Annotated in this window: 59 protein-coding genes and 4 tRNA genes (2 of these 63 only partly in view); 19 read left to right on the top strand and 44 right to left on the bottom strand. The window is 66.7% G+C overall.

Annotated features, from left to right (window positions below):
• From AC06E9_RS12265 to AC06E9_RS12230, 8 genes are all read left to right on the top strand, one after another.
• Positions 1-1,369, top strand: the 3' portion of a protein-coding gene (locus AC06E9_RS12265; RefSeq protein ID WP_478056142.1) for a PhoH family protein. 29 nt of this gene lie to the left of the window's left edge; only the last 1,369 of its 1,398 coding nucleotides appear in the window; its start codon lies off the left edge, out of view; the stop codon is at positions 1,367-1,369.
• The gene (locus tag AC06E9_RS12260) at positions 1,366-1,872 is read left to right on the top strand and encodes a hypothetical protein (RefSeq protein ID WP_478056141.1); all 507 of its coding nucleotides are present in this window, start codon (positions 1,366-1,368) and stop codon (positions 1,870-1,872) included. Before AC06E9_RS12265 ends, AC06E9_RS12260 begins: the two co-directional genes overlap by 4 nt.
• A 30-nt stretch (positions 1,873-1,902) precedes the next feature.
• Positions 1,903-2,574 (top strand): YoaK family protein, encoded by a 672-nt coding sequence (locus AC06E9_RS12255; RefSeq protein ID WP_282262730.1) that lies wholly within the window; start codon positions 1,903-1,905, stop codon positions 2,572-2,574.
• A gap of 43 nt (positions 2,575-2,617) precedes the next feature.
• Positions 2,618-3,427, top strand: coding sequence for a bifunctional hydroxymethylpyrimidine kinase/phosphomethylpyrimidine kinase (thiD, locus tag AC06E9_RS12250; protein ID WP_478049791.1), 810 nt, complete (start codon positions 2,618-2,620; stop codon positions 3,425-3,427).
• Positions 3,424-4,263, top strand: a complete 840-nt coding sequence (locus AC06E9_RS12245; protein WP_478056140.1) for an alpha/beta hydrolase family protein — start codon at positions 3,424-3,426, stop codon at positions 4,261-4,263. The genes thiD and AC06E9_RS12245 overlap by 4 nt, the downstream gene beginning before the upstream one ends.
• A 62-nt stretch (positions 4,264-4,325) precedes the next feature.
• Positions 4,326-4,402, top strand: a tRNA-Arg gene (locus AC06E9_RS12240).
• Between the two features lie 54 nt (positions 4,403-4,456).
• Positions 4,457-4,533: transfer RNA gene (locus tag AC06E9_RS12235), tRNA-Arg, on the top strand.
• Positions 4,534-4,615: 82 nt separating this feature from the next.
• Positions 4,616-4,692: transfer RNA gene (locus tag AC06E9_RS12230), tRNA-Arg, on the top strand.
• A 144-nt stretch (positions 4,693-4,836) separates the two neighbouring features.
• On the opposite strand, the gene AC06E9_RS12225 is transcribed toward AC06E9_RS12230, so the two are convergent.
• Together AC06E9_RS12225 and AC06E9_RS12220 are read right to left on the bottom strand one after the other, a co-directional pair.
• Positions 4,837-5,982: an alpha/beta hydrolase family protein gene (locus AC06E9_RS12225; RefSeq protein ID WP_478056139.1), complete on the bottom strand. Its 1,146-nt coding sequence runs from the start codon at positions 5,980-5,982 to the stop codon at positions 4,837-4,839.
• A gap of 123 nt (positions 5,983-6,105) precedes the next feature.
• On the bottom strand, positions 6,106-7,032 hold the full coding sequence (locus AC06E9_RS12220; protein ID WP_478056138.1) for a LysR family transcriptional regulator: 927 nt from the start codon (positions 7,030-7,032) through the stop codon (positions 6,106-6,108).
• Positions 7,033-7,172: 140 nt separating this feature from the next.
• On the opposite strand from AC06E9_RS12220, the gene AC06E9_RS12215 reads away from it, so the two are divergent.
• Positions 7,173-7,874, top strand: coding sequence for a pirin family protein (locus tag AC06E9_RS12215; RefSeq protein ID WP_478056137.1), 702 nt, complete (start codon positions 7,173-7,175; stop codon positions 7,872-7,874).
• Between the two features lie 55 nt (positions 7,875-7,929).
• Here the strand turns inward: AC06E9_RS12215 and AC06E9_RS12210 are convergent, their stop codons facing one another.
• The 3 genes from AC06E9_RS12210 to AC06E9_RS12200 all read right to left on the bottom strand — a co-directional run bounded on the left by AC06E9_RS12210 (position 7,930) and on the right by AC06E9_RS12200 (position 12,310).
• On the bottom strand, positions 7,930-10,068 hold the full coding sequence (locus AC06E9_RS12210; protein WP_478056199.1) for a TonB-dependent siderophore receptor: 2,139 nt from the start codon (positions 10,066-10,068) through the stop codon (positions 7,930-7,932).
• Positions 10,069-10,363: 295 nt separating this feature from the next.
• Positions 10,364-11,512: an aldo/keto reductase gene (locus AC06E9_RS12205; RefSeq protein WP_183073777.1), complete on the bottom strand. Its 1,149-nt coding sequence runs from the start codon at positions 11,510-11,512 to the stop codon at positions 10,364-10,366.
• Positions 11,513-11,629: 117 nt separating this feature from the next.
• Positions 11,630-12,310 carry an ankyrin repeat domain-containing protein gene (locus AC06E9_RS12200; RefSeq protein WP_121041805.1) on the bottom strand — a complete coding sequence of 227 codons (681 nt, stop codon included), beginning with the start codon at positions 12,308-12,310 and terminating at the stop codon, positions 11,630-11,632.
• Positions 12,311-12,497: 187 nt separating this feature from the next.
• Between AC06E9_RS12200 and AC06E9_RS12195 the strand changes: the two genes are divergently transcribed.
• The gene (locus tag AC06E9_RS12195) at positions 12,498-12,875 is read left to right on the top strand and encodes a VOC family protein (protein WP_121041803.1); all 378 of its coding nucleotides are present in this window, start codon (positions 12,498-12,500) and stop codon (positions 12,873-12,875) included.
• 58 nt (positions 12,876-12,933) lie between these two features.
• Here AC06E9_RS12195 and AC06E9_RS12190 read toward each other — a convergent pair.
• The 16 genes from AC06E9_RS12190 to rlmE all read right to left on the bottom strand — a co-directional run bounded on the left by AC06E9_RS12190 (position 12,934) and on the right by rlmE (position 28,467).
• Positions 12,934-13,026: transfer RNA gene (locus AC06E9_RS12190), tRNA-Ser, on the bottom strand.
• An 81-nt stretch (positions 13,027-13,107) separates the two neighbouring features.
• A complete protein-coding gene (csrA, locus tag AC06E9_RS12185; protein WP_019183311.1) occupies positions 13,108-13,311 on the bottom strand; it encodes a carbon storage regulator CsrA in 204 nt (67 codons plus the stop codon).
• A gap of 145 nt (positions 13,312-13,456) precedes the next feature.
• On the bottom strand, positions 13,457-16,105 hold the full coding sequence (alaS, locus tag AC06E9_RS12180; RefSeq protein ID WP_282260824.1) for an alanine--tRNA ligase: 2,649 nt from the start codon (positions 16,103-16,105) through the stop codon (positions 13,457-13,459).
• A gap of 107 nt (positions 16,106-16,212) precedes the next feature.
• Complete coding sequence (gene recX, locus AC06E9_RS12175; RefSeq protein ID WP_123728918.1) at positions 16,213-16,704, bottom strand: recombination regulator RecX; 492 nt, start codon at positions 16,702-16,704, stop codon at positions 16,213-16,215.
• A 110-nt stretch (positions 16,705-16,814) separates the two neighbouring features.
• Positions 16,815-17,855: a recombinase RecA gene (gene recA / locus AC06E9_RS12170; protein WP_123728917.1), complete on the bottom strand. Its 1,041-nt coding sequence runs from the start codon at positions 17,853-17,855 to the stop codon at positions 16,815-16,817.
• A 204-nt stretch (positions 17,856-18,059) separates the two neighbouring features.
• Complete coding sequence (gene lexA, locus AC06E9_RS12165) at positions 18,060-18,710, bottom strand: transcriptional repressor LexA (RefSeq protein WP_121041795.1); 651 nt, start codon at positions 18,708-18,710, stop codon at positions 18,060-18,062.
• A gap of 236 nt (positions 18,711-18,946) precedes the next feature.
• The gene (gene ubiB, locus AC06E9_RS12160; RefSeq protein ID WP_478056136.1) at positions 18,947-20,626 is read right to left on the bottom strand and encodes a 2-polyprenylphenol 6-hydroxylase; all 1,680 of its coding nucleotides are present in this window, start codon (positions 20,624-20,626) and stop codon (positions 18,947-18,949) included.
• Positions 20,627-20,662: 36 nt separating this feature from the next.
• Positions 20,663-21,157, bottom strand: a complete 495-nt coding sequence (locus AC06E9_RS12155; RefSeq protein WP_019183317.1) for a CinA family protein — start codon at positions 21,155-21,157, stop codon at positions 20,663-20,665.
• A gap of 135 nt (positions 21,158-21,292) precedes the next feature.
• On the bottom strand, positions 21,293-22,603 hold the full coding sequence (gene hflX, locus AC06E9_RS12150; RefSeq protein ID WP_478056135.1) for a ribosome rescue GTPase HflX: 1,311 nt from the start codon (positions 22,601-22,603) through the stop codon (positions 21,293-21,295).
• 26 nt (positions 22,604-22,629) lie between these two features.
• Positions 22,630-22,920, bottom strand: coding sequence for an RNA chaperone Hfq (gene hfq, locus AC06E9_RS12145; protein WP_478056134.1), 291 nt, complete (start codon positions 22,918-22,920; stop codon positions 22,630-22,632).
• Positions 22,921-23,027: 107 nt separating this feature from the next.
• The gene (gene miaA / locus AC06E9_RS12140; protein WP_478056133.1) at positions 23,028-23,981 is read right to left on the bottom strand and encodes a tRNA (adenosine(37)-N6)-dimethylallyltransferase MiaA; all 954 of its coding nucleotides are present in this window, start codon (positions 23,979-23,981) and stop codon (positions 23,028-23,030) included.
• Complete coding sequence (folP, locus tag AC06E9_RS12135; protein WP_282260815.1) at positions 23,981-24,880, bottom strand: dihydropteroate synthase; 900 nt, start codon at positions 24,878-24,880, stop codon at positions 23,981-23,983. Before folP ends, miaA begins: the two co-directional genes overlap by 1 nt.
• 57 nt (positions 24,881-24,937) lie before the next feature.
• Positions 24,938-25,441, bottom strand: a complete 504-nt coding sequence (locus tag AC06E9_RS12130) for a hypothetical protein (RefSeq protein WP_152151512.1) — start codon at positions 25,439-25,441, stop codon at positions 24,938-24,940.
• A 107-nt stretch (positions 25,442-25,548) separates the two neighbouring features.
• Positions 25,549-25,734 carry a hypothetical protein gene (locus tag AC06E9_RS12125; RefSeq protein WP_121041784.1) on the bottom strand — a complete coding sequence of 62 codons (186 nt, stop codon included), beginning with the start codon at positions 25,732-25,734 and terminating at the stop codon, positions 25,549-25,551.
• A gap of 100 nt (positions 25,735-25,834) precedes the next feature.
• Entirely contained in the window at positions 25,835-27,781 is a 1,947-nt protein-coding gene (ftsH, locus tag AC06E9_RS12120) for an ATP-dependent zinc metalloprotease FtsH (RefSeq protein WP_183073776.1), read from the bottom strand.
• Between the two features lie 53 nt (positions 27,782-27,834).
• A complete protein-coding gene (rlmE, locus tag AC06E9_RS12115; protein WP_121041780.1) occupies positions 27,835-28,467 on the bottom strand; it encodes a 23S rRNA (uridine(2552)-2'-O)-methyltransferase RlmE in 633 nt (210 codons plus the stop codon).
• 65 nt (positions 28,468-28,532) lie between these two features.
• Here rlmE and yhbY point away from each other — a divergent pair, with 65 nt between their 5' ends.
• On the top strand, positions 28,533-28,838 hold the full coding sequence (yhbY, locus tag AC06E9_RS12110; protein WP_019183325.1) for a ribosome assembly RNA-binding protein YhbY: 306 nt from the start codon (positions 28,533-28,535) through the stop codon (positions 28,836-28,838).
• 13 nt (positions 28,839-28,851) lie between these two features.
• Complete coding sequence (locus AC06E9_RS12105) at positions 28,852-29,226, top strand: Mth938-like domain-containing protein (RefSeq protein ID WP_121041778.1); 375 nt, start codon at positions 28,852-28,854, stop codon at positions 29,224-29,226.
• Positions 29,227-29,278: 52 nt separating this feature from the next.
• On the opposite strand, the gene AC06E9_RS12100 is transcribed toward AC06E9_RS12105, so the two are convergent.
• From AC06E9_RS12100 to surE, 4 genes are read right to left on the bottom strand one after another with little or no spacing between them, the layout of a single operon-like run.
• Positions 29,279-30,058 (bottom strand): peptidoglycan DD-metalloendopeptidase family protein, encoded by a 780-nt coding sequence (locus tag AC06E9_RS12100; RefSeq protein WP_121041776.1) that lies wholly within the window; start codon positions 30,056-30,058, stop codon positions 29,279-29,281.
• A complete protein-coding gene (locus tag AC06E9_RS12095) occupies positions 30,055-30,669 on the bottom strand; it encodes a YqaA family protein (RefSeq protein WP_121041774.1) in 615 nt (204 codons plus the stop codon). The genes AC06E9_RS12100 and AC06E9_RS12095 overlap by 4 nt, the downstream gene beginning before the upstream one ends.
• Positions 30,670-30,688: 19 nt before the next feature.
• On the bottom strand, positions 30,689-31,366 hold the full coding sequence (locus AC06E9_RS12090) for a protein-L-isoaspartate(D-aspartate) O-methyltransferase (protein ID WP_478056132.1): 678 nt from the start codon (positions 31,364-31,366) through the stop codon (positions 30,689-30,691).
• On the bottom strand, positions 31,363-32,142 hold the full coding sequence (gene surE, locus AC06E9_RS12085) for a 5'/3'-nucleotidase SurE (protein WP_121041770.1): 780 nt from the start codon (positions 32,140-32,142) through the stop codon (positions 31,363-31,365). Before surE ends, AC06E9_RS12090 begins: the two co-directional genes overlap by 4 nt.
• A 186-nt stretch (positions 32,143-32,328) precedes the next feature.
• Between surE and AC06E9_RS12080 the strand changes: the two genes are divergently transcribed.
• Positions 32,329-32,868, top strand: a complete 540-nt coding sequence (locus tag AC06E9_RS12080; protein WP_478056131.1) for a Smr/MutS family protein — start codon at positions 32,329-32,331, stop codon at positions 32,866-32,868.
• Between the two features lie 27 nt (positions 32,869-32,895).
• Here AC06E9_RS12080 and truD read toward each other — a convergent pair whose 3' ends face one another.
• The 10 genes from truD to AC06E9_RS12030 form a co-directional block, all read right to left on the bottom strand.
• Positions 32,896-33,939, bottom strand: coding sequence for a tRNA pseudouridine(13) synthase TruD (gene truD / locus AC06E9_RS12075; protein ID WP_121041766.1), 1,044 nt, complete (start codon positions 33,937-33,939; stop codon positions 32,896-32,898).
• Positions 33,936-34,433, bottom strand: coding sequence for a 2-C-methyl-D-erythritol 2,4-cyclodiphosphate synthase (ispF, locus tag AC06E9_RS12070; RefSeq protein WP_121041764.1), 498 nt, complete (start codon positions 34,431-34,433; stop codon positions 33,936-33,938). The genes truD and ispF overlap by 4 nt, the downstream gene beginning before the upstream one ends.
• 37 nt (positions 34,434-34,470) lie before the next feature.
• Positions 34,471-35,169: a 2-C-methyl-D-erythritol 4-phosphate cytidylyltransferase gene (gene ispD / locus AC06E9_RS12065; RefSeq protein ID WP_121041761.1), complete on the bottom strand. Its 699-nt coding sequence runs from the start codon at positions 35,167-35,169 to the stop codon at positions 34,471-34,473.
• The gene (gene ftsB / locus AC06E9_RS12060) at positions 35,166-35,516 is read right to left on the bottom strand and encodes a cell division protein FtsB (protein ID WP_121041759.1); all 351 of its coding nucleotides are present in this window, start codon (positions 35,514-35,516) and stop codon (positions 35,166-35,168) included. Before ftsB ends, ispD begins: the two co-directional genes overlap by 4 nt.
• A gap of 4 nt (positions 35,517-35,520) precedes the next feature.
• A complete protein-coding gene (gene eno / locus AC06E9_RS12055) occupies positions 35,521-36,807 on the bottom strand; it encodes a phosphopyruvate hydratase (RefSeq protein ID WP_121041757.1) in 1,287 nt (428 codons plus the stop codon).
• 70 nt (positions 36,808-36,877) lie between these two features.
• Complete coding sequence (locus AC06E9_RS12050; protein WP_282260786.1) at positions 36,878-37,294, bottom strand: hypothetical protein; 417 nt, start codon at positions 37,292-37,294, stop codon at positions 36,878-36,880.
• Positions 37,291-38,121 (bottom strand): 3-deoxy-8-phosphooctulonate synthase, encoded by an 831-nt coding sequence (gene kdsA, locus AC06E9_RS12045; RefSeq protein WP_088433181.1) that lies wholly within the window; start codon positions 38,119-38,121, stop codon positions 37,291-37,293. The genes AC06E9_RS12050 and kdsA overlap by 4 nt, the downstream gene beginning before the upstream one ends.
• Before the next feature lie 105 nt (positions 38,122-38,226).
• On the bottom strand, positions 38,227-39,891 hold the full coding sequence (locus AC06E9_RS12040; RefSeq protein WP_478049800.1) for a CTP synthase: 1,665 nt from the start codon (positions 39,889-39,891) through the stop codon (positions 38,227-38,229).
• Complete coding sequence (locus AC06E9_RS12035; protein WP_121041751.1) at positions 39,888-40,148, bottom strand: hypothetical protein; 261 nt, start codon at positions 40,146-40,148, stop codon at positions 39,888-39,890. Before AC06E9_RS12035 ends, AC06E9_RS12040 begins: the two co-directional genes overlap by 4 nt.
• A gap of 261 nt (positions 40,149-40,409) precedes the next feature.
• Positions 40,410-40,649 carry a hypothetical protein gene (locus tag AC06E9_RS12030; RefSeq protein WP_088433184.1) on the bottom strand — a complete coding sequence of 80 codons (240 nt, stop codon included), beginning with the start codon at positions 40,647-40,649 and terminating at the stop codon, positions 40,410-40,412.
• Between the two features lie 163 nt (positions 40,650-40,812).
• Here AC06E9_RS12030 and parE point away from each other — a divergent pair, with 163 nt between their 5' ends.
• Entirely contained in the window at positions 40,813-42,702 is a 1,890-nt protein-coding gene (gene parE, locus AC06E9_RS12025; protein WP_121041749.1) for a DNA topoisomerase IV subunit B, read from the top strand.
• A 127-nt stretch (positions 42,703-42,829) separates the two neighbouring features.
• Positions 42,830-43,402: a GNAT family N-acetyltransferase gene (locus AC06E9_RS12020; RefSeq protein WP_478056130.1), complete on the top strand. Its 573-nt coding sequence runs from the start codon at positions 42,830-42,832 to the stop codon at positions 43,400-43,402.
• Between the two features lie 105 nt (positions 43,403-43,507).
• On the opposite strand, the gene AC06E9_RS12015 is transcribed toward AC06E9_RS12020, so the two are convergent.
• Together AC06E9_RS12015 and AC06E9_RS12010 are read right to left on the bottom strand one after the other, a co-directional pair.
• Positions 43,508-44,629: an inorganic phosphate transporter gene (locus tag AC06E9_RS12015; RefSeq protein WP_121041745.1), complete on the bottom strand. Its 1,122-nt coding sequence runs from the start codon at positions 44,627-44,629 to the stop codon at positions 43,508-43,510.
• 13 nt (positions 44,630-44,642) lie between these two features.
• Positions 44,643-45,269: a DUF47 domain-containing protein gene (locus AC06E9_RS12010; RefSeq protein WP_121041743.1), complete on the bottom strand. Its 627-nt coding sequence runs from the start codon at positions 45,267-45,269 to the stop codon at positions 44,643-44,645.
• A gap of 282 nt (positions 45,270-45,551) precedes the next feature.
• Here AC06E9_RS12010 and AC06E9_RS12005 point away from each other — a divergent pair, with 282 nt between their 5' ends.
• On the top strand, positions 45,552-46,862 hold the full coding sequence (locus tag AC06E9_RS12005; protein WP_121041741.1) for a hemolysin family protein: 1,311 nt from the start codon (positions 45,552-45,554) through the stop codon (positions 46,860-46,862).
• Complete coding sequence (locus tag AC06E9_RS12000) at positions 46,846-47,505, top strand: exopolysaccharide biosynthesis protein (protein WP_121041739.1); 660 nt, start codon at positions 46,846-46,848, stop codon at positions 47,503-47,505. Before AC06E9_RS12005 ends, AC06E9_RS12000 begins: the two co-directional genes overlap by 17 nt.
• Before the next feature lie 101 nt (positions 47,506-47,606).
• Here AC06E9_RS12000 and AC06E9_RS11995 read toward each other — a convergent pair whose 3' ends face one another.
• From AC06E9_RS11995 to AC06E9_RS11980, 4 genes are all read right to left on the bottom strand, one after another.
• Complete coding sequence (locus AC06E9_RS11995) at positions 47,607-48,116, bottom strand: pyridoxamine 5'-phosphate oxidase family protein (protein ID WP_121041737.1); 510 nt, start codon at positions 48,114-48,116, stop codon at positions 47,607-47,609.
• A 97-nt stretch (positions 48,117-48,213) separates the two neighbouring features.
• A complete protein-coding gene (locus AC06E9_RS11990) occupies positions 48,214-49,206 on the bottom strand; it encodes an LLM class flavin-dependent oxidoreductase (protein ID WP_121041735.1) in 993 nt (330 codons plus the stop codon).
• 138 nt (positions 49,207-49,344) lie between these two features.
• Entirely contained in the window at positions 49,345-50,097 is a 753-nt protein-coding gene (locus AC06E9_RS11985; RefSeq protein WP_282260775.1) for a sulfurtransferase, read from the bottom strand.
• Positions 50,098-50,146: 49 nt separating this feature from the next.
• Complete coding sequence (locus AC06E9_RS11980; protein WP_121041731.1) at positions 50,147-50,512, bottom strand: DUF6164 family protein; 366 nt, start codon at positions 50,510-50,512, stop codon at positions 50,147-50,149.
• A 67-nt stretch (positions 50,513-50,579) separates the two neighbouring features.
• On the opposite strand from AC06E9_RS11980, the gene AC06E9_RS11975 reads away from it, so the two are divergent.
• Together AC06E9_RS11975 and AC06E9_RS11970 are read left to right on the top strand one after the other, a co-directional pair.
• On the top strand, positions 50,580-51,020 hold the full coding sequence (locus tag AC06E9_RS11975) for an FKBP-type peptidyl-prolyl cis-trans isomerase (protein WP_152151496.1): 441 nt from the start codon (positions 50,580-50,582) through the stop codon (positions 51,018-51,020).
• 10 nt (positions 51,021-51,030) lie between these two features.
• The gene (locus AC06E9_RS11970; protein WP_478056129.1) at positions 51,031-52,278 is read left to right on the top strand and encodes a TIGR03862 family flavoprotein; all 1,248 of its coding nucleotides are present in this window, start codon (positions 51,031-51,033) and stop codon (positions 52,276-52,278) included.
• 107 nt (positions 52,279-52,385) lie between these two features.
• Here AC06E9_RS11970 and AC06E9_RS11965 read toward each other — a convergent pair whose 3' ends face one another.
• The 3 genes in view from AC06E9_RS11965 to AC06E9_RS11955 are tightly spaced (at most 31 nt apart) and all read right to left on the bottom strand, a layout consistent with a single transcriptional unit that may run on beyond the window.
• Positions 52,386-52,847, bottom strand: a complete 462-nt coding sequence (locus tag AC06E9_RS11965) for a GNAT family N-acetyltransferase (RefSeq protein WP_478056198.1) — start codon at positions 52,845-52,847, stop codon at positions 52,386-52,388.
• 14 nt (positions 52,848-52,861) lie between these two features.
• Positions 52,862-54,484, bottom strand: coding sequence for an FMN-binding glutamate synthase family protein (locus tag AC06E9_RS11960; protein ID WP_121041723.1), 1,623 nt, complete (start codon positions 54,482-54,484; stop codon positions 52,862-52,864).
• A 31-nt stretch (positions 54,485-54,515) separates the two neighbouring features.
• On the bottom strand, positions 54,516-54,876 hold the end of the coding sequence (locus tag AC06E9_RS11955; protein ID WP_478056128.1) for a nucleotide sugar dehydrogenase. Its footprint extends 926 nt past the window's final position; the window shows 361 of its 1,287 coding nt (coding positions 927-1,287); its start codon lies off the right edge, out of view; it ends in the stop codon at positions 54,516-54,518.

Here is a 54,876-nt window from a genome sequence, read left to right as displayed (position 1 = left end):
GGATACCAACGTGCTGATGCACGATCCGACCGCGCTGTTCAAGTTCGAGGAGCATGATGTCTACCTGCCGATGCAGGTGATCGAAGAGCTGGACAACGGCAAGAAGGGCACCACCGAGGCGAGCCGCAATGCGCGCCAGGTCAGCCGCTTCCTCAATGAGCTGGTGCAGGCCTCGGGCCTGGACAACCTGGCCGATGGCATCCCGCTGCAGCGTCCCAACGGGCTGCAGCTGCGCGGCAAGCAGAGCGTGGGCCTGCTGCGCTTCCAGACCAGTCATTTCGATGCGGGCAAGAGCTTCGGCGCGGTGATTCCGGACAACGCCATCCTCGGCGCGATCCTGGCGCTGAAGGAACAGGTGCCGGAGATTCCGGTGGTGTTCGTGTCCAAGGACATCAACCTGCGGATCAAGGCAGCGATTGCCGGCATCGTCTCCGAGGATTACGAGAACGACCGCGCGCTGGACGATTTCAGCCTGCTCTACACCGGCGCCACCGAGCTGCCGGAAGACTTCTGGAAGAAGCACACCGACAGCCTGCGCAGCTGGAGCGACAAGGGCCGCACCAGTTACGAAATCATCGCCAGCGAAGACGAGAACTGGCACCCCAACCAGTACGCCTACCTGCCGGGCGACGACGAAGTCGAACTGCGCGTGGCCAAGGTGGACGGCGACAGGATCACCCTGTCGCTGGTCAACGATTTCCGCCACGGCAGCCACGCGGTGTGGGGCATCAGCGCGCGCAACCGCGAGCAGAACTTCGCGCTCAATGCGTTGATGGACCCGGAGATCGATTTCGTCACCCTGCTCGGCACCGCCGGCACCGGCAAGACGCTGCTCGCGCTGGCCGCCGGCCTGGCCCAGACCATGGACCAGCAGCGCTACCGCGAGATCATCATGACCCGTGCGACGGTCAGCGTTGGCGAGGACATCGGCTTCCTGCCCGGTACCGAAGAAGAAAAGATGACGCCGTGGATGGGCGCGCTGACCGACAACCTGGAAGTGCTCACGCATACGCAGGAAGGCGGCGCGTGGGGGCGTGCAGCCACCAACGACCTGATCGCCAGCCGGATCAAGATCCGCTCGCTGAACTTCATGCGTGGCCGCACCTTCCTGTCGCGCTATCTGATCCTGGATGAAGCGCAGAACCTCACCCCCAAGCAGATGAAGACCCTGATCACCCGTGCCGGCCCCGGGACCAAGATCGTCTGCCTGGGCAACGTCGAACAGATCGATACCCCCTACCTGACCGAGACCACCTCGGGCCTGACCTACGCGGTGGACCGTTTCAAGAACTGGCCGCACAGCGCGCACGTCACGCTGCGCCGTGGCGAGCGTTCGCGCCTGGCCGATTACGCCTCGGAGGTGTTGTGAGCCGTTCCCTGTCCCGTGCCCTCCTGCCGCTGGCGCTTGCTGCGCTGGCGGCAGCCTGCACGCCCGCCAACACGCGGCCGGGCGCCAGCGTCCCGACCGCGATCAAGACCGGCCAGTCCTGGGTGGTGACCCGTCCCGTCGTCGCCGCCCAGGTATTGGATACCTGCTCGCGCTCCAGCCCCGGCCGCGAGCCGGGGCGCATCACCGGCTACTGGGCCCCCAGCCGCCAGCAGGTGGAGCAGCTGGAAGCCCGGTTGCCGTCGCTGGAGACGCAGGTGCCCAAGGCCGCCGATTTCGACCGCCAATATGTCGGCATCGAAATGGACGGCCGCCAGCTGATCTATCTCAACGCCTTCCATCTGCCCGACGACGCCGATATCGATCCGGCGCGCGATGCGATCCGGGTCTGCGATGGCGGCGCACAGTTCTGGGGCGCGCTGTTCGATCCGGCCAGCGGCAGCTTCTCGGATGTGCAGTTCAACGGCCCGCCCGCGGGCCGTTGATCGTGCCGTGACCACCCGCACGCACGCCGGATGAGCATCCGGCTGCCCACCTGGGTCTGGATCGGGGCGATCGCCCTGTCCTGCGTAGCCGGGATGGTCAACGTGGTCGGCTTCCTGGGGTTCGAACACCAGGCCGTCAGCCACATGACCGGCACCACCAGCCAGCTCGGCATGGCGCTGGCCCAACGCGACTGGCGCGTGGTCGGGCATCTGTGGGGGCTGTTGATCGCGTTCTGCGTGGGCGCGACGCTCAGCGGGGTGATCATCCAGGACAGCGGCCTGCAGCTGGGCCGCCGCTATGGCGTCGTGCTGGCGCTGGAATCGCTGTTGCTGCTGGTCGCGATCCCGCTGTTCAAACAGCAGCAGATCTGGGGGGCGCTGGCGGCGGCGATGGCCTGCGGACTGCAGAACGCGATGGCCACCACCTTCAGTGGCGCGGTGGTGCGCACCACCCATCTCAGCGGCATGTTCACCGATCTCGGGATCGGGCTGGGCCACCTGATGCGCGGTCTGCCACTGCCGATCCGGCGGCTGACCCTGAGCGGGTTGATCGTCAGCGGCTTCCTGGCCGGCGGCGTGATGGGCGCCCTGTTGTTCCTGCGCTTCGGCTACGACGCCCTGCTCGCCCCCGCACTGCTCACCGGCGGCACCGGGCTGGGCTACGTGCTGTACCGGCAGTGGGCACTGCTTCGGGCACGCTGAGGGCGCGGCAGCACTGCCGCGACAAACATTGCACAATTGGGGCATGACGCCTTCCAGCCCCGTTTCCGCCCTGACCATCGCCGGCTCCGATTCCGGCGGTGGCGCCGGCATCCAGGCCGATCTGAAGGCCTTCGCCGCCCATCGCGTGCATGGCCTGTCCGCGATCGCCGCACTGACCGCACAGAACACCCGCGGCGTTACCGCCGTACACGTGCCGCCGCTGGACTTCCTGCAGGCGCAGATCGATGCCTGCTTCGCCGATTTCGATATCCATGCGGTGAAGCTGGGCATGCTGGCCAACGCCGAAGTGATCGCACTGGTGGCCGACGCACTGGAAAAGCACCGCCCGCCCCATGTGGTGCTCGATCCGGTGATGGTCGCCACCAGCGGCGCCAAGCTGCTTGAAGACAGCGCACTGGCGGCGATGCGCACGCGCCTGATCCCGCTGGCCACGCTGCTGACGCCCAACACCCCCGAAGCGGAGCTGCTGCTCGGCCGGCGCATCGTCACCGCCGAGGATGCCGAAGATGCCGCCGATGCACTGCTGGATCTGGGCGCCGGCGCGGTGCTGCTCAAGGGCGGCCATCTGGACGAAGGCAGCCGCGTGATCGATCGCTACTTCGACGGTGTGACCCGCGAAGAATTCATCCATACCCGCCTGCCGGTGGATGCGCACGGCACCGGCTGCACCCTGGCCTCGGCTATCGCCGCGCAGCTGTGCCAGGGGCTCTCGTTGCCCAACGCCTGCGAAGCGGCCATCGACTACGTCGCGCGTGGCCTGCAGAGCGGTTATTACCCGGGCCGCAGCGAGGTACTGGTGATCGACCACTTCGGCGCGGCACGTCCGGCATGATCGACGCCTCGCCCCTGCCCGTGCAGACCGGCGATGGCCATCGCGTCGAGTTGCTGGCGCGTGTCCCGGCACAGCCGCGCGCACGTCTGCTGTGGCTGCCGGCGCTGGGCGTGGCCGCGCGCCATTACCTGCCGTTCGCCGAGGCGCTCGCTGCGCGTGGCATCGCGGTGTACCTGCACGAGTGGCGTGGCAACGGCAGCAGCAGCCTGCGCCCGTCGCGCACGCAGGACTGGGGCTACCGCGACATCCTTGAGCAGGACCTGCCGGCGAGCCTGGCAAACGTGCCCGCAGACGCTGAAACACCCTTGATCATCGGCGGCCACAGCCTCGGCGGCCAGCTGGCCTGCTGTTTCGCCGGGCTGCATCCGCCGCGCTTCGCCCGCGTGTGGCTGGTCGCCAGTGGCACGCCGTACTGGCGCACCTTCCCGGCCCCGCGTGGCTGGACCCTGCCGCTGGTGTATCGCTTCCTGCCCTGGTTGGCCCAGCGCCAAGGGGTCCTGCACGGCAGGAAGCTTGGCTTCGGTGGCACCGAGGCGCGCGGGTTGATCCGCGACTGGTCGCGCGTGGGCCTCAACAACCACTACGCGGCCGCTGGCATGGCGACCGATCTGGAGGCCGGGATGCGCGAACTACGCGGCCAGGCGACCGCCGTGGTGATGGACCATGACTGGTTGGCACCGTCGGGCTCGATGCAGGGCCTGCTGGCCAAGATGCCGGGCATGCGTGCGCAGCTCAGCGTAGTCAGTGCGCAGATGCTGGGTGCGCGTGCCGATCACTTCGCCTGGATGAAAACGCCCGAAGCCGTGGTGGAGCAGCTTCTTCGTTCATTTGAATGAAGACCTTCACAAAAACCGTTGACGAATGCGACGCCGATCCGCATAATTCCGCTCCTGTTGACGCGCCCGTAGCTCAGTTGGATAGAGTACCTGGCTACGAACCAGGCGGTCGGGAGTTCGAATCTCTCCGGGCGCACCATCAACAGGGTATCGATTTCGCCGTCGGTATCAGCAATGAAAATTCGATGTAAATGCGCCCGTAGCTCAGTTGGATAGAGTACCTGGCTACGAACCAGGCGGTCGGGAGTTCGAATCTCTCCGGGCGCACCATTACATCGAAGGGCAAGCGTGCTTGCCTTCCCGTCGAACGTGGCAACACGCGCGACAGGACACACAACCAGACAATGCAAATGCGCCCGTAGCTCAGTTGGATAGAGTACCTGGCTACGAACCAGGCGGTCGGGAGTTCGAATCTCTCCGGGCGCACCATTGCATCGACGAAAACAGCAACCATCGGTTGCTGTTTTTTTTGCGTTGGCGCCAGCTGTCACCAGGTAGTGCCGGCCGCTGGCCGGCTCTCATGGATGCTGGACGATCGCGTGGAGCCGGCCAGCGGCCGGCACTACCGGGAGGTCATCCCTGCGGTGCGTGGGCCTGGGCTGCCTGCATCGCCATCAGATCCGCTTCGCCCGGCAGTTCCGGCGCCGGGCAGCCACCACCGGCATGGGCGTCGTGCGCCAGCCAGTCATCCACCACGCCGCCCAGCAGATCCACGCGCAGCGGCAGGGTGATGTGGTCTTCGCCACGCATTTCGATGTAATGCACACGTGGGCTGGCGGCAGCCAGACGACGGCCCTGCCCGACCGGCACATGCTGATCATCCTGGCCATGCAGCAGCAGTACGCAGGTACGGCTGTCGGCCAGCGCGCGGGTGACGTCGACGCGATCCAGGTCCAGATCCAGACGCTGGCTGGCGGCGGCGATCACCTGGTCGATATCCTGCCCGCCGTAGCGCCAGCGCCCATAGGCGGCCATGGCCTGCGCCTTCCACGCCGTCGGCTGCAGCGACATCAGGTGCGGGATCATGCTGCGGATCGCATCGCCGGCATTGGCGAAGGATTCCATCGCCACCACGCCGGTGACCTGGTCGCCGAGCTTGTCGGCGGTGAACAGCGCGGTGGCGGCGCCGTAGGAAACGCCGAAAAGATACAGCGGCCCGACCACCTCCCCGCGTGCCTTCAGCGCAGCGATGACATCGACCACATCATCCGATTCGAATGTCCCGTAACCGGACGGGCCGGCGCCGGAATGACCGTGATTGCGCAGGTCGATGGTGACCACGCGGTAGCCCGACTGCGCCAATTGCAGCGACCACGGCAGCATCGCGTCACCGTTCATCATCCAGCCGTGCAGCAGCACCACCGTGCCGCGCGGCGCCTGCGGCTGGAACGGATGCGGCAGGTCCAGCGCCATGCCGGTGCGCAGCGGCTCGCCGTTGTCGTGCGGCTGGGGCAGGTAGTGGTAGCGCACCCCGTACTGGCCCGGGTCGAAGGCCCGCCAGAAGATCGGCACGCCCGCGCGGCCGGTCACCCGCCCATGCCGGTTGGGGACGCTGTCCACCGCGTCGGCGATGCGCGGCATGTCCAGCAGGGTGGACACACCACCGGGCGCGATCAGCCGATCGCTCAACGAGGTCGAGGCAGCCGTGGAGGTCAAGGAGGAGCAGGCCGCCAGCCACAGGCCAGCCCCGGCCAGCAGCAACAGCAGCAAGCGCTTCATGGGCAGAGTCGGAAAAACCAATCGAGTCGGGCAGGTTACCGATCCGCTCCGCGCCGCTCTATCGCATCTGTATGACCATCCGATGACAGCGAGGCCAGGATTCAGGTTGGCCCCGGCGGCTGGTTAGCCCAGCCAGCCTTCCATCGTCGGCCACCACCCCGCCAACACCGCCGGCCGCTGCATCCGCTCACGCCACCACTTCAGCGCGGCTCCCTCCTCGCCGGTGCGCCAGGCCAGCCAGAACGTCTCGTCCGGCTTGGGCTCCTCGACCTGCTTGATCACCAGCCGGCCATCGCGCACCGCCTGCTGCACGTAGGGCTCGGGCAGGAAACCGAAACCAAGCCCGGCACATTGCAGGCGGAACTTGCTGACCATGTCCGGCACGGTGACGGTCTCCTGCCCCATCAGCAGGCCGACCGTGCGCGGCAGCAGCCGCCGCGCCGAATCGGCCACGGCGATCGCACAGTGGGCGGCCAACGACTCACGGCCCAGCGGCTCGGACGCGCCCGCCAGCGGATGCGAGGGCGCCACCGCGAACACGAAACGCACCACGCCCATCGGCTCGACCACATAGCCCCCGCCACTGGGCCCCTCGCCCGCCGCGCCGACCAGCAGGTCCGCGCGCCGGTCCAGCAGTGCCTCCCAGGTGCCTGACAGCGATTCACTGATCAGCCGCATACGGGTCTGTTCGGCCACCGCAGTGAACGCGCGCACGTCCTCGGCCAGCAGCGCCGGCACGAACATCGAGTCGACCGCCACGGTCAGTTCGGCCTCCCAGCCGGAGGCTACCCGCCGCACCCGCATCTCCAGCTCCCGCGCCGCCCGCAGCAGATGGCGGCCCTCCTCCAGCAACGCCTCCCCGGCCGGGGTCAGGTGCGCGCGCGGGCCCACCCGATCGAACAGCTGCACGCCCAGGTCCTCTTCCAGTTTGGAGACGGTGTAGGAAATGGTCGATGGCACCTTGTGCAGAGCCTTGCCGGCTGCGGCGAAAGAACCACGGCGGTCGATGGCATCCAGGATCTGCAGGGCGTCGAGGCTGAGCTTGAGCATTCGAATTTTTCGATGATGGCTTGCGAAACTATCCGTTTTTCAACGCGCCGCAGCAAGCGGATACTGGCCGCAACAGGAAAGGGAACGGCAGCTGCCGCCCCTGACCGCCATCGAAACCATCGAACACCGAGGAGATTCCCATGCTGCAGATCCGCAAGAGCAACACCCGTGGCAAGGCCGACCATGGCTGGCTGAACTCCATGCACACCTTCTCCTTCGCCAATTACTACGACCCGCGCTACACCAGCTTCGGACCGCTGCGCGTGATCAACGAAGACCGCGTGCAGGGCGGCCAGGGTTTCGGCACGCACAGCCACAGCAACATGGAGATCATCTCCTACGTGCTCGGCGGCGCGCTGGAGCACAAGGACTCGATGGGCACCGGCTCGGTGCTGCGCTACGGCGATGTGCAGCGCATGAGCGCCGGCAGCGGCGTCAGCCACAGCGAGTTCAACCACTCGGCCGACGAGGCGGTGCACTTCCTGCAGATCTGGCTGTTCCCCGATCAGGAGAACATCACCCCGAGCTACCAGGAAACGCATTTCGCGCCGGACACCAAGCGTGGCCAGCTGCGCCTGATCGCCTCGCGCGATGGCCGTGACGGCTCGCTGCTGATCCACCAGGACGCCAACATCTACGCCACGATCCTGGACGGTGACGACCGCCTCCATCTGCCGCTGGCCCCGCGTCGCGGCGCCTATGTACAGGTGGCCCGCGGGCAGCTGCAGGTCAACGGCATCACGCTGGAGACCGGCGATGCGCTGCAGGTCAGTGACGAGGCGCAGCTGACGCTGGAAAACGCCAACGACGCGGAAGTCATCGTGTTCGAGCTGGCGCTGTAAACACCCGGCCGCAAACGCAGACACCCCGGTTGCCCGGGGTGTCGTTCGTTTTGGATCAGAACCTGTAGTTGAGGGTCAGGCGCACGTTGCGCGGCTCGCCCCAGGTGTAGGTGCTGTACCAGCTGAAGATCGTGTAGTAGTGCTTGTCCAGCAGGTTGTTGACGTTGAGCGTTGCCGAGAGCTGGTCGTTGAACTGGTAACGCGCCATGGCATCGAGCAGCCAGTAGGGCTCGGTGCGGTGGATCTGGCTACCGCCGGTGGCCGGGTTGGTGATGGTGCCGAACGTGCTGCCCTGCCAGCGCGCACCCCCACCGACGCTCCAGCCATCGGCCGCGCCGGTGAGGCGATAGCTGCTGTGCACGCTGAACTGATCCTCCGGCTCCAGCGTGGAGACCTTGGTGGACTGCTGGCGCGCGATCTTGTGCGCGTAGCCCCCCTGGATCTGCCAGCCCGGCGCGAGCTGACCGGACACTTCCAGCTCATAGCCCTTGGTGCGCACCCCCATCAGGCCTTCATAAGCGATCCCGCCGCTTGGCGTCCTGCCGCCGGTCGGCTGCGCGTAGTTGTCCTGCTCCAGCTGGAACACCGCCGCACTGGCATTGAGGCGACCGTCGTAGAACTCCGCCTTCAGGCCCGCTTCGTAGCTGCGCCCTTCCAACGGATCCAGCACCCGGCCCTGTTCGTCCTGGTTGCCCTGCGGCTTGAAGATGGTGCTGTAGCTGGCGAACACGGAGAAGTTGCGGTTGAGGTCGTACACCAGGCCGGCGTATGGCACGACCACACCGCTCTCGTCGGTATCCGGAGATTTATAGTTGGCGATGCGGCTGCCGACGATCAGCTTGAGCGGATCGGCCAGGTCGAAGCGGCCCACCACATAGGCACCGCTTTCGCGGGTGACCTGGTTGTCACCGTAGCCCCACTGCCAGTCCGGCTCGGGCACATCGCCGGTCCAGGCGTAGTAGTTGGCGACGTCACTCACGTAGCCCGGCTGCGGCGAGTAGCCGTTGTTGACCCAGCGTTTGCGCGACACGCTGCCACCGACCACCAGTTCATGCTGGCGGCCGAACCACTCGAACTTGCCGCTGACGTACAGATCGGCCGCGTTGCTGGTGGTCTTGCCGATGTACTGGCCCAGCCACATGCTCACGCCCTCACCGGTCACCGGATCCGGATTGCCACCGGCCGCCGCGCCCAGCGAGGCGTCATAGCCGTTGACCTGGTGGTTGAGCTGCAGCTTGGCGACCCAGTCATTGCCGAAGGTGTGCTCCAGCGTGGCGAAGCCGGTGCGGGCGTACTGGCCCCAGCGGCTCCAGCGCGCGCCGTTGTTGAACGAGCGCGGCATGTCGTTGAAGTTGCCTGCACTGTCCAGCAGGGGAATGCCGCCCCAGCTGGAGCCTTCCGGGTCGCTGTCCTGGTAATCGGCACCGACGGTCAGCAGCGTGCTCTCGCCGAGGTCGGCTTCGAGGATGCCGTAGAAGACTTCATTGCTGCGCTGGTAATGATCGACGTTGGAATGCTTGTCCTGGTAGGCGCCCACGACGCGGCCGCGCACGCGCCCACTCTCAGTCAGCGGCCCGCCGACATCGACTTCCGCGCGGTAGCTGTCCCACGAACCGACACCCAGCGTGGCACTGCCGGCCAACTCGCGGGTGGGCTTCTTGCGCACCAGGTTGATGGTCGCGCCCGGGTCGCCCATGCCGGTCAGCAGGCCGGTGGCGCCCTTGAGCACTTCCACACGATCATAGATGGCCATATCACTGAGCGTGTTGCCCGCCGAGTAGGCCGAATCACGTGCCATCGGGATACCGTCGTACTGGAAATTCTGCACCGCAAAGCCGCGCGCGTAGTACTCGGTGCGCTCGCTGTCGTAGGTGACGATGCTCACGCCGGGCGTGACCTTCATGACGTCATCGATGCCGTTGAGGCCGAAGTCGTTCATTTCCTGCCGGGTGATCACGCTGATCGACTGCGGCGTCTGGCGCGGGCTGAGCACCAGGCGGGTAGCCGTGGCGATCGTGCCGGGCGTATAGGAATCACTGCCTTCGGTCACGGTGCCGAGCTGGTTGGCGGTGACCTGCACGGTCTGCAGGGTCTGTGCGCCGTCCTTGGCAGGTGCGTCACCCGCCGGCGCCTCTTCGGCCTGCACCGCCGAGGCGGACAGCGCAAGGCCCAGCACGCAGGCCATCGCCTGCATCAACGGGGAGAACGCGGGAACAGCACGACGGCGACCCGAATGGATCGGGGCAACACGGAACGGAACGACGGACACGGCAATGCCTCCAGGCAGGAAGGGACTCCTCTGGCGGCGGCTGGAGGGAACGAATGGGCCGCATGATGCCGTATCCGGGTCTATCGCGAAAGACTATGGCGGAAATGACACCGAGCGGGGCCGTCCTGAAGACAGGTGACGCCCCCTCTACAGGCGGGGCGCCATCAGAGCCTCAGGGGGTGCCGATCAGGCCAAGCGATTCCCTGGTCCCGGAGCCGGCTCAGCCGCGCGGCACCGGCGCATCCGAAGCGATCAGCTTTTCCTGCTTCAGCTCGGCCCAGAACGCCGCGGGCACCGCCACGGACAGGGAGGCGACGTTGGCCAACACCTGTTCTGGCGTGCGCGCGCCCGGGATCACGGCCGAGACCACCTCCGGTGCATCGGCGAACTGCAGCGCGGCCGTGCGCATATCCACCCCGTGGCGATCGCAGATGGCCTGCACCCTGGCGCGCTTTTCCGGCGCCCACGACGGCACCTTGCCGTCGTACAGATACCGGTCGCGCCCAGCCAGATAGCCGGCCAGTAGCGGCGAACCCACCACCACCGACGCACCGTGCGCGGCGATCTTCGGGAACGTGTCATGCAGCGCTTGGTCGTGATCCAGCAGCGAGTACTGGCAGGCGAGCAGGAAGATGTCCGGGTCCGCCTCGGCGACCGCACGCAGGGCGGGCTCAGGGCGGTTCACCCCGAAGCCCCAGGCCTTGATCAGCCCCTCTTCGCGCATGCGCGTCAGCGCCGGCATCGCGCCTTTTGCAGCCTCGGCGAAGCGCTGCTCCCACGGCATCCCAAGGTCCTTTTCGTTGTCCGGCGACAGGTCATGGATGAACACCACGTCCAGCTGCGAGACGCCGAGCCGGTTGAGGCTGTCCTCCACCGAGCGCCGTGTGCCGTCGGCGGAGTAGTCGTAGCGGTAATGGAACGGCGAGGGGTCCTTCCACATCACGTCCTGCAGCTCACCGGCGGTGGCCGTCAGGAGGCGGCCGACCTTGGTCGACAGCGTGTACTCACGCGCGGGATGGTTGTGCAGATGGTGGCCGTAACGGCGCTCACTCAGGCCAAGCCCGTACCACGGAGACGTATCGAAATAGCGCACGCCCGCTGCAAAGGCGGCGGCGAGGGTGGCGTCGCTCTGCGCATCGGTCGCGGCCGCAAACCCATTGCCGATCGCGACACCGCCCAGGCCCAGGCGGGTCTGCGGACGATAGCGCCTGCCCTGCTGTGCGGGGTTGCCCGGCAAGGGCTTCGCCGAGGCCTGGCCGCGGGTGGGCAGGACGCTGCCCGGGCCGGCCGACTGCGCCATCAATGGGGCGGCGGCGAACGCGGCGGTGCCGGCGGCTGCAACGGAAAGGAAGTGGCGGCGTGCGTTCACGGCGACTCCTGTTTCTGCGGGGGAAGCGCACACCCTGGCAGAGCGGCGGTGCAGAGCATGCCTGTGCGGCGTCAACGCAGTGGCAACACCCCTCCGTTCGTTCCGGTTGCGCCTCGCTCAGCCCGGGCGTGCACCCGCCGCCAGAAGCAGTGTCTCCATCTGGCGGTAACCGCGCTGGCGTGCATGCTGCAGCGGGCTCACGCCCTCGCCGTCGGGCAGGTTCACGTCGGCCCCGGCCGCGATGAGCTGACGGACGATCTCCACATGTCGCGGGCCACCATCGGCCAGGATGATCGCCTCCAGCAGCGCGGTCCACTGCAAGTTGTTGACATGATCCACATCGACGCCGGCGGCGATCAGCGTCGCCACGGTCTCCACGTGCCCGCGTTCGGCCGCCGGAATGAGTGCAGTGCCCCCGTACCGGTTGGTGCTCTTCAGGTCGGCGCCAGCGCTCAGTGTCGCGCGCAGGATCTGAAGATGCCCTCGCGCCCCGGCGTACAGGTACGGGCTGTCCTGGATCGCATCCTTGGCATTGACGTCGGCACCGGCCTGGATCAGCGCAAGCGCGGCCTCCACGTGGTTGTGGTGGGTCGCGGCCAGCAACGGGGTCGCGTTGGCCGCGCCGCGCGCATCCACCTGTGCACCCTGCCCCAGCAGCGTGCGCACGGCTGCGGCGTCGCCCTTTTCCGCCGCCCGGTGCAGCCGCTCCTCCAACGATGCGGCACCGACCGGCATGACCATGCCCATCAGCATGCTCACCACCACCCAGCCACGCAGTGACCTCCGTCCCATCGACATGCTCCTGCTCCTTTCACGGGGGGCGCCTGGTGAGGCGCCGCTGCACCAGACCGTAGCCGAGCCGCCGCGTCGGCACCAATGAAGATTGGGGATCGACTGCATGCGCCATCCGAATGTGCCGACCCGCGCGCCGTCCGTCTGTTTCATGCGACGCTGCGCGCGACATTCGACACGGACACACATCACCATGCTGCATCACATTTCCTTGGGCGTGCGCGATCTTGCGCGTGCCGCCGCCTTCCACGATGCCGCGCTCGGCGCGCTGGGCATGCGCCGTGTTTTCGAAGACGACGAGGCCATCGGCTATGGGTATGTCGAGGACGCGGATCTGCTGTGCCTGAAACTGCGCGCCGACGCCTCGCCCCCGGGCACGGGTTTCCACCTGGCCTTCGGCGCACCTTCCCGTGAGGCAGTCGATGCGTTCCACCGCGATGCACTGGCGGTTGGCGGCACCTGCAACGGGGCGCCGGGGCTGCGCGAGGACTATGGCGATCACTACTACGCCGCCTTCCTGATTGATCCGGATGGGCATCGGATCGAAGCGGTCTGCAAGTCGATCGTTTGACCCGGATCGCACAAAGAAAAAGGCCTCCGTACTTGCGTACGAAGGCCTTTTCTACAACTGGCGGAGCGGGAGGGATTCGAACCCTCGATAGAGTTTTAAGCCCTATACTCCCTTAGCAGGGGAGCCCCTTCAGCCACTCGGGCACCGCTCCAGTGTTCTTGGTCCGCCGCTGCGATGAATCATCTCAGCGGGGGCGCGAATAATAACGTTTTCCGCGCCCTCAGGTAAAGCCTTAATCCGAAGAATTTTCACTTCCGGATGCATTCGGCTCATCGCCGCGCTGGATCCGCTGGTAAATCTCTTCGCGGTGCACGGCCACGTCCTTCGGAGCGGTGATACCGATACGCACCTGGTTGCCCTTGACGCCGAGCACGGTCACGCTGACCGAGTCACCGATCATCAGGGTTTCGCCTACACGGCGAGTCAGGATCAACATTTGTTCAAGTCTCCAGGGGAACCGGTGGTGGCATTTCCCCACCGGCTTGGCGCCCCGGCAAGAGCGCCCCACGACAACGGGAAAAGATTCGCCATAGTACCGTCAGGCCTCCCGACCCATCAAGGAGCAGGAGGCTTCAGGCTGTTCAGATACGGGGGGTGACCCAGTCGACGACGGCGGCCAGTGCAGAAGCAAGGGCGGGCCCGTCCTCACCACCACCCTGGGCGAGGTCCGGGCGGCCGCCGCCCTTGCCCCCGATCTGACTGGCGATATGGGCCAACAGTTCCCCGGCCTTTACCTTGCCCATTGCGCTGCCGTTCACGCCTGCGACCAGGGCCGCTTTGCCGTCCTGGGTGCCGGCCAGCACGATCACCGCATCGCCAAGCTGCTGCTTGAGCCGGTCGATCGCATCGCGCAGCGCCTTGGCATCGAAGCCTTCCAGGCGCGCGGCCAGGATCTTGATGCCGTTGACCTCGACCGCGGCGCCACCGAGATCGGCGGTCGCACCGGCAGCCTGCTTGGCCTTGAGCGCCTCGAGCTCGCGCTCCAGCTTCTTCTGCCGCTCGCCGAGCTGGCGGATCTTGTCGACCACGTCGCCGGCATTGCCGCCAAGCAGTGCCGCCGCTTCGCTCAGCTGGGCTTCTTCATGGGCCACGTAATCCAACGCGCCCTGCCCGGTGACTGCTTCGATACGACGCACGCCCGAAGACACACCGCCTTCGGCAGTGATCTTGAACAGGCCGATGTCGCCGGTGCGCGACACATGCGTACCGCCACACAGTTCGGTGGAGTAGTCGCCCATCTTCAGCACGCGCACGTGCTCGCCGTACTTCTCGCCGAACAGCGCCATCGCGCCGAAGTCGAGCGCTTCCTGCATGCCCATGGTGTGGACTTCAGCGGCGTTGTTGGCGCGCACCTGCTCGTTGACCTTGCGCTCGATGATCGCCAGGTCTTCGGCGCTGATCGGCGCGAAGTGCGAGAAATCGAAGCGCAGGCGATCAGGCGCGACCAGCGAACCCTTCTGCTGCACGTGGGTGCCCAGCACTTCGCGCAGGGCGGCATGCAGCAGGTGGGTGGCCGAGTGGTTGAGGATGGTCGCGCCACGGCGCTGGCCATCCACCTGACCGGACAGCACATCGCCGACCTTCAGGCTGCCCGCGGTGAGCTTGCCCACGTGCCCATGGAACTGGCCCGCGAACTTCTGGGTGTCGCTGACCTCTACCTGGACGCCGGCGCCGGACAGGATGCCGTTGTCGCCGACCTGGCCACCGGACTCGGCGTAGAACGGGGTCTGGTGGGTCAGCACGATGACGTCATCGCCAGCTTGGGCACTCTCCACCGGGCGGCCGTCCTTGAGGATGGCGACCACGGTGAGGTCGTCGGCCTGCAGGCGGTCATACCCGAGGAACACGGTCGGCTTGAGCGTGGCGACCAGATCGGCCGACAGGGTCACGCCGCCGCCGAACTTGCCGGCCGCGCGCGCGGTCTCGCGCTGGGTGTCCATCGCGGCGTTGAAGCCCTCGATGTCCACGGTCAGGTCACGCTCGCGCGCGATGTCCTGGGTGAGATCGAGCGGGAAGCCGTAGGTGTCGTACAGGCGGAACGCATCCACGCCCGGGATCACGCCGTTGCTGACCTTGGCCGCGACGTCGTCGAAAATCTTCATGCCCGAATCCAGCGTTTCCGCGAAACGCTCTTCTTCGGCCTGCAGGGCGCGCACAACCGTGTCGACCTGGGCCGGCAGTTCCGGATAGGCCACGCCCATCTGCTCGACCAGCGTCGGCACCAGCTTGCTGAAGAACGGCTGGCGCACGCCCAGCATCCAGCCATGGCGCAGCGCGCGGCGGATGATCCGACGCAGCACGTAGCCGCGGCCTTCGTTGGACGGCAGCACGCCATCCACGATCAGGAACGAGCAGGCGCGGATGTGATCGGCGATCACGCGCAGCGACTTGTTCTCCAGATCGGCCATGCCGGTCAGCTCGCTGGCCTTGCGGATCAGCGCCTGGAACAGGTCGATTTCGTAATTGGTGTGGACGTGCTGCAGGATCGCCGCCAGGCGCTCCAGGCCCATGCCAGTATCCACGCACGGGGCCGGCAGCGGCACCAGGGTGCCGTCGGGCTGGCGGTCGAACTGCATGAAGACCAGGTTCCAGATCTCGATGAAACGGTCGCCGTCTTCATCCGGCGAGCCCGGCGGACCACCGGCGATGTGGTCGCCATGGTCATAGAAGATTTCGGTACACGGGCCGCACGGGCCGGTCTCGGCCATCTGCCAGAAATTGTCCGACGCGAACGGCGCACCCTTGTTGTCGCCGATGCGCACGATCCGCTCTTCCGGAATGCCGACCATGTCGCGCCACAGCGCGTAGGCCTCGTCATCGGTCTGGTACACGGTGACCAGCAGGCGCTCGGCCGGCAGCTTCCAGACCTGGGTCAGCAGCTCCCAGGCCCAGGCGATGGCGTCCTTCTTGAAGTAATCGCCGAACGACCAGTTGCCCAGCATTTCAAAGAAGGTGTGGTGGCGCGCGGTGTAACCGACCTGATCCAGATCGTTGTGCTTGCCACCGGCGCGCAGGCAACGCTGGACGTCGGCCGCGCGCACGTAACTGCGCTTCTCGGCGCCAAGGAACACGTCCTTGAACTGCACCATGCCGGAGTTGGTGAACAGCAGGGTCGGATCATTGCCCGGCACCAGCGGCGCCGACGGCACGATCGTGTGGCCTTTGCCCTTGAAGAACTCAAGGAAATCGCTGCGGATCTGGGAGGTAGTGAATTTGACGGATGCGTTCATGGGGGGCTGGCTTTGTGCGGGCCGGTCAGTCCCTGGCACGCAGCCCCAATGGCCGGGTGTCAACTGCAGGACCGCCGAAACCACAAAGGGTATCAGGCCCGGGCCGCTCAGTCCTCCGGGTCGTAACGGGTGGCCTGGCGGATGCTGTCGCCGGGGAACCCCCGGCGGGCCAGAAGATCGGCGGCTTTGCGCCGTGCAGGCAGTTCCTGCGGGCCGGCCTCGCCAAAACGGCGGCAGACCAGGTCGCGGGCATTCTCGGTCCAATCGCCTTCGAAGGTGTCCATGGCCGCAGCGATCTGGTCGCTGTCCAGACCATGCGTGCCCAGTTCGGCGCGGATGTGGATCGGTCCATAGCCGGTGTTGGCCCGGATCCGGACCAGATTCTCGGCAAAGCGGGTGTCATCCTGCCAGCCGGCCTCGGCCAGCTTGCTGACCGCAGCTTCGGCGGCTTCGTTCTCGATGCCGCGGGCCTGCAGTTTGCGGGTCAGCTCTTTACGCGAATGTTCGCGGCGCACCAGCAGCCCCAACGCCCGCTGGACCGGCGTCTGTTCCTGGACACGGCGCTTGCGCCGGGGTGCGGGGGCTTCGGAGTCTTGCATGGCAGCGGTCCATTACAGTGCGCCGTCCTTGGCGCCATCCCGTCGGGGATTCTTGAAACTGCAGGCCAGGGCGAGCGTCACTGACGGCGCTGCCCTGCCCCGCAGGAAACTCACTCGGCGTCGTCTTCAGCCTCGTCGCCGCCTTCACGCACGGCTTCTTCCGGCTGGAACTTCTCGCGCAGCTCGGCTTCCAGACGCTGGGCGATCTGCGGGTTGTCGCGCAGATAGCCGCGGGCGTTGTCCTTGCCCTGGCCGATCCGCTCTTCGCCGTAGCTGTACCAGGCGCCTGCCTTCTCGACCAGCTTGGCTTCCACGCCCATGTCGATCAGTTCGCCTTCGCGGCTGATGCCTTCGCCGTACAGGATCTCGGTGATGACCTGCTTGAACGGGGGCGCCAGCTTGTTCTTGACGACCTTGATCTTGGTCTGGTTGCCGATGATCTCGTCGCCCTTCTTGATCGCGCCGATACGGCGGATGTCCAGGCGGACCGAGGCGTAGAACTTCAGCGCGTTGCCGCCGGTGGTCACTTCCGGGCTCTGGCCCGGCATCATGACGCCGATCTTGTGCCGCAGCTGGTTGATGAAGACCACCAGGGTGTTGGAGCGCTTGATGTTGCCGGTCAGCTTGCGCAGCGCCTGGCTCATCAGACGGGCCTGCAGGCCCGGCAGCTGGTCGCCCATTTCGCCTTCGATTTCGGCCTTGGGGGTCAGCGCGGCGACCGAGTCGACCACCACGATGTCCACCGAGCTGGAGCGCACCAGCATGTCGGCGATTTCCAGCGCCTGCTCACCGGTATCGGGCTGCGAGAGCAGCAGGTCGTCCACGTTGACGCCCAGCTTGGCGGCGTAGATCGGATCCAGCGCGTGCTCCGCATCGATGAAGGCCGCAGTACCGCCCTTCTTCTGGCATTCGGCGATCGCCTGCAGGGTCAGGGTGGTCTTGCCCGAGGATTCCGGACCGTAGATCTCCACGACACGCCCCTTGGGCAGGCCACCGATACCGAGAGCGATATCCAGCATCAGCGAACCGGTGGGGATGACCTCGACCGCCTCGACGACACGGTCGCCCATGCGCATCACGGCGCCCTTGCCGAACTGCTTTTCGATCTGGCTCAGCGCGGCGGTGAGGGCGCGCTTTTTGTTTTCGTCCATCGGAGTGGTCCTTGCAGAGGTCGTATCGGTGGAGGTGCTGTCTTTGGAAGTCTTCTTGGCCATGGGTTCACTTTAAGGCTGGCGTATCGCACGGGCTGAGATTCTGCCCGGCGTTCGGAAAAAAATTATCGGACATCCGTACCAACCTCAGCAAAACCAGAGATGTGCCACAAAAGACCGCGCGTGATTCAAGGGGAAACAGGGTCAGCGGTTGGGCCGCAGCAACCCGCAATAGAGGCCTTCGATGGCGAAGTCCTGGTCGGGCAGCACTTCGATCGGCTTGTAATCGGGATTGCGCGGCAGCAGGCGGATCCGGTCCTTGCCCATCTTCAGCAGCTTGACCGTGATCTCGTCATCGATGCGGGCCACCACGATCTGGCCGGAGCGGGCGTCGCGGGTGCGGTGCACACCGATCAGGTCGCCGTCGAAGATGCCTTCGTCGATCATCGAGTCGCCCTGCACTTTCAGCAGGTAGTCCGGCGCGGGCGAGAAGAACACCCGGTCGAGCACCACGAAGTCGTCCGAGCCGATATCCGCGCCGATCGGCAGACCGGCCGCGACCCGGCCCAGCACCGGCAGGCGCAGGACGTGGTCCGGCAACGCCGAGGCGGGCAGCGATTCGGGCAGGCCGTTCTGCAGCGCCGGTGCCTGGACCAGCCGGATGCCGCGGGCCTGGCCCGGGATGCGGCGGATCGCCCCGGCCTGCTCCAGCGCTTCCAGATGGTACTGGGCGGCCCGGACGCCCTTGAAGCCGAACGCACGGGCGATTTCCGTCTGCGACGGCGGTGCGCCATCGGTCTCTATACGCTCGGCGATCAACTGCAGGATCGCCTGCTGGGTATCGGTCAGGTCCATGGTTAGTAGTATTACTACTAACGATGCGGGCACGCAAGTGCCCGCAGAGGAAGAACAGATAGAAGAAGGGTGGTCCACGCCCAACCGAAGCCGCCAGCAACACCTGTAGCACCGACCGTTGGTCGGTGACCGCGCGAACGCGCGGCAATGGCGTCCGACCAACGGTCGGACCTACACGTAATCCCCCGCTTACGCGGGAGATTCCGGGGATCCTTCGGATCCCAGCGGTTAGAACCCTACGGGTTCTTACCGCTGCGCCAGATCGAGAACAGGATCCATACGCCACAGAAGCCGGCACCGATGAAGCCGGCCACGCCCAGCGCGAGCAGCCAGCGGCTGGAGATGCCGCCGACGCTGTGCATGACGATCGAGGAGCCGATGATCAGCGCGGCGGTCACGATACCCATGACCAGCCGGTTGGCGGCACGGTTGACCTGGTCGCCGAAGCCCTGCAGCGCGGTGGTTTCGATCTTGAGCTGGAGCCGGCCGCGGCGCGCCATCTGCAGCAGCCTACGCACGTCGCGCGGCAGGTCGCCGACCAGGTCCATCACCCCGACCAGGCTGCGCTTGCCGCGCTTGAGCATCGCGCCGGGCGAGTAGCGCTGCCACATCACCCGCTCCAGATACGGGCGCGCGGCGCTGGCCATGTCGAACTGCGGGTCGAGCTGGCGGCCCATGCCTTCCAGGGTGAGGAAGGTCTTGATCATCAGCGCCAGATCGGCCGGCAGGGTCAGCGCGTACTGGCGCAGCAACTGGGTGATGTTGCCCAGCATCAGGCCCATGTGCAGGTCTTTCAGCGGCACCCCGCGGTACTGGTCCACGAAGGTGCTGATGTCCTGCTGCAGCCGGGACTCGTCCACCTCCACGCCACCTGCCCAGTCCAGCAGCACGTCGGCCACCTGCTCCGGCTCCTGGGTGACCAGGCCGTGCAGGAGCTGGGCGACCTGGAAGCGGCGCTGCTCGGAGATCGCGCCGACCATGCCGAAATCGATCACGCCGATGCGGCCGTCGCGCAGGTAGATGATGTTGCCCGGGTGCGGATCAGCGTGGAAACAGCCGTCCTCCAGCACCATCTTCAGCACGATGCGCGCACCGGTGCGGGCCAGCAGCACGCGGTCCAGACCGGCCGCATCGACACCGGCCAGATCGCGACCGGGAATGCCGTCCACGAAGTCCTGCACGTTGAGGCTCTCGCAGGTCCACTGCCAGTGCACGTTGGGTATCAGGATGTCGTCGCGGCCCTGGAAGTTGCGCGCGATGCGCTCGGCATTGCGGCATTCGGCGGCAAAATCCAGCTCGCGGCGCAGCGACACCTGGAACTGCTGCACCACCTCGGCCGGGCGATACCGCTGCAGGTCGGGCAAGCGCGCTTCCACGATCTCGGCCAGCCGCGCCAGCAGGCGCAGGTCGGCTTCGATCACCTCGCGGATGCCCGGACGACGGATCTTCAGCACCACGGCGGTGCCGTCCTGCAGGGTTGCGCGGTGCGCCTGCGCCAGCGAGGCCGCGGCCATGGGCGTTTCATCGAGCCACGCGAACACCTCGGTGGCCGGCGCGCCGAGATCGCGTTCGAGCTGCTCACGCACCTGCGCATATGGCAGCGCGGGCACGGCATTCTGCAGTTCGGAAAATTCCGCGATCCAGTCCGGCGGGAACAGATCCACGCGGGTGGCCAGCACCTGGCCGAGTTTGACGAAGGTGGGGCCCAGGTCTTCCATCGCGCGGCGCACGCGCACCGGCGCGGTCATCCGCAGCATCTGCTGGGTGTCGTTCCAGTGCAGCAGGCGGCCGGCGCGCTCGAGCACATCGGCCAGGCCGATGCGGCGCACGAGGTCGCCGAAGCCATAGCGGATCAGGACCGACGCGATTTCCTGCAATCGCCCCAGGTCACGCACGGTACCCAGCGTTTCCCACATCGGCCCACTCTCCTGTCAGCACACCCGGTCAGGATGTCACAACAGCGGGAAGATTCCCGTCAGCGCCTGCTGCACGGTCTGCCGCCGTATGGCTTCGCGGTCGCCATCGAACTGGAACAGCTGCGCACGCGCGTAGCCGCCACGGCCCTTCCAGCCGATCCACACGCTGCCGACCGGCTTGTCCTCGCTGCCTCCGCCCGGGCCGGCAATGCCGGTCACCGCCACGGCGATGCCGGCACCGGAATTGATCAGCGCACCGGAGACCATTTCCAGCACGGTCTCGCGGCTGACCGCGCCGAACTGTTCCAGCGTCTGTGCACGCACGCCGAGCAGGCGTTGTTTGGCTTCGTAGCTGTAGACCACCATGCCGCAATCGAAGAACGCCGAGGAGCCGGCGATATCCGTCATCGCCTTGGCGATCCAGCCGCCACTGCAGCTCTCGGCGGTGACCAGCTGCAGCGAGGCCTGCTGCAGGCGCTGGCCCACGTCACTGGCGAGGGCGCCCAGCTCGGCGTCGGAAGGAACGGTCATGGGGAATCCTGGATCAACGGGGGACGAACGCCCCCTGTTTTAGCCGAAATCATGGGTGATGTCGTGTGTCGCCGGGTGCGACAAAGGGTCGCTCACCCTCAGGATCATGGGAGCCGGCCAGCGGCCGGCACCCCCTCACCACTCCGGAAGCTTCTCCGGGAGCATCGCGCGGATCGGTTCGCCGCCCTCGCCGGCCGCCAGCTTCTCGGCCTCGGCGATCGGGATCTCGACCTGCAGCAGCCAGCCGTCTTCGTCGGTGGTTTCGCTGCGCACGACTTCCAGCTGATGCAGGCGCGAACGCAGGCGACCGGCACTCGGCGGCAGCCGCAGCTCGCCACTGACGTGCTGCAGGCCCAGGCGCTTGCCCAGCACGGACTGCAGCAGCGGCAGGCCGACATTGTCGCGGGCGGAAATCCAGACCCGCTCGCGGCGCGCGTTGTCCGGGATGCCGTCCTGGCCATCGTGACGTACTTCGGCCCCGTCGATGCGGTCGATCTTGTTGAACACCAGCAACTGCGGCAGATCACCCGCGCCGATGGCGGTCAGCACTTCATCCACCTGTGCGATGCGCTCCTCACGGTGCGGATCGGCAGCATCGACCAGATGCAGCAGGAAGTCCGCTTCGCGGGCTTCGGACAACGTCGAACGGAACGCGGCCACCAGATCATGCGGCAGGTCGCGGACGAAGCCGACGGTGTCAGCGAGCACGACGCTGCCGCCCGGCAGTGCGATGCGGCGCACGGTCGGGTCCAGCGTGGCGAACAACTGGTCCGCGGCATAGGCCTCGGCGCCGGTCAACGCATTGAACAGGGTCGACTTGCCGGCATTGGTATAGCCCACCAGCGCCACGCGCGGCAGCTCGCTGCGCAGGCGGGCACGGCGCATCTGGGTGCGCTGCACTTCCACCTTTTCCAGCTTCTTCTGCAGCTGCTCCACGCGCTTCTGCAGCAGACGGCGATCGGTTTCCAGCTGGGTTTCACCCGGGCCGCGCAGGCCGATGGAACCGCCGCGCTGGCGCTCCAGATGGGTCCAGCCGCGGATCAGCCGCGTGGACATGTGGCGCAGCTGCGCCAGTTCCACCTGCAGCTTGCCTTCGTGGCTGCGCGCGCGTTGGGCGAAGATATCCAGGATCAGCCCGGTACGGTCGATTACGCGCCGCTCCAGGAACCGTTCCAGGTTGCGCTCCTGCCCCGGCGACAGCGCATGGTTGACCAGGATCAGGTCGGCGCCGGTAGCGTCGGCCGCGGCCTTGACCTCATCCAGCTTGCCGCTGCCGATCAGGATCGACGGATTGGGCCGATCGATGCGCGCGGTCAGTGTGGCCGCGATGCTGGCCCCGGCGGAGCGGGCCAGATCGGTGAACTCTTCCAGCACATCGTCTTCGAGCCGGCCGGCATGCGGCTGGATCAGGAGTGCGTGTTCGCCTCGCTTGGAACGGTCAAACACGCAGTTCTCCAGAATTTTTCACGCGATCACTCAACGTCGTCATCACCTTGGACGCCATCGGCGCCATCGGCGCCATCGTTGGATTGCACATAGCCACCCCCGGGCCCGACCTTCACGTTGCGTGCCGGCACCACGGTCGAGATGGCGTGCTTGTACACCATCTGGCTCACCGTATTGCGCAGCAGCACCACGAACTGGTCGAACGATTCAATCGTCCCCTGCAGCTTGATGCCATTGACCAGATACACCGACACCGGCACACGTTCGCGCCGAAGTGCATTCAGAAACGGATCCTGCAGCGATTGCCCCTTGGACATTGCACACTCCTGATTATTGTTTTTATGGTCTTCCGGCAGTTGCCACGGCCCCCGCCGCCCGCCGGAACCCTTGATGGTACACGGGGTGGGTGCGTGAAGGCGTGGACTCAGCGTGCGACGAAGGTCGACACCGCATCCGCCAGGGAAGCCCTGTCTAGATGGGGATCGAACCAGCGCGCATCAAGCTCCCCACGCAGCCAGGTCAGCTGGCGCTTGGCCAGCTGGCGGGTGGCCTGGATGCCGCGCTCACGGAAGGCCTCGGCCGTGCCCTGCCCGTCCAGATACTCCCAGGCCTGACGGTAACCCACCGCCCGCACGGCCGGCAGATCCAGCGGCGCGGCCACCTCGGCCATCGCCGGCAGGGCCCGCAGGGCGCGGACTTCATCCAGGAAGCCGTGATCCAGCATCGCGTCGAAACGGGTTTCGATGCGCTGGTGCAGCACCGTGCGCTCGCGCGGAGCGAGGATCAGTTTGAGCGCCCGCACCGGCAGCCGGTCCACACCGGGCAGCTTCTGCCATTCGCTGATCGGGGTGCCGGTCAGCCGATGGACTTCCAGCGCCCGCTGGATACGCTGCGGGTCGGTGGCATGAATACGCTTTGCCGCTGCCGGATCGATGCCGGCGAGCTGGGCATGCATCGCCGCCCAGCCCTGCTCGGCCGCCTCGGCCGCGATCTGCGCGCGCACCGCCGGATCGGCTTCAGGCATCGGCGAGAGGCCCTGCAGCAGGGCGCGGAAATACAGCCCGGTGCCACCGGCCAGAATCGGCATGCGCCCGCGCGCGATGATGTCGCGGACGGCGCGCGCCGCGTCGCTGGCGAACTCCGCCGCCGAATAGGTCTGCCACGGGTCGCGCACATCGAGCAGATGGTGTGGCGCCTGCGCGCGCTCGGCCGCATCGGGCTTGGCCGACCCGATATCCAGCCCGCGATAGACCAGCGCCGAATCGACGCTGACGATCTCGCCGTCGAGCTGCTGGGCCAGCGCGATCGCGGTGGCGGTCTTGCCCGAGGCGGTCGGGCCCATCACCGCGATCGCCAGCGGGCGCTGATCGACGGCCATCAGTCCTCGTCCGGCCAGCGCGGCATCGCCGGGGCCGCCGACACCCGCGGCATCGGCACGGCATCGACCGCCGCCCAGACCTTCAACGCATCCACGGTGGCGGCGACATCGTGCACGCGCAGCAGCATCGCACCCCGCTGGGCAGCGATCAGGTGCGCGGCGACGGAACCCGCCACGCGGTCACGCGGCTGCTCACGACCGGTCAGTTCACCGATGCTGCGCTTGCGCGACAGGCCGGCCAGCATCGGCACGCCCAGCTCGAGGAAACGGCCCGAGCGTGCGAGCAGGATCATGTTGTGTTCGGTGGTCTTGCCGAAACCGAAGCCCAGATCGATGATCAGGTGCTTCTTGGCGACGCCGGCCATCTCGGCCTGGAACATGCGCTCGGTCAGGAAGCGATGCACCTCGGCGACCACGTCATCGTAGTGCGGGGTGTCCTGCATGCTGCCGGGCTCGCCCTGCATGTGCATCAGCACCACCGGCACGCCGAGTTCGGCGGCGGCGTCCAGCGCACCGGGCTGGCGCAACGCATGGATGTCATTGATCAGGCCGGCACCGGCGGCGACCGCGGCGCGCATCACCTCGGGCTTGAAGGTGTCGATGCTGATCGGCACGGTGGTTTCGCGTGCCAGCCGCTCGATCACCGGGATGACCCGGCGCAGTTCTTCATCCAGCGGTACCGGCGCACTGCCGGGCCGGGTCGACTCGCCGCCGATGTCGAGCAGGTCGGCGCCCTCGGCCACCAGCTGCAGGCCGTGCGCGACCGCGGCCTCCACGCTGTCGTGGTCACCGCCGTCGGAGAACGAATCCGGGGTGACGTTGACGATGCCCATGACCCGCGGGCGATCCAGCCGCAGCAGGCGGCCGCCGCAATCGAGCTGGGGGGAGATATCGAACATGGGCAGATCCACGAAGTACGCCAGCGCGTAGTTTACGCTGGCGCACCGGACCGGCCGTCAGAGGTCGCCGAGGCGGGCCCCATCGACCGGCTTGGCCAGCCAGATCGCCAGATCGTTGCCGATCGCATTGACCGTGCGCTCGAGCACATCGCACGAGCCCTTGAAGCCGGCAAACGCGCCACCGCGCGACACGCGGCGTGCGGTGACCGTGGCCACCTGCTGGCCGTTCTCGAACAGCACGCCGCGCACGGCAGCGGACTTGAAGTGGCCGGTGAACGCATTGCCGGCGCTCTGCGCCTCCACCAGTTCCAGCTTCAACGCGTGTCCGCTGCCGGTGTTCACCGGATCACTGCCGAAGACGATGGTGTTGCCATGCGCCGGCGCATTCTTGCCCAGCGCGGTCGCCAGCTGCGCGCCCATCCGGCACTCGGCCTTGATGTTCTCGGCGATGATCGCCGCGTCGTTGAACGGCACCGGATCCTGCACGTGGATCTCGGCGGCCATGAGCGGCGTGGCACAGCACAGCAGCGCAGCAACCGCTACGCGCATCGAATGACGCATGAAAGTCCCCCTGGAAAGTGTGTCGGCCGATCCCCCGGCCATGCCCGACCGCGGCATGCGGCGCGGGCACGCGCATCGTGCCCACTGCCGGCGGCGCGCGCAAGCACTCAGCGCTGGCGGCGCTTGCGCTCCACGTACACGGTCTTGGCGATGCTCATCAGCACACCGACCGCGATGCCGACGCCGGCGCCGAGCAGGAAGTTGTCGCGGGTCAGGCCGATGGCCACGCCAATGATCGTGGCGATCACCATTTCAGTGGTGTGCGAGATCGGCTGCGGCGGGGGTGCGGACATGGCGACTCCAGAACGGGAACGAAAACGGACCGTCATTATGACCTGCCCGAAACGACGAAGGCCGGGTTTCCCCGGCCTTCGTCACTTACGTGGGCAACACTCAGATCTGCTCGGCAGGACCGGCGATCGGCGCGACCGGACGGGCATCGCCGCCCTTGTCGTTGTTGTTGCCGCCATCCTTGTTGCTGGGGGACTTGTCCCAGCCCATCGGCGGCGGCGGATCACGGCCTTCCATCACGGCATTGATCTGCGGCGCATCGATGGTCTCGTACTGCAGCAGCAGTTGGGACATCGTGTGCAGCTTGTCGAGGTTGGCGGTCAGCAGTTCGGTGGTACGGGCGTACGCCTTGTCCAAGATGCTGCGGACGACTTCGTCGATGCGGCGCGCGGTGTCATCCGACACGCTCTTGTGCTGCGTCACCGAACGGCCGAGGAACACTTCATCGTCCTCTTCACCGTAGGCGATCGGGCCGAGTTCGTCGGACAGGCCCCACTTGGTGACCATGTTGCGGGCCATCTTGGTGGCGCGCTCGATATCGTTGGAGGCGCCGGTGGTGACCTTGTCGGTGCCGAAGATCAGTTCTTCGGCAACGCGGCCGCCGTACAGCGAACACAGCTGCGATTCGATCGCCACCCGGTTCATCGAGTACTTGTCGCCTTCGGGAAGGTACATCGTCACACCCAGCGCGCGACCGCGGGGAATGATGGTGACCTTGTAGACCGGATCGTGCTCGGGCACCAGGCGACCGACGATGGCGTGGCCGGCTTCGTGGTAGGCGGTGAGCGTCTTTTCTTCTTCGCTCATCGCCATCGAACGGCGTTCGGCACCCATCAGGATCTTGTCGCGGGCACGGTCGAAGTGGTCCATGCGGACTTCCTTCTCACCGCCGCGCGCGGCGAACAGTGCTGCTTCGTTGGCCAGGTTGGCCAGGTCCGCACCGGAGAAGCCCGGGGTGCCGCGCGCGATCACCATCGGCTCGACATCGTCGGCCAGCGGCAGCTTGCGCATATGCACCTTGAGGATCTGCTCGCGGCCCTTGACGTCCGGCAGGCCGACCACGACCTGGCGGTCGAAACGGCCCGGGCGCAGCAGCGCCGGATCCAGCACGTCGGGACGGTTGGTGGCGGCGATGACGATCACGCCCTCGCCTCCCTCGAAGCCGTCCATTTCGACCAGCAGCTGGTTCAGGGTCTGCTCGCGCTCGTCGTGACCGCCGCCCAGACCGGCACCACGGTGACGACCGACAGCGTCGATTTCATCGATGAAGATGATGCACGGTGCCTGCTTCTTGGCCTGCTCGAACATGTCGCGCACGCGGCTGGCGCCGACGCCGACGAACATTTCCACGAAGTCCGAACCGGAGATCGAGAAGAACGGCACCTTGGCCTCGCCAGCAATGGCGCGGGCCAGCAGCGTCTTGCCGGTACCCGGCGGACCCACCATCAGCACGCCGCGCGGAATCTTGCCGCCCAGCTTGGTGAACTTGGTGGGGTCGCGCAGGAAGTCGACCAGTTCGCCGACTTCTTCCTTGGCCTCGTCGCACCCGGCAACGTCGGCGAAGGTGACCTTGATCTGATCTTCGCCCTGCAGCTTGGCGCGCGACTTGCCGAAGGACATCGCGCCCTTGGCCCCGCCGCCACCGCCCTGCATCTGGCGCATGATGAAGATCCAGAAGCCGATGATCAGGATCACCGGGAGGAAGTTCATCAGGATCGCGCCCAGCGAGATGCCGCTGGAGGGCTCCTCCTGGACGATTTCCACGTTCTTGCCGCGCAGCACGTTGATCAGGTCGCGATCGAACGGGGCGGTGATGGTGGCCGACTGGCCGCCACGGGTGGTATAGGAAATCTGATTGGTGCCGCCACGCATGTCGCCGCTGAAGGTCACCTTCTGGACATTGCCGCTGTCCACCTGGTCCAGGAACTGCGAGTACGTCGCGCCCTGTGCGCCGGCTCCGCTGCTCTTCGGCGAGAAGCTCTGGAAGACCACCATCAGCACGACGGCGACGACCACCCATAGCAGGAGGTTCTTGGTCAAGTCGTTCATCCTCATTGGCTCCGGTGTTCCTCTAATTCCTGACGCGATTCGTATGGTTGAGCTTACTTGATCTGCGCGCGTTTTCCCTGCCCCAAGGCGTACACCTCGGGCGAGCGCTTCCGGGAGGCTTCAGGCTTGCGGATCACTACTTTGTCGTACCGGCGGCGCATTTCGCGCACGTAGTCGTCAAAGCCCACGCCCTGGAACAGCTTGATCAGGAACGCGCCACCGGGCTTGAGATGGTTGTCGGCAAAATCCAACGCCAACTCCGCCAGGTGCATCATCCGCGGTTGGTCCACCGCATCCATTCCACTCTTATTGGGGGCCATATCCGAGAGCACAAGGTCTACCGGCTGATCCCCCAGCATGGCTTCGAACTCCGATAGGACGGCTTGTTCCCTGAAGTCACCGTGAAGGAACTCCACGCCGGCCAGCGGCGGCATCTCCAGGATGTCCAAGGCCAGCACCCGGCCGGTATCGCCGATCTGGCGGCGGACCTGCTGGGACCAGCCACCCGGGGCGGCGCCCAGATCGACCACGACCATGTGCGGCTTCAGCAGCCGATCGCGCTGCAGCAACTCCTCCAGCTTGTAGGCCGCACGCGAGCGCATGCCCTCGGCCTGGGCCTTCTTCACGAAGGGGTCGGCGAAGTGCTCTTTCAACCAGCGTTGACTGCTTTTGCTACGGGTTGCCATTGAGATGCGGGTCGGATGGGGAGGTCATGATACCCTGATCGCCCCAGTTAACCGCTTGTTCCTGAATGGCTATCGCCCTGACTTCTTCCCAAACCCGTTTCCTCCGCGGCCACGCGCATGATCTGAAAGCCCTGCTCCAGATCGGCGGCAAGGGGGTGACACCGGCCTTCCTGGCTGAACTGGAAGAGGTGCTGGAGCGCCACGAGCTGATCAAGGTCAAGGTTGCCGCCGAAGACCGCGAGGCCCGTGACGCCCTCATCGCCGAGCTGGTCAGTGCCAGCGAAAGCGCGCTGGTGCAGCGTATCGGCCACGTGGCCGTGCTGTACCGCCCGAGCAAGGAACAGCGCCAGATCGTCCTGCCGCGCGGCTGATCCCGGAACGCTTATGCAGCTGAGCCACGAAATCCCCGACTACGCCTACGCCCTGCGCGCCGCCGATGGCCGCAGTGCGAAAGTGAATGACCGGACCCTGGCCGCCAGTTTCATCCTGGCTCCGGACACGCTGATCGAAGCGTGGCCGGTGGCCGATATTGCCTTGCTGACCCCGGAAGACCTGCAGCCGGTGCTGGCGCTGAACCCCGCGCTGGTGGTACTGGGTACGGGCGATACCCAGGTGTTCCCGCCGGCGGCAGTCATGGCCGCCTGCCTGACCCGTGGGATCGGCCTGGAAGTGATGAACAACCCGGCGGCGGCGCGAACCTTCAACATCCTCGCCAGCGAGGGGCGCAAGGTGGCCGCGGCGTTCATCCTGAAGGGGTGAGACCGGGATTTCCGTTCAGAAAAGGCCGCCCTTGAGGCGGCCTTTTTCGTGCTTACTTCGGCGGCAGGTACAGCAGCGGGTCGACCGGCTTGCCGTTGTAGCGGATCTCGAAGTGCAGCATGTCGCGTGCGGCGCCGGTGCGGCCCATCTCCGCGATCTGCTCGCCGGCCTTCACGCTCTGGCCTTCATTGACCAGGCGCTTGCGGTTGTGACCATACGCCGACAACCACTGGTCGCTGTGCTTGATGATGATCAACTCACCGAAACCGACCAGGCCGGCACCGGAGTACACCACCACGCCGGCGGCCGTCGCCCGGACCGGCTGGCCACTGGTGCCGGCAATGTCCACGCCCTGCTTGGTCGCTTCACCGGCGACGAAGCGCCCGACGATCGCGCCATCGGCCGGCCAGCGCCAGCTGATGTTGCTCTTGATCGCCGTGGTCGGCGCCGGCGTAGCGGCCGGCGCTGTGCCACCCGGGCGCGGCGCGGTCACCACGGTGGTCGGGGCGCGGCCCGGGCTGCCGCCGCTGCCGCCCGGGTACAGGCGCAGCGACTGCCCCGGATAGATCGTGTACGGCTCGGCCAACCCGTTCCAGGCGGCCAGATCGCGCGGGGTGATGTTGTGGATGCGGGCCAGCGCATACAGCGTGTCGCCACGGCGGACGACGGCGGTCTGGCCGGGTTTGGCCACCGAACTCTGCGGCGTGCTGTGGGCCACACCGCCCGAGCCCGAGGGCCGCACCACGGTGGCGGTGCCACAGGCGCTCAGCGCCGACACCACCAGCAGCAGCGCGCCGCTGCGCACTCCCTTGCTCAAACGATCAGCACTCATGCGAACTTCGCTCTCCATACAAGCCAGGCCACCAGCACGACCACCAACGCGGTCGCGATCCAGCCCAGCGGTTCAATCCAACGGCGCAGCGCAGCTTCCGCGCGCGGCCCGCCAATACGAATGACCGCCGCCAGCACGTACACGCGCTTGCCACGGCCGATCAACATGCTCAGGAAATACTGCGGCAACGGCACGCCGACGATACCCGATGCCCATGTGAAGACCTTCATCGGGATCGGCATGAAGCCGCCCAGCACCAGGAAGGTGAACACCGCCCAGGGCGACTCGGCCATCTTGGCCTGCACGATGGCGATGCCACCTTCGATGCTGGTCAACATGCCCAGCGCGGCGAACACCGGCTTGAGCGCTTCGAAGGCGAAGTGGCCCAGCGCATAGCCGACCAGCGCACCGGCCATCGAACCGGCCAGGCTGAGCGTGGCGAACCACCAGCCGCGCTTGGGCTGGGCCACGCACATCGGGGCGAGCATCACCTCGGGCATCACCGGGAAGATGATCGCCTCGATGAAGCTCAACACCGTCAGATAGGTCGGGGCGCGCTCATGCGCGGCCCACTTCATTGCCCGCTCGTACAGCGGACCAAAAATCTTCATGACGCAACGCTCCTTGGAATCAGTCCAGCATGCCAGACAGCAGCGGTACGAACGTGACCGGTGCCAGTACCTGCTGTTCAACACTGCCGTCATCGCGACGGGTCAACTGGATCAGCGACTGCGCGCCCGGGCCGCCGACCGGCGCGACCAGGCGGCCACCCACGGCAAGCTGTTCGACCAGTGCGTCCACCAGCGCCGGTGCGGCCGCGGTCACCACGATCGCATCGTAAGGACCGTGTTCGGCCCAGCCGATGCGGCCATCATCGTGCTTGCTGCGGATGTTCATGCCCAGCGCACGGAAGCGCTTGCGCGCCTGGCGCAGCAGATCACCGATGCGCTCGACCGTGTACACCTCCAGCCCGATCGCGCCCAGCACGGCGGCCTGGTAGCCCGAGCCGGTGCCGACTTCCAGCACTTTCTTCGGCGCCGCCTGCAGCACCGCTTCGGTCATGCGCGCGACCACCCAGGGCTGGGAAATGGTCTGCCCGTGCCCGATCGGCAGCGCGGTGTCTTCGTAGGCACGTGACGCCAGCGCTTCATCGATGAACAGATGGCGCGGCACCACGCGGATGGCATTGAGAGTGGCTTCGTCGGCGATGCCGGCATCGCGCAGGCGATCCACCAGGCGATCGCGGACCCGCTGCGAGGTCATGCCGATGCCGACGGCTTCGGGCTGCAGGCGCAGGCGCGGGGTCATGCCGGCCGGTCCAGCGCGTCGGTCAACCCGGCAACCCAGCTGGCCACTTTCTCCAATGCCTGGTAACGGGTGAGATCGACCTGGATCGGGGTGATCGAGATGTAGCCGTTGCGGACCGCGTGGAAATCGGTGCCGGGGCCGGAATCCTGCTCGCGCCCGGCCGGGCCGATCCAGAACACCTCATTGCCGCGCGGATCGCGCTGGGCAATGCAGCCTTCGGCGCGGTGGCGGTTGCCCAAGCGGGTCACTTCGAACCCACGGACCTCGCTCCACGGCAGATCCGGCACGTTGACGTTGAGGATGGTGTCGGCGGGCAGCGGGTCGGCCTTGAGCCGGGTAACGATCTCGACCGCCGCGCGGGCGGCGGTATCGAAGTTGCGCGGCTCGTGGTTGTGCGTGACCAGCGACATCGCCACTGCGGGCAGGCCGAGGAAGCGCCCTTCCATCGCCGCCGAGACGGTACCGGAGTAGATGACGTCGTCGCCGAGATTGGCGGCGTTGTTGATGCCCGATACCACCATGTCCGGTTCGTACTCGAGCATGCCGGTCAGGGCCAGATGCACGCAGTCGGTCGGGGTGCCGGCCACCGAGCAGGTGTAGTGGTCGATGCGCTTCATGCGGATCGGCAGGTCCAGGGTCAGCGAATTACTGGCGCCGGAGCGATCACGATCGGGGGCGACCACGGTCACTTCATGACCGGCGTCACGTAAACCCGTGGCGAGCATCTTGATGCCCGGCGCATCGACACCGTCGTCGTTGCTGACCAGAATCCGCATCTGCGATTTAACCGCTTGATTTTTCAAGACTTCGATTCCATCACTTCCCACTGTTGGCGGCGGTGGCCGTGCCCCTTCCGGAGCATGACGACCGCGCAAGTGCGTCCGCTATTGTGCCGCAAGCGGACAGATCGTCCTACCCCGATAACGGTAGGCATCGCCCTCCCCGCCCATTAGGCTGTACGCATGTCACATCCTGAAGACGAAGATCCTGCCGCGTTGTTCCGCGCCGCCATCGGCGAGGTCAAACCGCTGCGCAAGGTGGTCACGCCGCCGCCGGCCACGCCACGGCCGAAGCCGCGCGCGCGGATGGCCGAGCAGGATGAACAGGGCGCCCGCGGGGAATTCGCCCGGCTGCTGCGCGACAGCAGCCCCCTGGAGGCTGGGGATACGGCCAGCTACCGGCGAGAGAACCTGCCGCCGCGGATGTTCCAGCGACTCAAGCGCGGCCAGTACTCCGTGCAGGACGAACTGGACCTGCATGGTGCAACCGTGGCCCAGGCCGAGGCGCTGGTCCGGCAGTTCCTGGCGGAGGCGCACGCGCATGAGTACGGCTGCGTGCGCATCATCCACGGCAAGGGGCTGCAGTCCGACGGGGGTGCGCCGGTGCTGAAGAATCTGGTCGATCGCCTGCTGCGCCTGCGCAACGACGTGCTGGCGTTTCATTCCGCGCCCGCCGGCCAAGGTGGGACGGGCGCGGTACTGGTGCTGCTGGCAAACCGGTAGCCACCCGCACACCCGCATGGCGTGGCTCTACGCCTCCGGTGTGGCCTGGCTGGCGTCTTCCACCGGTCCCAGCTCATGCAGCACCGCGGTGGCATAGCAGCCCGGTGGCAGCGCGAAGCTCAGTTCCAGCACATCCGCGGCCAGCCACTGGTGTTGCAGCATGGCCGGGCGCAGGCGCAGCGCACGGCGCTCCTGCTTCAGGCGAGCGCTTTCCAGGCCGGCGCGCAGCGCGAGCGATTGCTCATCCGCGACCGCGCCCAGTTCCAGTTCGGCGGCGGCGCCGGTGCTGCGCAGCTCACCTTCGCCCCACAACGGGCCGCTGGGGTGGATGTCGAAGCGGCCAAGGCGATCGGCCAGCAGATCCGTCCACGGCTCCGGGCCGAACACACTGCGGCTGCCATCGAGCATCCAGACTTCGCCCTCCAGCGGCGTGTCCCAGTTGCCCTGCTCCACGCGCGCCGCCAGCACCTGGTTGAACAGTGCCGAGCGCGCGGCCGAGAGCAGCAGCGAGCGCTGATCGGGCCGCATGCGGCGGCCGCCGAACATGGCCAGCGCGGCCGGTACGTTGCCGCCGTCGCGGCCGAAGCGCTGCTCACCGAACCAGTTCGGCAGACCGCGCGAGGCGATATGGGACAGGCGCTCTTCGATGGCCGCGGCATCGCCGCGCACATCGCGCAGCACCAGCTTGAAGCGGTTGCCAGCCAGCGCACCGCGCTGCAGCTTGCGGTTGTGCCAGGTCGACTCGACCACCTCGATCTCGTCCGAAGCCAGCAGCGCCGGATCCGGCGCCACGCGCTTGGGCAGGTGCACGCTGAAGCGCTGCGTGGTGACCGCGTGGCGATCCTTCATGCCCGCGTAGCTGACCGCCATGTCCGGCAGGCCAGCCCACCTGGCCAGCACCTTGGCCACGTGCACGGTGTTCGCCCCGCGCTTGCGGATCGTCAGCAACAGGTGCTCGCCCTCACCGCTCGGCTCGAACGCCGGCAGTTCGTCCACCTGGAAATCCTCGGGCGTGGTGCGGATCTTCGCGCTGAGCAGCGGCGCGCCGAACGCCAGCGGCAACGGGATCACAGCGCCACCAACAGCACGCTGGCCTGGGCGGCGATGCCCTCGCTGCGGCCGGTGAAGCCCAGCTTCTCCGACGTGGTGGCCTTCACGCTCACGCAGTCCAGCGCGATGCCCAGCACCGTGGCGATGCGCTCGCGCATGGCCAGCGCATGCGGACCGACCTTGGGCCGCTCGCAGATCACGGTGATATCGGTGTTGCCGACCTGCCAGCCGCGCCCGCGCAGCAGCCCGTTGCAATGATCCAGCAGGTGCGCGCTGTCCGCGCCTTTCCAGCGCATGTCGGTCGGCGGGAAATGCACGCCGATGTCGCCCAGTGCCAGCGCACCGAGCATGGCATCGCACAGGGCGTGCAGGATCACGTCGCCATCGCTGTGCGCGAGCACGCCGCAGCTGTGCGCGACGCGGATGCCGCCGAGCATGATGTGATCGCCCTCGCCAAAGGCATGGACGTCGTAGCCCTGTCCGATGCGGAAGGGAGGAAACTGGGGCGTGGTCATTGCAAGAACCTGCGGTTGGGTGTGGCGCGCGCGGACGTCAGGGTTCGCGACGCGACAACACGAATTCGAAACGGGACAGGTCAGCCGGCGTGGTGACCTTGAAGTTGTCTTCGCTGCCTTCCACCAGCAGCGGGCGCAGCCCCTGGCGCTCCATGGCCATGGCTTCGTCAGTGACGGCCACGCCGGCATCGGCCGCGTCCTGCAGCGCGCGCGCCAACTGGTAGCGGCGGAACAGCTGCGGGGTCAGCGCACGCCACAGGCGTTCACGCGGCTCGGTGGCATCGATACCACCGTCATCGCCGGCACGCTTGAGCGTATCGCGCACGGGCGCGGCCAGGATCGCGCCGACCGGGTCGGCACGGCCGACTTCCAGCAGGCGACCGAGATCGGCAGCGGCCAGGTTCGGGCGTGCGGCGTCGTGCACCAGCACGAAATCGTCCGCGCGCACGTCATCGGGCAACGCATGCAGGCCGGCCAGCACCGAGCCGGCGCGGGTGGCGCCGCCGATGCAGGTCAGAATGGGTTTGTCCGCCAGTGACTGCCAGCCCGGCCAGTCGGCGTCGTTCTCGGCGACCACCACCATCACTCCGGCCACGACCGGGTGCGAGAGCAGCGCCTCGAGGGTGTGGGCCAGCAACACGCGGTCGCCGGCCAGCAGATACTGCTTGGGCGTGGGCCCGCCGAAGCGGGTGCCACGGCCAGCAGCGGGAACCACCGCCCAGATGCCCGCCATCAGGGCACATCCTGGTGCGGCGCATCCGGATCGGTGACGGCCGTCGGCGCTCGCGGTGGCGGCACCGGCGCGTCTTCGACCACGCGGTAGAACTTCTCGCCGGGCTTGATCATGCCCAGCTCGCTGCGCGCGCGTTCTTCGATGGCGGCCTCGCCTTCCTTGAGGTCCTTGACCTCGGCAGCGAGCGCATCATTGCGCTGCTGCAGGCCGGCGTTGTCCCGCTTCTGGTTCTCGACCTGGGCCTCAAGCATCATCACTTCGCCCGAGTTGCCCGGCCCAAACCAGAAGCGGTACTGCAGCCATCCGAGCAGCAGCGCGAGCACCAGCAGCAGCCAGCGCCAGTCGCGCATGGGATCAGCGCTTCAGCGACACGAACGCGTCACGACCGGCGTAACGCGCGCCGGCACCGAGGGCTTCCTCGATACGCAGCAGCTGGTTGTACTTGGCCACGCGATCACTGCGGCACAGCGAGCCGGTCTTGATCTGGGTGGCGGTGGTGGCCACGGCGATGTCGGCGATGGTGGTGTCTTCGGTTTCGCCCGAACGGTGCGAGACGATCGAGGCGTAGTTGGCCGCGTGCGCCATGGCGATCGCTTCCAGGGTCTCGGTCAGGGTGCCGATCTGGTTGACCTTGATCAGGATCGCGTTGGCGGTGCCGGACTCGATGCCTTCCTTGAAGATCTTCGGGTTGGTGACGAACAGATCGTCGCCCACCAGCTGCACCTTGTTGCCGATGCGGTCGGTCAGCAGCTTCCAGCCGGCCCAGTCGTTCTCGGCCAGGCCGTCTTCGATGGTCACGATCGGGTACTGCGCGGCCCAGTCGGCCAGGAAGTCGACGAACTGCTCGGAGGTCAGGCGCTTGTTCTCGCCGACCAGGTTGTACTTGCCGTTCTCGTAGAACTCGCTGGAGGCCACGTCCAGGCCCAGCAGCACATCTTCACCGGCGGTGTAGCCGGCCTTGCCGATGGCTTCCAGGATGGTGTCCAGCGCTTCGACGTTGCTGCGGAAGTCCGGTGCGAAGCCGCCTTCGTCGCCCACCGCCGTGCTCAGGCCGTGGCCCTTGAGCACCGACTTGAGCGAGTGGAAGATTTCGGTACCGGCACGCAGCGACTCGGAGAACGAGGTGAAGCCGACCGGCAGCACCATGAATTCCTGGAAATCGACGTTGTTGTCGGCATGCGCGCCGCCGTTGATGATGTTCATCATCGGCACCGGCAGGGTGACGTCGCGGCCGTTGGCCAGGTGCTGCCACAGCGCCTGCTTCTTCGAGGCGGCCACGGCGTGGGCGTTGGCCAGCGAAACCCCCAGCAGCGCGTTCGCGCCCAGGCGGCCCTTGTTCTCGGTGCCGTCCAGATCGATCAGGCGGCGGTCGAGGCCTTCCTGGTCGGCGGCATCGAAGCCCTTCAGCGCCGTGGCAATCGTGGTGTTGACGTTGGACACGGCGTTGCGCACGCCCTTGCCCAGGTAACGGGTCTTGTCGCCGTCACGCAGTTCCACGGCTTCCTTGGTGCCGGTCGAGGCGCCCGACGGCACCGCGGCACGACCGAACGAGCCGTCCTCGAGGATGACTTCGGCTTCCAGCGTGGGGTTGCCACGGCTGTCGAGGATTTCACGGGCGTGGATGCTGCGGATCGTGGTCATAGCGGGCCGGTTACCAGTCAGAGAGGGGGAGGCGCCGCCAACGCAGCGCCAAAAAAAACATGCCGCGTGATTATCCCTGCACACCCGCCACTTGCCAAATCGGCGTAGCGGCAGGCAGCACCCCGGCCACGCTGGTGTGGCGCGAGGTCAGCGACGGGATCAACAACACCAGCAGCAACAAAGCCAACAGGGCCAGCGCCACGCCGCCGCCGGCCGGTTGCCGGCGCAGCCGGAACGCCAGCACACTGGCGGTCACGCAGGCCAGCGCAACGGTGCCGGTCAGTGACAGCGTGACCAGCAGCAACGGCCGCACCGAGCGCAGCGCGTTGTCACCGTCACCGGGCGAGCCGACGCTGGCGAACACCAACAGCACCAGCACGAACACACCGCCCCAGGCCATGATCGCCGCACCCAGCGCGACCCAGCCCCAGGCCCAGCCACGCCAGCCGCGGCGCACCGCAGGTGACGCCGGAACGTCGCCTGTCATGCGAAGCGCGAGAACCCGTGCTTCTTGGTGACCGCGTCGAGTTCCATCAGGGTTTCAAGCAGCTCCTCCATGCGGTCCAGCGGCCACGCGTTGGGGCCATCGGACAGCGCCTTGGACGGATCCGGGTGGGTCTCGGCGAACAGGCCGGACACACCGACAGCGACCGCCGCACGCGCCAGCACCGGCACGAACTCGCGCTGGCCACCGGAGCTGTTGCCCTGCCCGCCCGGCAGCTGCACCGAATGGGTGGCGTCGAACACGACCGGGCACCCGGTATCGCGCATCACCGACAGCGAACGCATGTCGCTGACCAGGTTGTTGTAGCCGAAGCTGGCACCGCGCTCGCAGACCATGATGTCCTGGTTGCCGGTGGCCTTGGCCTTCTCCACGACAGGTTTCATGTCCCACGGGGACAGGAACTGACCCTTCTTGATGTTGACCGGCTTGCCGGTGGCGCACACCTTGGTGATGAAATCGGTCTGGCGGACCAGGAAGGCCGGGGTCTGCAGCACGTCCACCACCGAGGCCACTTCGTCCATCGGGGTGTATTCGTGCACGTCGGTCAGGACCGGCACGCCGATCTGCTTCTTCACTTCGGCCAGGACCTTCAGGCCCTCTTCCATGCCCGGGCCGCGGAAGGCGGTGCCCGAGGTGCGGTTGGCCTTGTCGAAGCTCGACTTGAAGATGAAGTTGATGCCGAGGCGATCGGTGATTTCCTTCAACTTGCCAGCCACGTCCAGCTGCAGCTGCATCGACTCGATCACACACGGGCCGGCGATCAGGAACAGGGGCTGGTCCAGCCCGACGTCGAATCCACACAGTTTCATGGCGTTTCCTTGTTGTCCGGCGAACACTGGCCAGGCCAGCCGCCGTGGGTGATTAGCGCTCTGCAATGGGGGCACGCGGCCCCCACTGCAAGTGCGGCGTGCCGATCAGGCGGCTGCGTCCTGCGCCAGCTTGGCACCGGCCTTGCGCTCGCGCGCGGCACGGATGAAGCCGATGAACAGCGGGTGGCCTTCGCGCGGGGTGGACAGGAACTCCGGGTGCGCCTGGCAGGCCAGGAACCACGGGTGCTGGTCGCGCGGCAGCTCGATGACTTCCACCAGGGTGTCGTCCATCGACTTGCCGGCGATCACCAGGCCCGCGTCTTCCAGCTGGGTGCGGTAGCGGTTGTTGAACTCGTAACGGTGGCGATGACGCTCGGAAACCACATCCTTGCCGTACAGCTCGCGGGCCAGCGTGCCCGGCTTCAGGCGCTGTTCCTGCAGGCCCAGGCGCATGGTGCCGCCCAGATCGCTCTTGTCGTCGCGCTTTTCCACATCGCCGGTGGCGGTGCGCCATTCGGTGATCAGGCCGATCACCGGGTTCGGCGACTGGCGGTCGTTCTCGGTGCTGTTGGCACCTTCCAGGCCGGCCACATGGCGGGCGAAATCGACCACCGCGGCCTGCATGCCGTAGCAGATGCCGAAGTACGGCACGTTGTGCTCACGGGCGAACTGCGAGCTCAGCACCTTGCCTTCGAAGCCACGGTCGCCGAAGCCGCCCGGCACCAGGATGCCGTCGACATCCTTGAGTGCGGCCAGGTCGCTGTCTTCCAGCTCCTGTGCTTCGAGCCACTTCAGGTTGACCTTGGTGCGCTGGCGTAGGCCACCGTGCTTGAGCGCCTCGCCAACCGACTTGTAGGCATCCTGATGATCGACATACTTGCCGACCACCGCGATGGTGACCTCATCCAGCGGGTGCAGCGTGGCATCCACCGCCGCTTCCCACTCGGCCAGATCGACCGGGCCGGCCTTGTCGCCGAGCTTGAGCTGGTTGACGACGATGTCGTCCAGGCCCTGCGCGTGCAGGCCCATCGGAATGCGGTACAGCACGTCCACGTCCGGCACGCTGATCACGGCGCGCTCGGAGACGTTGGTGAACTGGGCGATCTTGCGGCGCTCCGAATCCGGCACCACCTGCTCGGAACGGCACAGCAGCACGTCCGGCTGGATGCCGATCGAGCGCAGTTCCTTGACCGAGTGCTGGGTCGGCTTGGTCTTCAGCTCGCCGGCAGCGGCGATGTACGGCACCAGGGTCAGGTGCATGAACAGCGCTTTCTCCGGGCCGCGCTCGGTGCGCACCTGGCGGATCGCCTCCAGGAACGGCAGCGACTCGATATCGCCCACAGTGCCGCCGATCTCCACCAGCGCCACGTCGAAGCCTTCGGTGGCCTCGTCCATGCAACGGCGGATTTCATCGGTGATGTGCGGGATGACCTGCACGGTGGCACCCAGGTAATCGCCGCGGCGCTCCTTGCGGATCACGTTCTCGTAGATGCGGCCGGTGGTGACCGAGTTCTTGCGGCTCAGGCGGGTGCGCACGAAGCGCTCGTAATGGCCCAGGTCCAGATCGGTCTCGGCGCCGTCATCGGTGACGTAGACCTCACCGTGCTGGAACGGGCTCATGGTGCCCGGGTCGACGTTGATGTACGGATCGAGCTTCATCATCGTCACCCGCAGGCCGCGGGCCTCGAGGATGGCGGCAAGCGACGCGGCGGCAATGCCTTTGCCGAGCGAGGACACTACGCCGCCGGTTACGAAGATCAAGGGAGTCATGGCTGGGGGTGTCCTGTCAGGAAGGGGGAAACGGCGCCGGCGCGCGGGGCGACGGACGACGTAAAGGGGAAAATCGGAACGATCCGGCTGGCGGCGGCGTCTTCACGCGCCAGGACCGGGATCAGGGGGGATACGGTGCGGGAGTGGGTCAGCGACGTCGGGTCAGCCGTGCCGGCCACTGTCTGGACCGTCACCTCCTGCCTACCCTGCTGGCGATCGCGCACGATCAGGCCAGTCCATTCGCTGATGGATGACACGCACTACTCCCGGAAAGCCATAGTTTACAGATTGACGGCCTCCAGCCCAAGGGGCGGATGACGGTCTTCACATAAAAAGAAGAGCCCCGGCGCGATACCGGGGCTCATGTTGACTACTTTTTCAGCTCCCCAGGTCTCTCGGGTGGAGAGCCCCCTTGGAGTTCAAGGGGGCGCGCCGACAGGCGCGGGGATGTGGAGGAGAGGGTGAGCGGGGCCCACGGTTTGCCGCGCAAACCGTGGGGAAGCGTCAGCGCGAAGCGCTTATCGCTTCTTCCGCGCTTCTTCCTCTTCTTCCTTCTGCGGGGCCTGCTCGCCCTTGGCCTTCATTTCGGCCGTGGCGGCGGCGCGGCGCTTGGCCTTGGCGTCCGCTTCCGCCTGGGCCTTGTCGGCCTGTTCGCCCTGCTGCGGCGTGGGCTGGCCCTGTCCGGCGTTCTGGGCCAGTGCCATGGGCACGGCCACCACGGCGGCGGCGATGGCAACGATGGTCAGCAACTTCTTCATGGGGTGCTCCTCGCGGTAAGGCATGGAATGGGGCGCCGGAGGCTCCGGTTTCCCATCCAGCACAGTCTATCGCGCCCCGGTCGGCCGCCCCCTGAACGTGTGGCGTGCAAAAAACCCGTCCAGACCGCAAACTTCGCCGTCGCATTGCGCTTTATGAAGACAGATGAACGCCCGCTATAACGCCGCCGATATTGAAGTCCTGTCCGGCCTGGACCCGGTCAAGCGCCGCCCCGGCATGTACACCGACACCGCGCGCCCGAACCATCTGGCGCAGGAAGTCATCGACAATGCCGTCGACGAAGCCTTGGCCGGACACGCCCACACGGTCGAAGTCACGCTGTTCAAGGACGGCAGCTGCGAAGTCAGCGATGACGGCCGCGGCATGCCCGTGGACATCCACCCCGAGGAGAAGATCCCCGGCGTCGAACTGATCCTGACCCGCCTGCACGCGGGCGGCAAGTTCAACAACAAGAACTACACCTTCTCCGGCGGCCTGCATGGCGTTGGCGTCAGCGTGGTCAACGCGTTGTCCACCCTGGTGGAAGTGCACATCAAGCGCGAGGGGAGCGAACACCGCATCACCTTCCGCAACGGCGACCGCGCCACCCCGCTGGAAGTGGTCGGCAGTGTCGGCAAGAAGAACACCGGTACCCGCGTGCGCTTCTGGGCCGACCCGAAGTACTTCGATACGCCCAAGTACAACCTGCGTGCGCTGCGTCACCTGCTGCGCGCCAAGGCCGTGCTGTGCCCGGGCCTGACCGTGAAGCTTCTCGATGAAGCCACCGGCGAGCAGGACACCTGGTACTACGAAGATGGCCTGAGCGATTACCTCAAGGCCGAACTCGGCGAGCGCGAGATGCTGCCGGCCGACCTGTTCGTGGGTCACCTCAAGAAAGAAAACGAGATCGTGGACTGGGCCCTGGCCTGGATTCCCGAAGGCGAGCTGGTCCAGGAAAGCTACGTCAACCTGATCCCGACCGCCCAGCACGGCACCCACGCCAACGGCCTGCGCACCGGCCTGACCGAGGCGCTGCGCGAGTTCTGCGACTTCCGCAACCTGCTGCCGCGCGGCGTCAAGCTGGCCCCGGAAGATGTCTGGGACCGCGTGTCGTTCGTGCTGTCGCTGAAGATGACCGACCCGCAGTTCAGCGGCCAGACCAAGGAACGCCTGTCCTCGCGCCAGGCCGCCGGGTTCGTCGAAGGCGCCGCGCACGATGCCTTCAGCCTGCTGCTCAACCAGAACGTCGCATTGGGCGAGCAGATCGCGCAGCTGGCGATCGAGCGCGCCAGTGCGCGTTTGAAGACCGAGAAGCTGGTGACCCGCAAGAAGGTCACCCAGGGCCCTGCCCTGCCCGGCAAGCTGGCCGACTGCATCAGCCAGGACCTGTCGCGCACCGAGCTGTTCCTGGTCGAAGGCGACTCCGCCGGTGGCAGCGCCAAGCAGGCCCGTGACAAGGACTTCCAGGCGATCCTGCCGCTGCGCGGCAAGATCCTCAACACCTGGGAAGTGTCCTCGGGCAGCGTGCTGGCCTCCGAAGAAGTCCACAACCTGGCCATCGCGATCGGCTGCGACCCGGGCAAGGACGACATCGCCGGGCTGCGTTACGGCAAGGTCGTCATCCTGGCCGACGCCGACTCGGACGGCCTGCACATCGCGACCCTGCTGACCGCGCTGTTCCTCAAGCATTTCCCGGCGCTGGTGGATGCCGGCCACGTGTTCGTGGCGATGCCGCCGCTGTTCCGTGTCGACGTGGGCAAGCAGGTGTTCTACGCCCTGGACGAGGAAGAGAAGCGCACGATGCTGGACAAGATCGAGCGCGAGAAGATCAAGGGCCAGATCAGCGTGACCCGCTTCAAGGGCCTGGGTGAAATGAACCCGCAGCAGCTGCGTGAGTCCACCATCCATCCCGACACGCGCCGCCTGGTGCAGCTGACCATCGATGACGGCGAGCAGACCCATTCGCTGATGGACATGCTGCTGGCCAAGAAGCGCGCCAGCGACCGCAAGGGCTGGCTGGAAAAGAAGGGCGACCTGGCTTCACTGGAGGTCTGACCGACCGGTTGTGACACTGGAAAAACCCGCCTTCCGGCGGGTTTTTTCTTGGCGCGGAAGCACGCCAGGCATGGATGCAAGCGGTAGGAGCGGCTACCTTGGCCGCATCACCATCAGGGGAACCCCCATGCCGTTCGATCCCACCCTGCAACTGGAGAGCGCGCGCCTGGTGCTGACGCCCATCCGCGCGACAGACGCCCAGGCGTTGTTTGCGATCCAGGCCGACCGTGCGGTGATGCGCTACTGGAACCACCCGGCGTGGACCGACCTCAAACAGGCCTACGTGCAGATCCTCGACGATCTGGCCGCGATCGATGCCGGCACGCAGCTCAAACTGGCGATCCGTGAACGTGCGGACGGGCCGCTGCTGGGCATCGTAGTGGTGTTCGCGATCGACGAAACCGCCAGGCGCGCGGAGATCGGCTATCACCTTGCCCCGTCGGCACAGGGCAAGGGCTACATGCACGAGGCGTTGTCACGGTTCGTGGCGTACCTGTTCGACGTGCTGCGCCTGCGGCGTCTGGAAGCGGAGATCGACACGCGCAACGCCCCCTCGGCAAAGGTGCTGGCGCGGCTCGGCTTCCAGCGCGAGGGGCTGCTGCGGGAGCGCTGGCGGGTCGCCGGCGAGGTATCCGATTCGACCGTGTATGGGCTGCTGGCACGGGAGTGGCAGGGGCCAGGCAGCGCAGCGGCGGGGTGACCGTGCCCGGAAACACCGCCGGCCATTCCGGCCCTGGCATCCGCCTTGCTCCACGAAAAAGCCCGCCTTCCGGCGGGCTTTTCGATGTTCAACCGCGTGGACCGATCAGGCCCAGCCGAACAGTTCGAACAGACGCAGGATCAGGTACGCACACCCGCCGGCAGCCGGGATGGTCAGGATCCAGGCCCACACGATGCGTTCGATCACGCCGAAGCGCAGGGAACGCGGGTTCTTGGCGAAGCCCACGCCCATGATCGCGGTGGAGATGCTGTGGGTGGTCGAGACCGGCATGCCGAAGTGCGCTGCCACGGTCAGGATCGTGGCCGAGCTCGTTTCCGCGGCGAAGCCGTGGATCGGGTGCAGCTTGACCATCTTGTGGCCCAACGTCTTGATGATCTTCCAGCCACCCGATGCGGTACCGGCGGCCATCACCACGGCGCAGGTCAGCACGATCCACATCGCGATGCCGTCACCGGCGGTCGCGTCCGGGTGCATGAAGGCCAGCCAGGACGGCAGGTCGTTCAGCGCACCGGTTGCCTCGGCACCGATCAGGGTCATGGCGATGATGCCCATGGTCTTCTGCGCATCGTTGTGGCCGTGGGCAAAGCCCATGTAGGCCGCCGACACGATCTGGGCCTTGCCGAAGAACGCGTTGACGATGCGCGGGCGGGCCAAACGGCCCAGGAAGCCACCGATCTTCGCCATGCCCGCGATCATGCCCCACAGCAGCAGCATCACCGCGATGCCGAGCAGGAAGCCGGCGATCGGCGAGGTGATCATCGGCAGGAACACCTTCCACAGCAGGCCCTTGTTCTGGGCCCAGGTGCCGATCCGCTCGGACCAGATCAGGGCATCCCAGTTGTTGTGGGCAGCGGCCAGGCCGGCGCCGCACAGGCCGCCGATCAGGGCGTGCGAGGACGAGGACGGCAGCCCCTTCCACCACGTGATCAGGTTCCAGATGATGCCGCCCAGCAGCGCACACAGGATCACCTGCGGGGTCACATCGACCACGTTGGTGTTGAGCAGCCCCGAAGCGATGGTCAGCGCGACGGCGGTGCCGGTCAGCGCGCCGATCAAGTTCATGAACGCGGCGAGCATCACCGCCCAGCCGGGCGAGAGCACTTTGGTCGCCACCACGGTGGCGATGGAGTTGGCGGTGTCGTGGAAGCCGTTGATGAACTCGAAAACGAGCGCGGCCAGGATCACCACCAGGACAAGGGTCAGCATGCTGTGGCGTCCGTCAGCTGTTCTTCAAGACGATCTGGTACGCCACCACGCCGGCCTCGCGGCAACGATCGATGGCCTTTTCCAGGATCTCGAAGAATTCCTTGAGCAGGAACATCTGCAGGCTGTCCAGGCGGCCGGAGTAGATGTCGCGGTACAGCTCGAGCATCAGACGGTCGGCTTCGTTTTCCAGCGAACGCAGCTTCTCGTTGAGCGCGGTCATCCGGTCCAGGTTCATGTGGCGCAGGTCATTGACCATCTCCACCACCACGCTGGCAGCCTGTTCCAGCATCGCCGCGCGCGGCGCGAAATCGATGTGTTCCAGATGCTGGGTGGCCAGCGAGTAGCGATCGGCGAACTTCTCGATCTGCTTGGGAATCTTGTACAGCGCCGAGCCCAGCGCTTCGATGTCTTCGCGCTCGATCGGGGTCATGAAGCTGTCGACCAGCGCCTGGCTGATCTTGTCCGAGGCCGCGCGCTCGCGCAGGCGGGCCAGCTTGAAGGCGTCCAGCGCCGGCTGGCGGTCCGCTTCGCGCAGCATGGAGTGCAGCGCCTTGGAACTGTCCTGGGCGGCCTGGGCAGCCTCGTCCAGCAGGGTATAGAACTGTTTGCCGGAGCCAAAAATGGTCTGCAGAGAGAACATTGAGAAACCTATTCGCCGTCGAGGAAGGACGGCACCGGGCGGAATTATGACGGTTTGATGTCTGTTCCGGGTACTCCCCCCCTTCTTCACGCCGGGACGGCCCCGTCTGAACGACTCTGTTTGCACCCCTGCCCCGGCCTTTTGTTAAGATGCGCGGGCACCTTCGGGTGCACTCTATGGACGACGACCCTTACCCCCCGCCGCACCGCCGCGCTTACGCGCCCTCCGGTAGCCGACATCGCTTGAACACGCCCTCCCTGCCACCAACCGGGGAAGCCGCCCGTGTTTGAACTGATTATTGTCCTCGCCCTGATCCTGCTGAACGGTTTCTTCGCCATGTCCGAGATGTCGGTCATGACCTCGCGCAAGAGCCGGCTGAAGCAGATGGCAGGTTCCAGCAAGCGCGCCGAGCGTGCCCTGGCGCTCTCCGAGAAGCCCGAGAACTTCCTGTCCACGGTCCAGATCGGGATCACCCTGATCGGCATCCTGACCGGCCTGTTCGGTGGCGAGGCGATCGGCCTGACCATCGCCGAGTGGCTGCAGGGCATGTTCCCGGCGTTCGCCTATTCCGGCGTGGTCGGCAAGACCCTGGCCGTGGCCCTGATCACCTTCCTGACGCTGATCTTCGGCGAACTGGTGCCCAAGCGGCTGGCGCTGACCCGTTCGGAGGACATCGCCGGCCTGGTGGCGCTGCCCATGAGCTGGCTGGCGAGGATTGCCGCGCCCGGCGTCTGGCTGCTGTCCCACTCGACCCGGCTGGTGCTGCGCGTGCTGGGCCTGGGCAAGGACGAATCGGCCTCGGTGACGGAAGAGGAGATCCGCATGCTGGTGGCCGAGAGCCACGAGGCCGGCGTGATCGACGCCCATGAGCGCGACATGATGAACCGCGTCATGCGCCTGGGCGACCGCACCGCCGACAGCCTGATGACCCCGCGCAACCGGATCGCCTGGCTGGACACACTGGCCGAGCCGGAGAAGAACATCGGGACCATGCGCGAGAACGAATTCTCGCGTTACCCGGTGTTCCGCGGCAACGATCAGGACATCGTCGGTGTGCTGGAGGTCAAGAGCCTGGTGACGCGCCTGGTGCGCGATGACCATTCGCTGTTCCAGAACCTGCGCGAGCCACTGTACGTCTCCGAATCCACCCATGCGATGAAGCTGCTGGAGATCTTCCGCGAGGAACAGCAGTCGATGGCGCTGGTGGTGGACGAATACGGCGAAATCCAGGGCCTGGTCACCATCAGCGACCTGATGGGCGCGGTGGTCGGCCGCCTGCAGTCGGTGGAGAACGTGGACGAGGACGCGTTGGTCGTGACCCGTGAGGACGGCTCGTTCCTGGTCGATGGCTCGCTCTCCATCGAAGACCTGCGCGAACTGATGGGCAACGCCGAGCTGCCCGATGCCGATGATGGCGACTACTACACGCTGGCCGGCATGTGCATCCACTATTTCGGCCGCATCCCGCATGCGGGCGAGTACTTCGATTGGGCCGGCTGGCGCATCGAGATCGTCGATCTCGACGGTGCCCGTGTCGACAAGCTGCTGCTGCGCACCCTGAGCGAAGACGAAACCGATGACATCACCGGCTGAGCCGACGCCGCCGGACCCGACGCGGCCGCAGTACCGCAACGAGGGTATCCGTACCCTGCTGGCGATGTTCGACCACGGTGACCCGGAGCAACGGCTGCTGCTCGGCCAGATCCTGCAGGATCTGCAGCAGAGCGCGTTCGGTGTGTTCCTGTTCGTGGCGATCCTGCCGGCCTTCATCCCGATCCCCGGGCTGGGCGGTGCAGTCAGTGGACCGCTGGTGGTGCTGATCGGCGCGCAGATGCTGTGCGGCATGCGCCGCCCCTGGCTGCCCGGCTTCATCCGCAACCGCGGACCCAAGCGCGGCACCATGCATCGGTTCCTGGAGCGGATCGACCGTCCGCTGCGGCGGCTGGACCGCCTGCTCAAGCCGCGGATGCCCGGCCTGCTGGTACCGCTGCCTGCGCATGCGTTCACCGGGCTGCTGCTGATCCTGATCGGCGTGCTGCTGTCGCTGCCGATCCCGCTCACCAATTATCTGTTCGGCTTCCAGCTGCTGCTGTTCGCGTTGGCACTGCTGGAACGCGATGGCGTGCTGATGCTGCTCAACTGGATCGGCGCGGTCGCCGCCGTGCTGTTCTTCGGCGTCAGTTCGGGTCAGCTGGTGGGCTATACGGTGGATCTGTTCCAGCGCTGGTTCGGCTGACGCCGGCACACCCCGGCACGCGACGCGCCATGAAAAAAGCCGACCCCGCGGCCGGCTTCAGCACAACAATGGCCGGCGCAAGGCCGGCCCTGTGAACCCGGTTACGCGCCGGGCTTGAGATCCACCGTGCCGGTGTCGGACATCGCGCCCGGATCATCGGTCACCGCCGACAGCACGAAATACAGCGCCTTGCCCAGCAGGCCGCCCGGGCCATCCCAGTACTCGGCCGATTCGGCGCTGACATGGATCAGGCGCAGGTTCGGGTCATCCTTGCCGCCGGGGAAGAAGATCTTCATTGCCGGCGACCAGAGTTCGTCGATCTTGGCGCGGTCATTGACCACCCGCGCGGTACCCGAGACCGAGACATAGGTATTTCCCGACGGCGACGCGTAGGCCACGTTGACGCGCGGGTTGGCGGTGATTTCCGCGATCTTCGGGCTGTCGGCCCCGGTGGCGAACCACAGGTCGCCATCGAATTCGACTTCCTGCGTGCCCAGCGGACGACTGAACAAGCGTCCGTCCGCACCGACCGTGGTGAACATCGCGATGTCCACACCGCGGATCAGCTCGGCCAGTTGTTTGATGTGTTGCTGACGATCGTGCTCGGCCATGGGGTGGCTCCTGTAAGGGGAGCCACCATCACAGCCGATCGGCAGCTACGACGACGTGAACCGCGCGGTCACGCCTTCTTCGCACGCCGCGCCGGCCTCAGATCTGCAGTGCGCGCCATGCCTGCATCGCCAGCCCGAAGGAACGCTTGCGCGCGGCGTGGTCGTAGATATTGGCGGTGACCAGCACTTCATCCGGCTTGTGTCGCGCGACGAACGCGGCGAGGCCTTCCTGCACCTGCTGCACGTCACCGACCACCGCACAGGCCAACGCGCTCTGCACCCCGGCTTTTTCGTGCGGCTGCCAGAACGCTTCGATGTCGTCGATCGGCGGCGGGATCAGGCCGGGCAGGCCACGGCGAAGATTGACGAAGCTCTGCTGCTGGGTGGTGAACAAGCGCTTGGCCTCGGCTTCGGAATCGCTGGCGACCACGTTCAAGCCCAGCACCGCGTATGGCGCCTGCAGATACTGCGAGGCACGGAATTCGCGGCGGTAGACCGCCAGCGCTTCATCCATCGCGTCCGGCGCGAAGTGCGAGGCGAACGCGAACGGCAGGCCCATCGCCGCCGACAGCCGCGCACTGAACAGACTGGAGCCCAGCAGCCACACCGGCACCGGGATGCCCGCACCGGGCACGGCGCGCACGGCCTGGCCCTTCTGGGCCGGCTCGAAGTAATGCAGCAGCTCACGCACGTCCTGCGGGAACTGGTCGGCGCTGTCGAAGTAACGGCGCAGTGCGCGGGCGGTCGGCTGGTCGGTGCCGGGCGCGCGGCCCAGGCCGAGGTCGATGCGGTCCGGGTACAGCGAGGCCAGCGTGCCGAACTGCTCGGCCACCTGCAGCGGCGAGTGATTGGGCAGCATGATGCCGCCGGCACCGACGCGGATGCGCTTGGTGCCCCCAGCCACATGACCGATCAGCACCGCGGTGGCGGCGCTGGCGATGCCGGGCATGTTGTGGTGCTCGGCCAGCCAATAGCGGTGGAAGCCCCAACCTTCGGCGTGCTGGGCCAGGTCCAGCATGTTGGCGAAGGCCTGCGTGGTGTCGCTGCCTTCGCAGACCGGCGCCAGATCAAGAATCGACAGCTGCATCATGAATGCTCGTTCCAACCAGGAGATATCCCACTGAGATGGGGCTGTCCGGCCGGTTTGCCACCGCCCACAAGGCGCAGGTGGCAAGACGCTGATTTCCGTCTCGCGACGATTCAGGACAATCAACGCCGTGAAGACGGCTCAGGCGGCGCCGGCGTCCTGGTCGACCAGCGGCTGCAGGGCCGCATCCAGCGCCACGCGCTCGTCGAAGACGAAGCAGCGGCCGTCATACCCCTCACCGCCTACGGCCTCGAAATAGCCCAGGATGCCGCCGTCCAGCTGCAGGACGTTGTCCATGCCATCGTTGCGCATCCACAGCGCTGCCTTCTCGCAGCGGATGCCGCCGGTGCAGAAGCTGACCACGGTGCTGTCCTTGAGCGCTTCGCGGTGCGGGGCCAGGGCCTCGGGCAGATCGGTGAACTTGGTGATCGGCAGCACCAGTGCGTGCTGAAAGGTGCCGTACTCGATTTCCTGGGTATTGCGGGTGTCCAGCATCACCACCGGCTTGCCGGCGTCGTCGTGCCCCTGGCGCAGCCAGCGCTGCACCGTGGCCGGATCGATCGAGGGCGCGCGCGGGTAGGCCAGCGGCTGGCCGTCGTCGATGCGGAAACTGATGATCTCCGGCTTGACCTTGGCCTTGAGCCGGGCGAACGGCTGCATCTGGCTGTAGCTGGTCTTCACGCGCAGCCCGGCAAACCGCGCATCGGCGCGCAGGGCGGCGTAGAAGCCGTCGATCTGCGGCTCGGCGCCGGCCAGGAACAGGTTGATGCCCTCGCCCGCCACCAGGATCGTGCCGCGCAGCTGCGCGGCGCTCGCCCGTTCCAGCAGGGTCGCGCACAGCGCGTCCGGGTCGGCGACGGGGGTGAAGTGGTAGGCGGCGGTATTGGCGATCATCCCGCCATTTTAGCTGCTGGGCAGGCGCTACGCCTGACCCGCCCGGGAATCAGCCGCGCAGCAGCACGAACGGCAGCAGCACCAGCGCGGTCGCGACGGCCATGCCGAGCAGCACCGCCACCACGAACACCGGGCGCCGCCGGATCAGGCTGCCGAAGGTTTCGGCCGTGCCTTCGCGCAGCGCGGCCTCACGCTCACCGCGGACGCGCTCGCCGCGTGCCTGCTGGTACTCGGCCATCAGCGCCTTGGCCCGGGGGTGATCGGCGTCATCGCGGACCCAGATCCCGCCAAAGGAGATTCCCCAGGGGCTGGGCTCGGTGCGGTAGTGGGCGATGCCCGCCTTGTCCAGCAGGGCGGTGACATCCTGGATTTCATCGTCCGCGACATTGCGCAGGTTGAGCAGCAGTTTCGACATGCGCCCATGATAGCGCCCGGCGATGCGCTACCCTTGCGTCCCCGTTTTTTGGATCCGGAGCCCGCCCATGCGCCGTCTGCCGCGTTACCTGCTCGCCCCCCTGATGTTGTCGCTGCTGGCTGCCTGCACCCCGCCCGGCCCGCCGCCCGGTGGCAGCATCGCGCAGTTCGAGAAGATCGATACCCAGCCGGGCACCGGCGCCGAGGCTACGCCCGGCAGCAAGGTCACCGTGCATTACACCGGGTGGATCTACGACGAGCGCACCGCCGACAAGCATGGCGACAAGTTCGACAGCTCGGTCGACCGCGGCGAGCCCTTCACCTTCAACCTCGGCCAGGGCCAGGTCATCAAGGGTTGGGACGAGGGCTTTGCCGGCATGAAGGTCGGCGGCAAGCGCACCCTGATGATTCCGGCCGAGTATGGCTACGGCGCACGGGGTGCCGGCCCGATCGCGCCGAACGCCTCGCTGGTGTTCGATGTTGAACTGCTCGACGTCAAGCCGCGTTGATCCTGCCTGCATGAGCATTGCCGTGAACACCCCACGCCGGGTCGCGATCATCGGCGGCGGCCCCGCCGGCCTGATGGCGGCGGAAACCGTGCGCGCTGCCGGCCACACGGTCGATCTGTACGAAGCCAAGGGATCGCCCGGGCGCAAGTTCCTGATCGCCGGCAAAGGCGGCCTAAACCTGACCCACTCCGATGCGCGTGAGGTGTTCGTCTCGCGCTACCGCGAGCGCGCGGAGGCAGTGGGCGGCTGGTTGGCCGATTTCGATGGCGAGGCGCTGCGTGCCTGGGCGCTGGCGTTCGGCGTGGACACCTATGTGGGTAGTTCGGGACGTGTGTTCCCGGTCGACCGCAAGGCCGCCCCGCTGTTGCGCGGCTGGGTGCGCCGGCTGAAGGAACAGGGGGTGCGCTTCCACGTGCAGCACCGCTGGACTGGCTGGGATGACGCGGGCGCACTGCGCTTTGAGACCCCCGAGGGCACGACCACGATCACGGCCGATGCGGTGGTGTTCGCGCTCGGCGGTGGCAGTTGGCCGGAGCTCGGCTCGGATGGTGCGTGGGTGGCGCCGATGACCGCCAGCGGCATCGACATCGCCCCGCTGAAGCCGGCCAACTGTGGCTTCGACATCGGCTGGACGCCCTACTTCAGCGAGCGCCAGGCGGGTGCCCCGCTCAAGCCGGTGGTGGCGCACTGGACCGACCTGCAGGGTGAAGCGCGCTCGCTGCAGGGCGAATGCGTGATCACCGCGACCGGCATCGAAGGCAGCCTGATCTACGCGCTGTCGGCCGATCTGCGCGACGGCCTGGCCCGCGACGGCCAGGTGACCCTGCAGCTGGACCTGCTGCCGGGCCAGACCGAAGCGCAGGTAGCGGAGAAACTGGGCAAGCCACGCCAGGGCCGAAGTTTCGGCGAGGTCCTGCGCCGCCAGCTGGGCCTGGGCGGGGTCAAATCCGCGCTGCTGTTCGAGGTACTGGGTCGCGAGGCCGGGCAATTGCCGCTGGACCAGATCGCGCATGCGCTCAAGCGCCTGCCGCTGGCCCTGCAGCACCCGCGCCCGATCGATGAAGTGATCAGCACCGCCGGCGGCGTGCGCCTGGAAGCGCTGGATACGCAGCTGATGCTGCGCGGGCGCCCGGGCACCTTCTGTGCCGGCGAGATGCTGGACTGGGAAGCGCCGACCGGCGGCTATCTGCTGACCGCCTGCTATGCCAGCGGGCTGCGCGCCGGGCGTGGCGTGGTGGCGTGGTTGGCGCAGGCGTGAATCGAGAGGTGCCGGCCAGCGGCCGGCACTACCGAGGTAGTGCGCACCGTGGCGTGCCGGACCGCCTGTCAGGACATGCAATCGGTAGTGCCGGCCGCTGGCCGGCATCAGCGCCCGCGCTGCATCCGCACCGAGGCGAGCGACACGCCGCTGGGGTGCGGGTAGTCCTCCTCGCGCAGCGCTTCAAAACCACAGCGACGATAGAACGGGACCGCATTGAGCGAGGCCGAGAGCACCAACGGCCGCGCCGGATCCGAAAGCGCCTGCATGGCCTGCATCAAGGTCAGGCCAATGCCACGGCCGCCGCAGTCGGGATCGACGAACAATGCATCGATCTCGTTGCCAGCCAGATCGATTACGCCGTAGCCCAACAGCGCGCCATCGGCATCTTCGGCAATCACGCCGCCGCCGGCGGCGAGCAGCGCGCGGTAGTGTTCCGGCGGCGGTGAGGCCGACCACGGCCCGATCACCTCCGGCGGATAGGCCGCGCTGCACAGTTCACGTACGCAGCGCGTGCGCAGCAGCCACAGTCTGTCCGCCTCCTCGGCACGGCCAACGCGCAAACGCACGTCGCGCGCATCGGTCATCGCGATTTGCTCGTCCGCAGCGCCTGGATGCGCGCCGGCGGCTGGAACGAATCGCTGCGCGCATCGGCCCAGTAATCGTGGAAGACCGCATGGTCGGGCACTTTGCGCAGCAGCTCGCCCGGGGCCAGATAGCGGTACAGCGAGGCCAGTGAGCGGATTTCCACCGGCGAGACGCGGCGCAGGATGTGCTCCGGGCCCAGCTCGGAAGGATCGTTCAAGCCGGCCGCGCACAGCAGGTCGCGCAGCGCGCGCAAGGTGTTCTCATGGTAGTTATGCACGCGCGTGGCCTTGTCGGCCGCGTCCAGGTGACGCCAGCGATGCGGGTTCTGAGTGGCGATGCCGGTCGGGCATTTATCGCTGTGGCAGCTCAGCGACTGGATGCAGCCCAGCGCGAACATGAAGCCACGCCCGGCATTGCACCAGTCCGCGCCCAACGCGATGGTGCGTGCGATCTCGAAGGCACTGGTGACCTTGCCCGCCGCACCCACACGGATGCGATCGCGCAGGTCCAGCCCGACCAGCGTGTTGTGCACCAGCAACAGCGCTTCGTGCATCGGCACCCCCACGTGATCGATGAACTCGGCCGGCGCCGCACCGGTACCGCCCTCGGCGCCATCGACCACGATGAAATCCGGCAGCAGCCCGGTTTCCTGCATCGCCTTGGCGATACCGAACCACTCCCAGGGGTGACCGATGGCCAGCTTGAACCCGACCGGCTTGCCGCCGGACAACTCCCGCAGCCGCGCAACGAACTGCAGCAGTTCCACCGGCGTATTGAACGCGCTGTGCTTGGACGGCGATACGCAATCCACGCCCATCGGCACGCCACGGGTGATCGAAATCTCTTCGCTCACTTTCGCCGCCGGCAGCACGCCGCCATGGCCGGGCTTGGCGCCCTGCGAGAGCTTGATCTCGATCATCTTGACCTGATCATGGGTGGCGTTGGCGACGAACTTCTCTTCGCTGAAACCACCGGCATCGTCACGGCACCCGAAGTAACCCGAGCCGATTTCCCAGACCAGGTCGCCGCCCATTTCGCGGTGATACGGCGAAATCGAGCCTTCGCCGGTGTCGTGATAGAAGCTGCCACGGCGCGCGCCTTCGTTGAGGGCGCGGATCGCGTTCGCCGACAACGAGCCGAAGCTCATCGCGGAGATGTTGAACACACTGGCCGAATACGGCTTGGCGCAGTTCGGGCCGATCTGGATGCGGAAATCGTGGTGGCCGATCTCGGTCGGCGCCAGCGAATGGTTGATCCACTCGTAGTCCACCGCATAGGTGCTGCGCAGCGTGCCGAACGGCACCACGTCCATTTCATTCTTGGAGCGCTGGTAGATCAGCGCGCGCTGCTGGCGCGAGAACGGCACATCCTCCAGATCGCTCTGCACGAAGTACTGGCGGATCTCCGGCCCGATCGATTCCAGCCCGTAGCGGAAGTGCGCCATCACCGGATAGTTGCGCCGCAGCGTGCTGCGCTTCTGCAGCAGATCCCAGGTGCCCAGCAGCACCAGCAACGCCGTCACGCCGACGCCCCAGTACCAGGCGGGCCAGATCGTGGCCAACCACACGCAGACCGGGAACAACAGGATGGCGAGCAGATACGCGAGATAGCGATGCATGGCTTTCCTCAATCAATAGCTGCCCCCGAGTCTACAGGCGGTCGTCCACCACTTCCCGGGGCCACACGGATTTGACGTCGTACACCACACCGCCCGGCGTGAGCAGCGCGCGCACCTGCGCGGCGTCGAAGGCACGGAAACGATCATGCGCCACCGCCAGCACGACGGCGTCATAGCCGGCCGCATCCGGGGCGTCGACCCAGCGCACGCCCGCATCGGCCAGTGCGGCCGGCCCGACCCACGGGTCCTGCACGTCCACCCGGGCGCCACAGGCCTGCAGGCGCTGCGCCAGTTCCAACGCGCGGCTGTTGCGCAGGTCCGGGCAGTTCTCCTTGAAGGTCACCCCCAGCACCAGCACGCGTGCCTGCGCGACATCGATGCTGCGCGATGCC

The sequence above is a fragment of the Stenotrophomonas sp. Steno-Z10-BAI genome (genome assembly GCF_056393115.1).
This window is presented reverse-complemented; position numbering and strand designations above follow the sequence as displayed.

Excerpts from the sequence above, each read along its gene's own strand:
- AC06E9_RS12255 (WP_282262730.1), top strand. The coding sequence starts at position 1,903 with ATGAGCATCCGGCTGCCCACCTGGGTCTGGATCGGGGCGATCGCCCTG.
- thiD (WP_478049791.1), top strand. The coding sequence starts at position 2,618 with ATGACGCCTTCCAGCCCCGTTTCCGCCCTGACCATCGCCGGCTCCGAT.
- AC06E9_RS12245 (WP_478056140.1), top strand. The coding sequence starts at position 3,424 with ATGATCGACGCCTCGCCCCTGCCCGTGCAGACCGGCGATGGCCATCGC.
- AC06E9_RS12225 (WP_478056139.1), bottom strand. The coding sequence starts at position 5,982 with ATGAAGCGCTTGCTGCTGTTGCTGCTGGCCGGGGCTGGCCTGTGGCTG.
- AC06E9_RS12220 (WP_478056138.1), bottom strand. The coding sequence starts at position 7,032 with ATGCTCAAGCTCAGCCTCGACGCCCTGCAGATCCTGGATGCCATCGAC.
- AC06E9_RS12215 (WP_478056137.1), top strand. The coding sequence starts at position 7,173 with ATGCTGCAGATCCGCAAGAGCAACACCCGTGGCAAGGCCGACCATGGC.
- AC06E9_RS12210 (WP_478056199.1), bottom strand. The coding sequence starts at position 10,068 with ATGCAGGCGATGGCCTGCGTGCTGGGCCTTGCGCTGTCCGCCTCGGCG.
- AC06E9_RS12200 (WP_121041805.1), bottom strand. The coding sequence starts at position 12,310 with ATGTCGATGGGACGGAGGTCACTGCGTGGCTGGGTGGTGGTGAGCATG.
- AC06E9_RS12195 (WP_121041803.1), top strand. The coding sequence starts at position 12,498 with ATGCTGCATCACATTTCCTTGGGCGTGCGCGATCTTGCGCGTGCCGCC.
- csrA (WP_019183311.1), bottom strand. The coding sequence starts at position 13,311 with ATGTTGATCCTGACTCGCCGTGTAGGCGAAACCCTGATGATCGGTGAC.
- alaS (WP_282260824.1), bottom strand. The coding sequence starts at position 16,105 with ATGAACGCATCCGTCAAATTCACTACCTCCCAGATCCGCAGCGATTTC.
- recX (WP_123728918.1), bottom strand. The coding sequence starts at position 16,704 with ATGCAAGACTCCGAAGCCCCCGCACCCCGGCGCAAGCGCCGTGTCCAG.
- recA (WP_123728917.1), bottom strand. The coding sequence starts at position 17,855 with ATGGACGAAAACAAAAAGCGCGCCCTCACCGCCGCGCTGAGCCAGATC.
- lexA (WP_121041795.1), bottom strand. The coding sequence starts at position 18,710 with ATGGACCTGACCGATACCCAGCAGGCGATCCTGCAGTTGATCGCCGAG.
- ubiB (WP_478056136.1), bottom strand. The coding sequence starts at position 20,626 with ATGTGGGAAACGCTGGGTACCGTGCGTGACCTGGGGCGATTGCAGGAA.
- AC06E9_RS12155 (WP_019183317.1), bottom strand. The coding sequence starts at position 21,157 with ATGACCGTTCCTTCCGACGCCGAGCTGGGCGCCCTCGCCAGTGACGTG.
- hfq (WP_478056134.1), bottom strand. The coding sequence starts at position 22,920 with ATGTCCAAGGGGCAATCGCTGCAGGATCCGTTTCTGAATGCACTTCGG.
- miaA (WP_478056133.1), bottom strand. The coding sequence starts at position 23,981 with ATGGCCGTCGATCAGCGCCCGCTGGCGATCGCGGTGATGGGCCCGACC.
- folP (WP_282260815.1), bottom strand. The coding sequence starts at position 24,880 with ATGTTCGATATCTCCCCCCAGCTCGATTGCGGCGGCCGCCTGCTGCGG.
- AC06E9_RS12130 (WP_152151512.1), bottom strand. The coding sequence starts at position 25,441 with ATGCGTCATTCGATGCGCGTAGCGGTTGCTGCGCTGCTGTGCTGTGCC.
- AC06E9_RS12125 (WP_121041784.1), bottom strand. The coding sequence starts at position 25,734 with ATGTCCGCACCCCCGCCGCAGCCGATCTCGCACACCACTGAAATGGTG.
- ftsH (WP_183073776.1), bottom strand. The coding sequence starts at position 27,781 with ATGAACGACTTGACCAAGAACCTCCTGCTATGGGTGGTCGTCGCCGTC.
- rlmE (WP_121041780.1), bottom strand. The coding sequence starts at position 28,467 with ATGGCAACCCGTAGCAAAAGCAGTCAACGCTGGTTGAAAGAGCACTTC.
- yhbY (WP_019183325.1), top strand. The coding sequence starts at position 28,533 with ATGGCTATCGCCCTGACTTCTTCCCAAACCCGTTTCCTCCGCGGCCAC.
- AC06E9_RS12105 (WP_121041778.1), top strand. The coding sequence starts at position 28,852 with ATGCAGCTGAGCCACGAAATCCCCGACTACGCCTACGCCCTGCGCGCC.
- AC06E9_RS12100 (WP_121041776.1), bottom strand. The coding sequence starts at position 30,058 with ATGAGTGCTGATCGTTTGAGCAAGGGAGTGCGCAGCGGCGCGCTGCTG.
- AC06E9_RS12095 (WP_121041774.1), bottom strand. The coding sequence starts at position 30,669 with ATGAAGATTTTTGGTCCGCTGTACGAGCGGGCAATGAAGTGGGCCGCG.
- AC06E9_RS12090 (WP_478056132.1), bottom strand. The coding sequence starts at position 31,366 with ATGACCCCGCGCCTGCGCCTGCAGCCCGAAGCCGTCGGCATCGGCATG.
- surE (WP_121041770.1), bottom strand. The coding sequence starts at position 32,142 with ATGCGGATTCTGGTCAGCAACGACGACGGTGTCGATGCGCCGGGCATC.
- AC06E9_RS12080 (WP_478056131.1), top strand. The coding sequence starts at position 32,329 with ATGTCACATCCTGAAGACGAAGATCCTGCCGCGTTGTTCCGCGCCGCC.
- ispF (WP_121041764.1), bottom strand. The coding sequence starts at position 34,433 with ATGACCACGCCCCAGTTTCCTCCCTTCCGCATCGGACAGGGCTACGAC.
- ftsB (WP_121041759.1), bottom strand. The coding sequence starts at position 35,516 with ATGCGCGACTGGCGCTGGCTGCTGCTGGTGCTCGCGCTGCTGCTCGGA.
- eno (WP_121041757.1), bottom strand. The coding sequence starts at position 36,807 with ATGACCACGATCCGCAGCATCCACGCCCGTGAAATCCTCGACAGCCGT.
- AC06E9_RS12050 (WP_282260786.1), bottom strand. The coding sequence starts at position 37,294 with ATGACAGGCGACGTTCCGGCGTCACCTGCGGTGCGCCGCGGCTGGCGT.
- kdsA (WP_088433181.1), bottom strand. The coding sequence starts at position 38,121 with ATGAAACTGTGTGGATTCGACGTCGGGCTGGACCAGCCCCTGTTCCTG.
- AC06E9_RS12040 (WP_478049800.1), bottom strand. The coding sequence starts at position 39,891 with ATGACTCCCTTGATCTTCGTAACCGGCGGCGTAGTGTCCTCGCTCGGC.
- AC06E9_RS12030 (WP_088433184.1), bottom strand. The coding sequence starts at position 40,649 with ATGAAGAAGTTGCTGACCATCGTTGCCATCGCCGCCGCCGTGGTGGCC.
- parE (WP_121041749.1), top strand. The coding sequence starts at position 40,813 with ATGAACGCCCGCTATAACGCCGCCGATATTGAAGTCCTGTCCGGCCTG.
- AC06E9_RS12020 (WP_478056130.1), top strand. The coding sequence starts at position 42,830 with ATGCCGTTCGATCCCACCCTGCAACTGGAGAGCGCGCGCCTGGTGCTG.
- AC06E9_RS12015 (WP_121041745.1), bottom strand. The coding sequence starts at position 44,629 with ATGCTGACCCTTGTCCTGGTGGTGATCCTGGCCGCGCTCGTTTTCGAG.
- AC06E9_RS12010 (WP_121041743.1), bottom strand. The coding sequence starts at position 45,269 with ATGTTCTCTCTGCAGACCATTTTTGGCTCCGGCAAACAGTTCTATACC.
- AC06E9_RS12000 (WP_121041739.1), top strand. The coding sequence starts at position 46,846 with ATGACATCACCGGCTGAGCCGACGCCGCCGGACCCGACGCGGCCGCAG.
- AC06E9_RS11995 (WP_121041737.1), bottom strand. The coding sequence starts at position 48,116 with ATGGCCGAGCACGATCGTCAGCAACACATCAAACAACTGGCCGAGCTG.
- AC06E9_RS11990 (WP_121041735.1), bottom strand. The coding sequence starts at position 49,206 with ATGATGCAGCTGTCGATTCTTGATCTGGCGCCGGTCTGCGAAGGCAGC.
- AC06E9_RS11985 (WP_282260775.1), bottom strand. The coding sequence starts at position 50,097 with ATGATCGCCAATACCGCCGCCTACCACTTCACCCCCGTCGCCGACCCG.
- AC06E9_RS11980 (WP_121041731.1), bottom strand. The coding sequence starts at position 50,512 with ATGTCGAAACTGCTGCTCAACCTGCGCAATGTCGCGGACGATGAAATC.
- AC06E9_RS11975 (WP_152151496.1), top strand. The coding sequence starts at position 50,580 with ATGCGCCGTCTGCCGCGTTACCTGCTCGCCCCCCTGATGTTGTCGCTG.
- AC06E9_RS11970 (WP_478056129.1), top strand. The coding sequence starts at position 51,031 with ATGAGCATTGCCGTGAACACCCCACGCCGGGTCGCGATCATCGGCGGC.
- AC06E9_RS11960 (WP_121041723.1), bottom strand. The coding sequence starts at position 54,484 with ATGCATCGCTATCTCGCGTATCTGCTCGCCATCCTGTTGTTCCCGGTC.